The organism is Dyadobacter sp. NIV53, from assembly GCF_019711195.1.
Lineage (GTDB): Bacteria > Bacteroidota > Bacteroidia > Cytophagales > Spirosomataceae > Dyadobacter.
In genome coordinates, this window is sequence record NZ_CP081299.1 from 3575632 (window position 1) to 3633302 (window position 57671).

54 protein-coding genes, 2 tRNA genes and 7 pseudogenes (2 of these 63 only partly in view) are annotated in these 57671 nt (G+C 39.3%); 36 read left to right on the forward strand and 27 right to left on the reverse strand.

What is annotated here, in order from left to right; genetic code table 11:
- The 17 genes and pseudogenes from KZC02_RS14425 to KZC02_RS14505 all read left to right on the forward strand — a co-directional run.
- Window positions 1-634, forward strand: the 3' portion of a protein-coding gene (locus KZC02_RS14425) for a T9SS type A sorting domain-containing protein (RefSeq protein WP_221394728.1). Its footprint begins 161 nt before the window's first position; only the last 634 of its 795 coding nucleotides appear in the window; the start codon falls outside the window, past its left edge; it ends in the stop codon at window positions 632-634.
- Window positions 635-837: 203 nt separating this feature from the next.
- A pseudogene (locus KZC02_RS14430) lies at window positions 838-1420 on the forward strand (adenylate kinase).
- Window positions 1421-1457: 37 nt separating this feature from the next.
- A pseudogene (gene obgE / locus KZC02_RS14435) lies at window positions 1458-2466 on the forward strand (GTPase ObgE).
- Window positions 2467-2547: 81 nt separating this feature from the next.
- Complete coding sequence (locus tag KZC02_RS14440; protein WP_221394729.1) at window positions 2548-4029, forward strand: sialate O-acetylesterase; 1482 nt, start codon at window positions 2548-2550, stop codon at window positions 4027-4029.
- 162 nt (window positions 4030-4191) lie between these two features.
- On the forward strand, window positions 4192-4422 hold the full coding sequence (locus KZC02_RS14445; protein ID WP_221394730.1) for a hypothetical protein: 231 nt from the start codon (window positions 4192-4194) through the stop codon (window positions 4420-4422).
- A 580-nt stretch (window positions 4423-5002) separates the two neighbouring features.
- Window positions 5003-5773, forward strand: coding sequence for a T9SS type A sorting domain-containing protein (locus KZC02_RS14450; protein WP_221394731.1), 771 nt, complete (start codon window positions 5003-5005; stop codon window positions 5771-5773).
- Between the two features lie 164 nt (window positions 5774-5937).
- Window positions 5938-8115 (forward strand): T9SS type A sorting domain-containing protein, encoded by a 2178-nt coding sequence (locus KZC02_RS14455; RefSeq protein WP_221394732.1) that lies wholly within the window; start codon window positions 5938-5940, stop codon window positions 8113-8115.
- Between the two features lie 169 nt (window positions 8116-8284).
- Entirely contained in the window at window positions 8285-8656 is a 372-nt protein-coding gene (locus KZC02_RS14460; protein ID WP_221394733.1) for an NADH-quinone oxidoreductase subunit A, read from the forward strand.
- Window positions 8657-8778: 122 nt separating this feature from the next.
- Complete coding sequence (locus tag KZC02_RS14465) at window positions 8779-9321, forward strand: NADH-quinone oxidoreductase subunit B (protein WP_221394734.1); 543 nt, start codon at window positions 8779-8781, stop codon at window positions 9319-9321.
- 7 nt (window positions 9322-9328) lie between these two features.
- A complete protein-coding gene (locus KZC02_RS14470; protein WP_221394735.1) occupies window positions 9329-9829 on the forward strand; it encodes an NADH-quinone oxidoreductase subunit C in 501 nt (166 codons plus the stop codon).
- Between the two features lie 24 nt (window positions 9830-9853).
- Window positions 9854-11080, forward strand: a complete 1227-nt coding sequence (nuoD, locus tag KZC02_RS14475) for an NADH dehydrogenase (quinone) subunit D (RefSeq protein WP_221394736.1) — start codon at window positions 9854-9856, stop codon at window positions 11078-11080.
- 106 nt (window positions 11081-11186) lie between these two features.
- Window positions 11187-11684: an NAD(P)H-dependent oxidoreductase subunit E gene (gene nuoE, locus KZC02_RS14480; RefSeq protein WP_221394737.1), complete on the forward strand. Its 498-nt coding sequence runs from the start codon at window positions 11187-11189 to the stop codon at window positions 11682-11684.
- A gap of 29 nt (window positions 11685-11713) precedes the next feature.
- A complete protein-coding gene (gene nuoF, locus KZC02_RS14485; protein ID WP_221394738.1) occupies window positions 11714-13054 on the forward strand; it encodes an NADH-quinone oxidoreductase subunit NuoF in 1341 nt (446 codons plus the stop codon).
- Between the two features lie 29 nt (window positions 13055-13083).
- Window positions 13084-14199: a 2Fe-2S iron-sulfur cluster-binding protein gene (locus KZC02_RS14490; RefSeq protein WP_221394739.1), complete on the forward strand. Its 1116-nt coding sequence runs from the start codon at window positions 13084-13086 to the stop codon at window positions 14197-14199.
- A 48-nt stretch (window positions 14200-14247) separates the two neighbouring features.
- Window positions 14248-15327, forward strand: coding sequence for an NADH-quinone oxidoreductase subunit NuoH (nuoH, locus tag KZC02_RS14495; RefSeq protein ID WP_221394740.1), 1080 nt, complete (start codon window positions 14248-14250; stop codon window positions 15325-15327).
- A gap of 22 nt (window positions 15328-15349) precedes the next feature.
- Window positions 15350-15943 (forward strand): NADH-quinone oxidoreductase subunit I, encoded by a 594-nt coding sequence (locus KZC02_RS14500; RefSeq protein WP_221394741.1) that lies wholly within the window; start codon window positions 15350-15352, stop codon window positions 15941-15943.
- A 39-nt stretch (window positions 15944-15982) separates the two neighbouring features.
- The gene (locus KZC02_RS14505) at window positions 15983-16501 is read left to right on the forward strand and encodes an NADH-quinone oxidoreductase subunit J (protein WP_221394742.1); all 519 of its coding nucleotides are present in this window, start codon (window positions 15983-15985) and stop codon (window positions 16499-16501) included.
- 121 nt (window positions 16502-16622) lie between these two features.
- On the opposite strand, the gene gcvP is transcribed toward KZC02_RS14505, so the two are convergent.
- From gcvP to KZC02_RS14520, 3 genes are all read right to left on the reverse strand, one after another.
- Complete coding sequence (gcvP, locus tag KZC02_RS14510) at window positions 16623-19517, reverse strand: aminomethyl-transferring glycine dehydrogenase (RefSeq protein WP_221394743.1); 2895 nt, start codon at window positions 19515-19517, stop codon at window positions 16623-16625.
- A 120-nt stretch (window positions 19518-19637) separates the two neighbouring features.
- Window positions 19638-19844: a hypothetical protein gene (locus KZC02_RS14515; RefSeq protein WP_221394744.1), complete on the reverse strand. Its 207-nt coding sequence runs from the start codon at window positions 19842-19844 to the stop codon at window positions 19638-19640.
- A 91-nt stretch (window positions 19845-19935) separates the two neighbouring features.
- Entirely contained in the window at window positions 19936-21192 is a 1257-nt protein-coding gene (locus KZC02_RS14520; protein ID WP_221394745.1) for a metallophosphoesterase, read from the reverse strand.
- A 210-nt stretch (window positions 21193-21402) separates the two neighbouring features.
- Here KZC02_RS14520 and KZC02_RS14525 point away from each other — a divergent pair, with 210 nt between their 5' ends.
- Entirely contained in the window at window positions 21403-21585 is a 183-nt protein-coding gene (locus KZC02_RS14525) for a hypothetical protein (protein ID WP_229254335.1), read from the forward strand.
- 65 nt (window positions 21586-21650) lie between these two features.
- On the opposite strand, the gene KZC02_RS14530 is transcribed toward KZC02_RS14525, so the two are convergent.
- A complete protein-coding gene (locus KZC02_RS14530) occupies window positions 21651-22211 on the reverse strand; it encodes a YqgE/AlgH family protein (RefSeq protein WP_221394747.1) in 561 nt (186 codons plus the stop codon).
- 142 nt (window positions 22212-22353) lie between these two features.
- Here KZC02_RS14530 and KZC02_RS14535 point away from each other — a divergent pair, with 142 nt between their 5' ends.
- Window positions 22354-22875 (forward strand): gamma carbonic anhydrase family protein, encoded by a 522-nt coding sequence (locus tag KZC02_RS14535; RefSeq protein ID WP_221394748.1) that lies wholly within the window; start codon window positions 22354-22356, stop codon window positions 22873-22875.
- Between the two features lie 35 nt (window positions 22876-22910).
- Here KZC02_RS14535 and KZC02_RS14540 read toward each other — a convergent pair whose 3' ends face one another.
- The 5 genes and pseudogenes from KZC02_RS14540 to KZC02_RS33350 all read right to left on the reverse strand — a co-directional run bounded on the left by KZC02_RS14540 (window position 22911) and on the right by KZC02_RS33350 (window position 25477).
- Window positions 22911-23540 (reverse strand): DedA family protein, encoded by a 630-nt coding sequence (locus KZC02_RS14540; protein WP_221394749.1) that lies wholly within the window; start codon window positions 23538-23540, stop codon window positions 22911-22913.
- A gap of 54 nt (window positions 23541-23594) precedes the next feature.
- Window positions 23595-23774: an ABC transporter C-terminal domain-containing protein gene (locus KZC02_RS33335; RefSeq protein ID WP_409014265.1), complete on the reverse strand. Its 180-nt coding sequence runs from the start codon at window positions 23772-23774 to the stop codon at window positions 23595-23597.
- Between the two features lie 378 nt (window positions 23775-24152).
- Window positions 24153-24470, reverse strand: a pseudogene (locus tag KZC02_RS33340) (ATP-binding cassette domain-containing protein); the annotation flags it as partial.
- Between the two features lie 189 nt (window positions 24471-24659).
- Window positions 24660-24968: pseudogene (locus KZC02_RS33345) on the reverse strand (ABC transporter ATP-binding protein); the annotation flags it as partial.
- Window positions 24969-25000: 32 nt separating this feature from the next.
- On the reverse strand, window positions 25001-25477 hold the full coding sequence (locus KZC02_RS33350) for an ATP-binding cassette domain-containing protein (protein WP_409014260.1): 477 nt from the start codon (window positions 25475-25477) through the stop codon (window positions 25001-25003).
- Window positions 25478-25614: 137 nt separating this feature from the next.
- Between KZC02_RS33350 and KZC02_RS14550 the strand changes: the two genes are divergently transcribed.
- Together KZC02_RS14550 and KZC02_RS14555 are read left to right on the forward strand one after the other, a co-directional pair.
- Window positions 25615-26601, forward strand: a complete 987-nt coding sequence (locus tag KZC02_RS14550) for a formylglycine-generating enzyme family protein (protein ID WP_229254336.1) — start codon at window positions 25615-25617, stop codon at window positions 26599-26601.
- A 34-nt stretch (window positions 26602-26635) separates the two neighbouring features.
- Window positions 26636-27979 carry a Gfo/Idh/MocA family protein gene (locus tag KZC02_RS14555; RefSeq protein ID WP_221394751.1) on the forward strand — a complete coding sequence of 448 codons (1344 nt, stop codon included), beginning with the start codon at window positions 26636-26638 and terminating at the stop codon, window positions 27977-27979.
- Window positions 27980-28249: 270 nt separating this feature from the next.
- Here KZC02_RS14555 and aroC read toward each other — a convergent pair.
- A pseudogene (aroC, locus tag KZC02_RS14560) lies at window positions 28250-29328 on the reverse strand (chorismate synthase).
- Window positions 29329-29331: 3 nt separating this feature from the next.
- Entirely contained in the window at window positions 29332-30654 is a 1323-nt protein-coding gene (locus KZC02_RS14565) for a BatD family protein (protein WP_229254337.1), read from the reverse strand.
- A gap of 190 nt (window positions 30655-30844) precedes the next feature.
- Here KZC02_RS14565 and KZC02_RS14570 point away from each other — a divergent pair, with 190 nt between their 5' ends.
- The gene (locus tag KZC02_RS14570; protein ID WP_221394753.1) at window positions 30845-31045 is read left to right on the forward strand and encodes a hypothetical protein; all 201 of its coding nucleotides are present in this window, start codon (window positions 30845-30847) and stop codon (window positions 31043-31045) included.
- A gap of 77 nt (window positions 31046-31122) precedes the next feature.
- On the opposite strand, the gene KZC02_RS14575 is transcribed toward KZC02_RS14570, so the two are convergent.
- The 6 genes from KZC02_RS14575 to KZC02_RS14600 form a co-directional block, all read right to left on the reverse strand.
- Window positions 31123-32850 (reverse strand): tetratricopeptide repeat protein, encoded by a 1728-nt coding sequence (locus KZC02_RS14575; protein ID WP_229254338.1) that lies wholly within the window; start codon window positions 32848-32850, stop codon window positions 31123-31125.
- A gap of 92 nt (window positions 32851-32942) precedes the next feature.
- The gene (locus KZC02_RS14580) at window positions 32943-33893 is read right to left on the reverse strand and encodes a substrate-binding domain-containing protein (protein ID WP_221394755.1); all 951 of its coding nucleotides are present in this window, start codon (window positions 33891-33893) and stop codon (window positions 32943-32945) included.
- A gap of 222 nt (window positions 33894-34115) precedes the next feature.
- Window positions 34116-34940, reverse strand: a complete 825-nt coding sequence (locus KZC02_RS14585; RefSeq protein WP_221394756.1) for an energy transducer TonB — start codon at window positions 34938-34940, stop codon at window positions 34116-34118.
- 26 nt (window positions 34941-34966) lie between these two features.
- Window positions 34967-35551: a biopolymer transporter ExbD gene (locus tag KZC02_RS14590; RefSeq protein ID WP_221394757.1), complete on the reverse strand. Its 585-nt coding sequence runs from the start codon at window positions 35549-35551 to the stop codon at window positions 34967-34969.
- 44 nt (window positions 35552-35595) lie between these two features.
- A complete protein-coding gene (locus KZC02_RS14595; protein WP_221394758.1) occupies window positions 35596-36210 on the reverse strand; it encodes a biopolymer transporter ExbD in 615 nt (204 codons plus the stop codon).
- A gap of 75 nt (window positions 36211-36285) precedes the next feature.
- Entirely contained in the window at window positions 36286-37125 is an 840-nt protein-coding gene (locus KZC02_RS14600) for a MotA/TolQ/ExbB proton channel family protein (RefSeq protein ID WP_221394759.1), read from the reverse strand.
- Window positions 37126-37744: 619 nt separating this feature from the next.
- Here KZC02_RS14600 and gatC point away from each other — a divergent pair.
- Window positions 37745-38032, forward strand: a complete 288-nt coding sequence (gene gatC / locus KZC02_RS14605; RefSeq protein ID WP_221394760.1) for an Asp-tRNA(Asn)/Glu-tRNA(Gln) amidotransferase subunit GatC — start codon at window positions 37745-37747, stop codon at window positions 38030-38032.
- A gap of 13 nt (window positions 38033-38045) precedes the next feature.
- Here the strand turns inward: gatC and KZC02_RS14610 are convergent, their stop codons facing one another.
- From KZC02_RS14610 to ruvX, 3 genes and pseudogenes are all read right to left on the reverse strand, one after another.
- The gene (locus KZC02_RS14610; RefSeq protein ID WP_221394761.1) at window positions 38046-38828 is read right to left on the reverse strand and encodes an amidohydrolase; all 783 of its coding nucleotides are present in this window, start codon (window positions 38826-38828) and stop codon (window positions 38046-38048) included.
- 96 nt (window positions 38829-38924) lie between these two features.
- Window positions 38925-39515, reverse strand: coding sequence for a peptide deformylase (gene def / locus KZC02_RS14615; RefSeq protein ID WP_221394762.1), 591 nt, complete (start codon window positions 39513-39515; stop codon window positions 38925-38927).
- A gap of 59 nt (window positions 39516-39574) precedes the next feature.
- Window positions 39575-39987, reverse strand: a pseudogene (gene ruvX, locus KZC02_RS14620) (Holliday junction resolvase RuvX).
- A gap of 118 nt (window positions 39988-40105) precedes the next feature.
- On the opposite strand from ruvX, the gene recJ reads away from it, so the two are divergent.
- On the forward strand, window positions 40106-41818 hold the full coding sequence (gene recJ / locus KZC02_RS14625) for a single-stranded-DNA-specific exonuclease RecJ (protein WP_221394763.1): 1713 nt from the start codon (window positions 40106-40108) through the stop codon (window positions 41816-41818).
- A gap of 36 nt (window positions 41819-41854) precedes the next feature.
- Window positions 41855-42589 (forward strand): LPS export ABC transporter ATP-binding protein, encoded by a 735-nt coding sequence (lptB, locus tag KZC02_RS14630; protein WP_221394764.1) that lies wholly within the window; start codon window positions 41855-41857, stop codon window positions 42587-42589.
- Window positions 42590-42961: 372 nt separating this feature from the next.
- On the opposite strand, the gene KZC02_RS14635 is transcribed toward lptB, so the two are convergent.
- Together KZC02_RS14635 and recO are read right to left on the reverse strand one after the other, a co-directional pair.
- Window positions 42962-43666: a hypothetical protein gene (locus tag KZC02_RS14635; protein WP_221394765.1), complete on the reverse strand. Its 705-nt coding sequence runs from the start codon at window positions 43664-43666 to the stop codon at window positions 42962-42964.
- Between the two features lie 101 nt (window positions 43667-43767).
- Window positions 43768-44463: a DNA repair protein RecO gene (gene recO / locus KZC02_RS14640; protein ID WP_221394766.1), complete on the reverse strand. Its 696-nt coding sequence runs from the start codon at window positions 44461-44463 to the stop codon at window positions 43768-43770.
- 324 nt (window positions 44464-44787) lie between these two features.
- On the opposite strand from recO, the pseudogene KZC02_RS14645 reads away from it, so the two are divergent.
- Window positions 44788-46681: pseudogene (locus tag KZC02_RS14645) on the forward strand (amidophosphoribosyltransferase).
- Window positions 46682-46973: 292 nt separating this feature from the next.
- Window positions 46974-47492: a DUF6265 family protein gene (locus KZC02_RS14650; RefSeq protein ID WP_221394767.1), complete on the forward strand. Its 519-nt coding sequence runs from the start codon at window positions 46974-46976 to the stop codon at window positions 47490-47492.
- 11 nt (window positions 47493-47503) lie between these two features.
- Here the strand turns inward: KZC02_RS14650 and KZC02_RS14655 are convergent, their stop codons facing one another.
- Together KZC02_RS14655 and KZC02_RS14660 are read right to left on the reverse strand one after the other, a co-directional pair.
- Entirely contained in the window at window positions 47504-48079 is a 576-nt protein-coding gene (locus KZC02_RS14655; protein ID WP_221394768.1) for a hypothetical protein, read from the reverse strand.
- A gap of 23 nt (window positions 48080-48102) precedes the next feature.
- Window positions 48103-48894 (reverse strand): hypothetical protein, encoded by a 792-nt coding sequence (locus KZC02_RS14660; RefSeq protein ID WP_221394769.1) that lies wholly within the window; start codon window positions 48892-48894, stop codon window positions 48103-48105.
- A gap of 161 nt (window positions 48895-49055) precedes the next feature.
- On the opposite strand from KZC02_RS14660, the gene ubiE reads away from it, so the two are divergent.
- The 3 genes from ubiE (at window position 49056) to KZC02_RS14675 (ending at window position 50645) form a co-directional block, all read left to right on the forward strand.
- A complete protein-coding gene (ubiE, locus tag KZC02_RS14665; RefSeq protein WP_221394770.1) occupies window positions 49056-49778 on the forward strand; it encodes a bifunctional demethylmenaquinone methyltransferase/2-methoxy-6-polyprenyl-1,4-benzoquinol methylase UbiE in 723 nt (240 codons plus the stop codon).
- Window positions 49727-50461: a porin family protein gene (locus KZC02_RS14670; RefSeq protein WP_221394771.1), complete on the forward strand. Its 735-nt coding sequence runs from the start codon at window positions 49727-49729 to the stop codon at window positions 50459-50461. Before ubiE ends, KZC02_RS14670 begins: the two co-directional genes overlap by 52 nt.
- Before the next feature lie 109 nt (window positions 50462-50570).
- A tRNA-Val gene (locus tag KZC02_RS14675) sits at window positions 50571-50645 on the forward strand.
- Window positions 50646-50708: 63 nt separating this feature from the next.
- Here KZC02_RS14675 and KZC02_RS14680 read toward each other — a convergent pair.
- Both KZC02_RS14680 and KZC02_RS14685 read right to left on the reverse strand, forming a co-directional pair.
- Window positions 50709-51932, reverse strand: coding sequence for a TonB-dependent receptor domain-containing protein (locus KZC02_RS14680; protein ID WP_221394772.1), 1224 nt, complete (start codon window positions 51930-51932; stop codon window positions 50709-50711).
- On the reverse strand, window positions 51904-53256 hold the full coding sequence (locus KZC02_RS14685) for a TonB-dependent receptor plug domain-containing protein (protein ID WP_221394773.1): 1353 nt from the start codon (window positions 53254-53256) through the stop codon (window positions 51904-51906). The genes KZC02_RS14680 and KZC02_RS14685 overlap by 29 nt, the downstream gene beginning before the upstream one ends.
- 208 nt (window positions 53257-53464) lie before the next feature.
- On the opposite strand from KZC02_RS14685, the gene KZC02_RS14690 reads away from it, so the two are divergent.
- Window positions 53465-53752 carry a hypothetical protein gene (locus tag KZC02_RS14690; RefSeq protein ID WP_221394774.1) on the forward strand — a complete coding sequence of 96 codons (288 nt, stop codon included), beginning with the start codon at window positions 53465-53467 and terminating at the stop codon, window positions 53750-53752.
- A gap of 140 nt (window positions 53753-53892) precedes the next feature.
- Here the strand turns inward: KZC02_RS14690 and KZC02_RS14695 are convergent.
- Window positions 53893-53965, reverse strand: a tRNA-Phe gene (locus tag KZC02_RS14695).
- Between the two features lie 254 nt (window positions 53966-54219).
- Here KZC02_RS14695 and KZC02_RS14700 point away from each other — a divergent pair.
- The 5 genes in view from KZC02_RS14700 to KZC02_RS14720 are tightly spaced (at most 53 nt apart) and all read left to right on the forward strand, a layout consistent with a single transcriptional unit that may run on beyond the window.
- Window positions 54220-55545: a (Fe-S)-binding protein gene (locus KZC02_RS14700; protein ID WP_221394775.1), complete on the forward strand. Its 1326-nt coding sequence runs from the start codon at window positions 54220-54222 to the stop codon at window positions 55543-55545.
- Window positions 55546-55576: 31 nt separating this feature from the next.
- A complete protein-coding gene (locus KZC02_RS14705; RefSeq protein WP_221394776.1) occupies window positions 55577-55891 on the forward strand; it encodes a hypothetical protein in 315 nt (104 codons plus the stop codon).
- Between the two features lie 17 nt (window positions 55892-55908).
- Window positions 55909-56706: a (Fe-S)-binding protein gene (locus tag KZC02_RS14710; protein ID WP_221394777.1), complete on the forward strand. Its 798-nt coding sequence runs from the start codon at window positions 55909-55911 to the stop codon at window positions 56704-56706.
- 33 nt (window positions 56707-56739) lie between these two features.
- Entirely contained in the window at window positions 56740-57240 is a 501-nt protein-coding gene (locus KZC02_RS14715; RefSeq protein WP_221394778.1) for a hypothetical protein, read from the forward strand.
- Between the two features lie 53 nt (window positions 57241-57293).
- Window positions 57294-57671, forward strand: the 5' portion of a protein-coding gene (locus tag KZC02_RS14720; RefSeq protein ID WP_221394779.1) for a gliding motility lipoprotein GldH. The gene runs 108 nt beyond the window's last position; only the first 378 of its 486 coding nucleotides appear in the window; its start codon is at window positions 57294-57296; the stop codon falls past the right edge of the window.

Below are 57671 nucleotides of genomic sequence, written 5' to 3' on the forward strand. Positions count from 1 at the left end.
AAAGGAATACAAGGTCAAAAGTATGACCGCCGAAGAGCAAAAAAAGTTTGTAGATAAGGTATTGGATTCACTTGGTGCTGGTTCAAAATCCGATCGCACTGTATCAATTACTGTTGATGATGGCGAAGACGACCAGATTACTACAAGAAAAAGGAAAAAAGTGATCATGGATCATCGTGACGACCGCGAGCCACTGGCATTTCTCTGGAAAGGTGACTTTTCTGATGATTTCGATTTCGATAGTGAAAAATTCCGTTCACACATGCGAAACTTTGAAAGAGAATTTAAACCAAAAGCCAGAATCATGATGAAAGACATGGAAAATTTTGGCGACCGGATGGGTGATTTCTGGAACAAGGAAGTAATGAAGCCATCAAGCGTGCGGGACTTAAATGTGTATGCCAATAATCCGGATAACGGCATAATTAATCTGCGGTTTCACGTTCAGCAAAAAGGGGATTTGACTATAACCGTAACGGATACGAAAGGAAAAGAAGTAGGTAAAAAGGAAATTAAGGATTTTGAAGGAGATTTTGTAGGGCAGGTGGACCTGAAAAAAAACACGAAAGGGACTGTATTTGTAACCGTTGTACAAAACGAGGACGGAGCAGTAAAAAGAATAGTTATTCCCTAAATATCAACACATTACCTTGTTCCTCTGATTTTAAATAATCAGGGGAATTTTTACGTATATATGGGTAGCATTTTTACTATTCTTGTCTTAACAAATAAGATATTTTATCGAAAAATATATAATAATTAGAAAGACATGCCCTAAGAATTGTAAATTTGCCGTAAATCACCTATCGTCTGCGACATCCAATTTATAAAGCTACTATGCTGAATCTAATACTTTTTGGCCCTCCGGGTGCAGGAAAGGGCACCCAAAGTGAAAAAAATCATTGCCAAGTATAATTTGATACACCTCTCTATAGGTGATTTGTTACGTTCTGAAATTCAGGCCGGAACTGAACTGGGGCTTAGAGCTAAAACCTTAATGGATCAGGGATTGTTGGTTCCGGATGAAGTTGTAATTGGTATGATCGATCACAAACTGAGAGATCACAGAGATGCTGCCGGATTTATTTTTGATGGTTTTCCACGTACAGTAAAACAATCGGAAGCATTGGACGAATTACTTGCCAGGTACAATGAAAGTATTTCAGTAATGGTGGCATTGGTAGTGGATGATGAAGAATTACTTTCCAGGTTATTAAACCGCGGAAAAACCTCCGGCCGCCCGGATGATCAGAATGAAGAATTGATCAGCAAGCGGATTCATGAATATAATAGCAAAACAAAACCCGTAGCTGATTATTATCAGGGACAAGGAAAATTCATTTCGATAGATGGTATTGGTGAAATCGAATCCATATTTGATGAGATTACGAATGCTATCACCAAAGTCTCACTTACCTAATTACAATACAATAATTTAAATTTCATCAACACACATTATGGCATCCTCCAATTTTATTGATTATGTAAAAATTAATGTTCGTTCGGGTTCGGGCGGAGCAGGATCTTTACATTTCAGACGTGAAAAACATGTAGAAAAAGGAGGACCTGATGGTGGAGACGGAGGCCGGGGAGGCCATATTATCCTGAAAGGCAGTGCACAACTTTGGACACTTCTGCATTTGAAATACACCAAGCACGTCAAGGCATTTGATGGTAAAGGTGGAGAAGGCGGCAGAAGATCAGGGCTGATTGGAAAGGATATTATACTGGAAGTCCCATTAGGCACAGTGGCCAGGGATGCGGAAACCGGAGACCAGTTATTTGAAATTACAGAAGACGGACAGGAAATTATCCTGTTGAAAGGTGGCCGTGGAGGAATGGGGAATGACCATTTCAAATCAGCTACCAACCAAACTCCCCAACATGCACAACCCGGTGAAGCCGGACTGGAGGCATGGGTTGTTTTAGAACTTAAAGTACTGGCTGATGTTGGCCTTGTTGGTTTTCCTAATGCCGGAAAATCAACATTATTGTCCGCTGTATCTGCTGCAAGGCCCGAAATAGCAGATTATCCGTTTACAACCCTTGTACCTAATCTTGGAGTAGTTGCCTATCGCGATTATAAATCCTTCGTAATGGCTGACATTCCGGGAATTATCGAAGGAGCTTCACAAGGAAAAGGGCTTGGGTTACGCTTTTTAAGGCACATTGAAAGAAATTCCATCCTGCTATTTATGGTTCCTGCTAATAGTGAGGATATTAACGCTGAATACGAAACCCTTCTGCAAGGAACTCCGACTTTATAATCCTTCCCTTCTAGACAAAAGCCGCATTCTGGCTATCTCAAAATCTGACCTGGTTTCTGATGAAGAACGTGCTGATTTACAAAGCAGCATTCCGGAAAACATTCCGCATTTGTTCATTTCAGCAATAACTCAAGAAGGAATTGAACAATTAAAAGACAGGATATGGAATTTAATTAACGAACCGTTTTCCGTTAAATAATTATTGCTACATTCATTGCAACCTATTACTGCAATTGAGTGTCAATTAAGTTATTTTTGATTAAATCTTTATCAGGTATAGATGAAACACGGTTTACCTATTCTAATCTGGGCTTTTCTAAGCCTCGGGTCTTTTGATGCGTCCGGACAAATAAGTATTGATTTTCCATCCGTCAGAGCTATTTTTCAACGGGATAAAAATAAAAATGCAACTATTTACATTTCAGGTAAATACACTAAATCTGTCGACCGGATTGAAGCAAAGCTAATTGCCATCAATGGTGGTGCTGATGTTGGCTGGGCTACCATTCATTCTAATCCGCAAGGCGGCCTGTATAATGGTGGGCTTACAACCAGCGGAGGCTGGTACGAATTACAGGTCCGTGGCATGAAAGGCGATCAGCAGGTCAGTTTTAACTCGGTTTCACCAGTAGGTATCGGCGAAGTTTTTTTAATAGCAGGGCAATCTAATGGGCAAGGCTTTCAAAATACTTCTACTTTTGATTATGGCGCACAAAGAGCATCTGATGACAGGGTAAACTGTATCAGATACAGCAACAATGGCAGTTCGGATACTAATTTCCCTTATCCGTCATTTTCTCATCTTGAATCAGATTATCAAATTGCTCCCAGAGGACAATCAGCCTGGAGTTGGGGGAAATTAGGAGATTTACTGGCTTCCCGGCTTGGTGTACCTATCCTGTTTTATAATGTCGGCTGGGAAGGGACTTTAGTGCGGAGCTGGCGTGAAAGTATAACAGGAACAGCGACGTCCCCATATGTGAATGCAACTTATCAGCCATCCGGTATGCCTTATGCAAATTTGAGGTCGACATTGCAGTCCTATGTACCCATGACGGGAGTAAGAGGAATATTGTGGATTCAGGGAGAAGCTGACAATCAGTTTAATACGGCAGCAAATACTTATGCAAATGACTTAAAAGCTGTAATAGATGCAAGCCGCAATGATACCGGAAAAAATATAACCTGGGCAGTTTCGCTTACTTCATATGTTAACAGATTTGGCCTGGATAACAGTATCATTGAAGGGCAAAAAAGAGTGATCAGCACTGTTGCCAATGTATTTACAGGGCCCAATACAGACGAAATACAAATCCCAAGGACAGATCCTGATGGTGTACACCTTCATCACGAGGGGCTTACTGCTATGGCAGAATCATGGAATAATCATTTGAACGACGATTATTTTTCACGCTCCGAGCCCGTTTTGCCCATAAGGCCATTACAGGTTGTAGCCAGTTGCGTTGGGAATAATAGTATCAGCCTGGCTGTAAACAGTGATGGTTATACATCTGTGAGCTGGAACACCGGCCAAAATACAAGCAGTATCCAGGTTGGGAATGGTACTTACAGGGCTACTGCCCGTGATAGCAGAGGAAACATAGTTTACTCTCCTGAAATAAGTATCAGCGAAAGCATACAACCTGCACAGCCAGTTATTTCATTGGAAGGCAGTAATCCGGTATGTTTAGGAAATACAGCTACTTTAGTTTCAAATACATCTGAAAATATACACTGGAACACCGGTGCTACTTCTGGATGAGGCGATCCACAGGCAATGGAAGTGAGAATAATGCCTGGCTCCTGCACACAAAGAGAGTGGCTGTGAAGCCACATCTTCCAAGAGACGCACGGCTTGTCCCGGATTCCCCGCCATGGCAGCAGCTGATGCACCGCATACCGTGGCATCTGCAGCGGTCACGCTGTGAGCAGGCGCACAAAGCTCGTGGACGAATTCAAGCAGCATACAGTTACCATCCAAAACCAATGTCCAACTTATTCTTGGTGTTACATGAGAACCATGGACGGCCACGAAGGAAATGCCTGTGGAGGTTACCCAGGAATGCTGAGCTCCTTCCAAGTCCTGATGAAGCCTGGCCGTGGGACCACGTTGGTTGGTTGCCATGCCCAGAACTGGGTGCCCATTCATGCCTGATGGAACGCCCATGGCAAGTGTGTTGCATTAAGTCAGTCATTCCACATTCCACAAGTCCAGTCTACCTGGGAGCAGTCCTAGCGGTGGTCCAGATCACTGGAGAACACAGAAGGTCTCCCATAGCAAGTTCAAATATGAGTCCGGCCTGATGCAGGCCTGCATCACGTGTAACGGTTCTCAGAGCCAAATCTTACCCAAATCTCAGCAGTTCAGTGTCAGCTGAGGCCACCCACTTTTCTGCTGATTGGGCTGGGCCCAGCGAGCCTACAGCCATCCTATGGCAGGTGTGAGCTGCCCACGCTCTCCTGGCAGGAGGTTGCTATTTCACCGTGCACAGGGAAATTTATTATATCCAAGAGGTAAATGGAGGCATATGCCTGTTCTTCCCAAGATTGGGCAGTGGCGCAAATCTGCCCACAGTCGTTCTGGAGGCTGTGCAGATGGCTCAAATAGCTCTTTTTCATAAATGATTTTTAATTTTTTCTGCTGGACGAAGTCATATTCAATTTATTTTAAAATATCGATGTATACGTCCGCTATACGTGGCAACATTTTAGCAATTAAAAGGAAATAGCGGTAATTGATAATCAATGAATTTAAATGTTATTCAGACCCTAGTAATAAGATAATTACTGAAACACTTGCACTTCCGCCAGCTCCTGCAATAGCAGCATTAGGGGTAACAACAATTTGTGATGGTGACTTTGTAGCTTTGAAAGCAACCAAAGGAGACTCTTTTATCTGGAATACCGGTACGAAGCAGGATACGATACATGTAACAGAGCCAGGCGCATACTCAGCACGCGTAGAAGACTCAAAAGGATGCCTGTCCCCATATTCTTCACAAATACTGGTTAATGTTAAAACAACACCTTCCATACCAGTTATTACCCAAATTGGTGTTTACACTTTAAAAGCTGATAACAATATTAATGACGGTGAACATATCTGGAAAATGAATGGCAAAGTACTTACAGAAACCAGTACTACAATAAAAACAATAGAGTCGGGTTCGTATATCGTTAATAACAGTATTACTTACAGCGCAGCACTAACCTGTTTTTCCGATTTCTCAGAACCGTTTACCTTCATTCCTGACAACAAAAACAATGGTATGATTGCTTATCCAAATCCATCAAATGGAAATATTACTATTGAAACAGTTCAAAATTTGACCAATGCAACTGTTCAGATGATAGATAGCAAAGGTACTGTTCATAAAAATTTTACAATAAAGAAATTCGACAGTCAAAAGTATTTTAATATCTCCGATCTTTCCTCAGGAATATATTTCATTCGTGTCCTTTCCAAATCCTTTAATGCATACCAAAAAGTCGTTATTGTGAAGTAAAAAAGGTTCTGCTTTTATTCTAAAATCAAAAAAATGGAATAGTTATATTATTGCCAAAATAATCTTTTAAATTTGTTTCCGTTTTTGCACATATAGGAAATGTGCTATATCATCAATTTTAATCTTTCTGACTATGAGAGACTTTACATGTATTATAAATTCAAATGCACAATAAATTTATTTCCTGGGTAAAAGCAAATGCATTACTGTTGTTTTGTATCATTCCGGCAACAGTATTTTCACAAGTTTCAGAAATTTCACCAATGACTATTACTTCACCTGCGCTTAGCGCAGTATATCAGCGTGATGTAAAGGGAGAACGGACTATTACTGTAACCGGTACATTTAACGTACCTATGGACAAAATTGAAGTACGGGCAGTTCCCGTAATTGACTGGCAAGGAATTTCAACTGGTTGGCTGCCGTTGCAAACGGCTCCAAAAGGAGGGGTTTTTGAAGGAAATATTACAATTCACGGTGGCTGGTATACTATTGAAGTGCGTGGAACAGCAAATGGTAATGTTGTAGGAAGAGGCGTAGTGCAAAGAGTGGGTATTGGGGAAGTGTTTCTGATTTCCGGACAATCCAACGCACAGGGGCTTAAAAAATATTTAGGCAGTGCAGATAATGATCCGCCAGGTGCTGAGGACGAAAGGGTGGTTTATGTATCAAATTATGAGAATGATAGTGAGGGAATGTATAACGACTTGTTGACAGATCCTCCTGCACCTCAGTTTGCCCAGATTAAACGAGGGTTGAAAACGATGTCACCGCGAGGGCAGACTGCCTGGTGCTGGGGAATTTTAGGTGATATTCTGGTAAAAAAACTGAATCTCCCTGTTTTATTTATTAATACAGCATGGGAAGGAAGTTCTATCATCAACTGGTATGAAAGTTCTAAAGGCCAGCTGACGGTAAGTAAATATGACTACCCTTATCCGAAGGGCATGCCTTATGCTAATCTTCGGATTGCGGCCAGGAATTACGCAAACCAATATGGAGTAAGAGCAATTCTTTGGATGCACGGAGAAACGGATGGTTTATACAATACGCCAAGGAGTGTTTACAGAGATAATCTACAGGCTGTAATTACCACATTAGAATCGGAAATTGGCAAAAGGCTAACCTGGGTGATTACGCGTACTTCAAGAACGGCACCAAATGGCTCGTTGATATCTGCAACATATCCAGTTATTGTTGCTGCTCAAAACGATGTTTTGGCTATTCCCTTTAATCCAACCTGGGCAGGACCTGAGACTGATGGCCTGGTTCCTGATCGTCCTATAGACGGGATTCACTTTATTGGTAAAGAATCATTAACTATCCTTGCAAATGCATGGGCAGATAAGCTTGACGCCAACTTTTTCTCGACTGTAACGCCCGCAGCACCAGCAGCCATTCCTACTCTTACAGCAGCATGTGTTTCGACAAATAATGCCGTGACTATTTCCCTTCCGGAAGGATATTCGTCTTATACCTGGAATACAGGCGCTACTGGTAATTCTATAACAGTATCTACACCGGGAACTTACCGGGCGACTGTAAAAGATAATTTTGGAAATTCTATTTTAAGTTCGGTAGTAGTGTTGGAGAAAAACGCCAGACCAGACCTGCCAATTATTACACAACAGGGTACACAACAAGCTTGTGCAGATTCGTCATTTCAGTTCTCTGTAACTGATGACGGTAATATTTATAGCTGGTATAAAAAAGACTCAGATGCTGTAGTAGCCACCGGAATTGCTGCAAAAATCTCTGAAAGTGGGAATTACTATGTAAAAGCCCAAAATATATTTGGTTGTGTTTCTGGAAACTCTGCGGATGCTTCACTCATTATTCGTCCGAAAATTTCCAAGCCGATAATTGAATCATCAGGCCCTTTCAGCATTACTGCTTCAATTGAAGAAGAGGGACTGAATGAAAAATTCCTATGGAGACGGCCTGGTATTGAGGCTGATACTACGGCAGATATGATCAAAATTTTAAAAACAGGTGTCTATAGTGCCCGTGCCGTAGTTACTTATAAAATAGAGGGTAACTCAAACTTATTAACTTGTTACTCTGATACTGCTTCACGTGAATTTAGAACAAATGAGAGTAACGAGGTGGTAATTTATCCTAATCCAAGCCAGGGAAATTACATTTATGTAGAGTCACGGGATAATATTACAGATGCTAAAATTACTTTATATGATATTTTCGGGACGGTTATAAAAACTACTGCACCACAGCTTTTAAACAGCAGGCTGGAATTAAATGTGAGGAATTTGCCAACCGGCAAATACATCCTAAGGGTCACAGGAAAAGACCAGAGCCTGACAAAACAGATTGTTGTGCGATAAATATTAAATCTTTAATTAGTTATAAATAAGCCCTGAGTGATCGGGGCTTATTTAGTATGATACTAATTAGATAAAAGAAAAAGTAAAGAATTTGATTGATAAATTTGCAAAAGCTAATTTTGACTGATACAGAAAAAGATATTGCAGATTGTAATAGAACAGACCATCAATGAAAAATTATCAACCTTCAGATTATTTGCCAATTCTGGTTCAGTTTATACTCGCAGCGGGATTTATTGGTGGCACAATGATTGTAACACATTTAATTGGCCCCAGCCGTAAAAGCAAACTGAAAGATGATCCTTTCGAATGCGGTATTGAATCCGTAGGTGATGCACGTACTCCTATTTCGGTAAAATATTTCTTAGTAGCAATTCTATTTGTACTATTTGACGTAGAAGTGATTTTCATGTATCCCTGGGCAGTAAATTTCAAAGAGCTGGGAATGTTTGGTTTCGTTGAAATGTTGTTGTTTATGGCATTACTACTATCCGGATTCTATTATGTGATCCGCAAAGGGGTTTTGAACTGGGAAGAATAGAATCCGTTTTCTTTGATAATGGCTGTGTTTTAAACATAGCCATACTGCAACTGAGAGCAGACAGGATAAGTTGACAAACAGAGCTAAAAGCTGAATGCTGATAGCCAAAAGCTGATAAAATCATGAAAGAAGTAACAATAGCGGAAGCTCCGCAGGGACATAGTGGTTCAGGCTTTTTTGCTACATCATTCGATGAAGCAATTGGTTTGGCAAGAAGTTACTCATTGTGGCCGCTTCCATTTGCAACATCATGCTGTGGTATCGAATTTATGGCAACCATGGGTGCACATTACGATATATCACGGTTTGGATCTGAACGTCCGAGTTTTTCTCCGCGTCAGGCCGACTTGCTGATGGTAATGGGCACGATTGCTAAAAAAATGGCCCCGGTTGTAAAACAGGTATATTTACAGATGGCTGAACCACGCTGGGTACTTGCAGTTGGTGCTTGTGCATCCAGCGGAGGAATTTTTGATACTTACAGCGTATTACAGGGGATCGACCGTATTATTCCTGTGGACTGCTACGTTCCCGGCTGTCCTCCAAGACCTGAACAAATTATCGACGGACTGATGCATATTCAGTATCTGGCTCAAAATGAGAAACTTCGCAGAAGAAATACTGACGAATATCAGGAATTGTTAGCATCATATAATATTCAATAATTACCCTATGCTAAGTAACCAGGAAGTAGCAGAAGAGCTATTGGGAAAATTTGATGAGCATGTATTTGACTTTGAAGAGCCATATGGATTGCTTACCTTATCTACCACACGTGAGGAAATCATTCCGGTTCTGGAATTTTTAAATAACCATAAAACCTATCAAATAAGTTTTCTTACTGATTTGACTGGTGTTCATTATCCTGACAGTAAGGGAAAAGAATTTATGGTTGTATATCACTTGCATAGTTTCATTCATAATTTCAGGATCCGTCTTAAGGTTTTCTTATCTGAAACGGATATTCACATTCCGACTGCTACGGGCATATTTGCCTGCGCAAATTGGATGGAACGTGAAACTTATGATTTTTATGGTATTCTTTTCGACGGTCATCCGAATCTGATGCGCATTCTTAATATAGATGAAATGGACTATTTTCCGATGCGTAAGGAATATGCATTGGAAGATGCCACGCGCGAAGACAAGACAGATGCACTTTTTGGTCGATAACCACTTTACTGAACAAAGTAAGATATGGCAGATATCGAATTATTACCACATAACGTTCCAAATACAGCTGAGCTACCAGAGTTAATTGAGGAGTTTACAACCCTTAACCTGGGCCCAACTCACCCTGCAACACACGGGATCTTCCAGAACATCCTGAAAATGGATGGCGAGAAAATTGTATCAAGCGAACAAACAATTGGTTACATACACCGCGCTTTCGAAAAAATTGCAGAAAGACGGCCATTTTACCAGATTACTACCCTTACAGACCGGATGAATTACTGTTCGTCTCCAATTAATAATTTTGGATGGCACATGACGGTAGAGAAACTTTTGCAAATAGAAGTTCCAAAGCGTGCGCAATATATACGCGTTATCATGATGGAATTGGCACGAATTTCTGATCACCTGATCTGTAACAGTATCTTAGGTGTAGATACAGGGGCATTTTCCGGTTTCCTTTATGTAATGCAAAAACGTGAGGATATCTATGAAATATATGAAGAAGTCTGCGGTGCACGTCTGACAACAAATATGGGTCGTATCGGTGGCATGGAGCGCGACTTATCTAACGTTGCAATACAAAAGATCCGAAACTTCATTAAGACTTTCCCGCCGGTTCTCCAGGAATTTGAAAAGCTGATGAGCCGTAACAGGATTTTCATGGACCGGACTATCAATGTTGGCCCTATATCTCTGGAACGTGCTTTATCATATGGTTTCACAGGACCGAATTTAAGAGCAGCAGGACTTGATTATGATGTCAGGGTAATGAATCCGTATTCTTCTTACGAAGATTTTGATTTCAGCATTCCGGTTGGACAGAGCGGCGATACTTTCGACAGATACAACGTCCGTATTGAAGAAATGTGGCAAAGCCTTAAGATTGTTGAACAGGCGATGAACAATCTTCCGGAAGGCCCTTACTATGCAGATGCTCCTGAATATTATTTGCCTCCCAAAAAAGAGGTTTACAGCAGCATGGAAGCACTTATTTACCATTTCAAAATTGTAATGGGAGAAATTGATGCTCCTCAGGGTGAAGTTTACCATGCTGTAGAAGGTGGTAACGGAGAATTAGGATTTTACCTGATCAGCGACGGTGGACGAGCACCATATCGCCTTCATTTCCGCAGGCCAAGTTTCATCTATTACCAGGCATTCCCTGAAATGGCTAAGGGTAGTACACTTTCCGATGCAATTCTGACTATGAGTAGTCTGAATGTGATTGCAGGAGAGCTTGATGCATAGGCTATAATTATTGAATTGTTAAGTGGAATAAACTAATCATTTACTGTTTGTTATATCATATTTCAACAATAGCTGATTTCGATTTTCATAAGATCATATTAAAGAAATGACTGAAACATCCAACCCCATTACGTTTACCCCTGAACGACTGGAAAAAGTTAAAGAAATTATAGAGCGTTATCCGGCAGGCCGTCAAAAATCGGCGCTATTGCCAGTTTTACACGTAGCTCAGGAACAATGGGGATGGGTAAGTAGTGAGGTAATGGATTATGTGGCCGGTTTACTGGATATTTTACCTGTTGAAGTTTATGAAGTAGCGTCTTTCTATACGATGTATCATCTTGAACCAGTTGGTAAGCATGTGATCGAATATTGCAGAACAGGCCCTTGCTGCTTAATGGGTGGAGAAGATATTTATGGCTATCTGAAACAAAAGCTGGGAATTAACGCCGGAGAAACTACTGGCGACGGCCTTTTTACAATTAAAGAAGTAGAATGTCTGGCTGCCTGCGGATGGGGTCCGGTTTTTCAGATTCGTGAAAAATATTACATGAATCTTACCGAAACGAAGGTAGACGAAATTATAGAAGAGTTAAGTAAATAAGCTTTAAGGGCTGAAAATATTAACCTGAAATGGCTAGAAAAATATTAACGGAATATATTAATGTACCCGGCATCGAAACCTTCGACGTTTATCGTAAACAAGGTGGTTATAACGCTGTTGAAAAAGCTTTAAAAACCATGACTCCGGAAGAAGTCGTGGAAGAAGCAAAGAAATCAGGGATAAGGGGAAGAGGCGGTGCCGGATTTCCAATGGGTATGAAATGGGGCTTTCTGGCTAAACCGGAGGGTGTTCCGCGTTACTTGGTTTGTAATGCTGATGAATCGGAACCTGGCACTTTCAAGGACCACCATCTGATGAAATGCCTTCCGCATTTGCTTATTGAAGGAATGATCATTTCCAGCTATGCCCTGGGAGCGAAGAAATCTTTTATATATGTACGCGGTGAGCTGATGTACGTAATCCGCATACTTGAAAAAGCCATTGAAGAAGCTAAAGCAAAGGGATTTTTAGGGAAAAATATTTTGGGTACCGGGTATGATCTGGAACTCGTAGTTCAGCCTGGTGGCGGTGCTTACATTTGTGGCGAGGAAACAGCTCTACTGGAATCTCTGGAAGGTAAAAGAGGAAATCCTCGTAATAAACCACCATTTCCTGCGGTAAAAGGACTTTATCAGAGCCCAACTGTTGTGAATAATGTTGAATCCATTGCTAATATGTCATGGGTGATCAACAATGGCGGTGAAGCTTATGCAGCCATTGGAATTGGCCGTAGTGCCGGAACCAAGCTTATTTCTGCATCAGGACATATCCAGAAACCAGGTGTTTATGAAATTGAGCTGGGATTAAGTGTTGAAGAGTTTCTTAATTCAGACGAGTATTGCGGTGGAATCCGTAAAGGGCATCATCTGAAAGCATTAGTGGCAGGTGGTTCCTCTGTACCTATTTTGCCTGCTCATCTAATTATGAAAACGGCAAATGGTGAGGACAGGCTTATGAGTTACGAATCTTTGTCGGACGGTGGTTTTGCAACCGGAACTATGTTGGGATCCGGTGGTTTTATCGTTTTTGATGAAACGGCCTGTATCGTTCGAAACACATGGAATTTTTCCCGCTTTTACCATCATGAATCTTGCGGGCAATGCAGCCCATGCCGTGAAGGAACGGGATGGATGGAAAAAGTACTGCACAGAATTGAACATGGGCATGGAAGCATGCATGATATAGATTTGCTGGTTGATATTGCAAAGAAAATAGAAGGAAACACAATTTGCCCGCTTGGAGATGCGGCAGCCTGGCCAATTGCCAGTGCAGTCCGGCATTTCCGGGATGAATTTATGTGGCATATTTTGCATCCTCAGGAAGCTTCCCGGCCAGGAGCCGTCTATCAGGGCGAAATGGCATTGGTCTAAAAATTCAGGTGTGATTCGGATAAAAGAAAATGGAAGAAGTAAAACCACAATTGATAAAAATTACTTTCGACGGAATTGAAGTTGAAGTAGAACCGGGAACAACCATCATGCAGGCTGCACGTAAAATTGCAGAAGCAGATGATAGTCAGGCGGGATTAGTTCCTCCTGCTATGTGCTATTACAAGCCATTGCCTGCTTCGGGAGGAAAATGCCGTGCTTGTCTGGTACGTGTTGCACAAGGTTCAACAAAAGATCCGCGACCAATGCCTAAATTCGTTCCTTCATGCATAACGCAGGTACAGGAAGGAATGGTAGTCGAAAATACGACTAACCCGGCCGTTCTGGATACAAGAAAAAGTATCGTTGAATTTTTATTGATCAATCATCCGCTCGATTGTCCTATATGCGATCAGGCTGGTGAATGTCATCTGCAGGATTTTGCATTTGAGCATGGCTCGGTAAAAACACGTTACGAAGAAGAAAGAAGGACTTTTGAAAAAATAGATATTGGTCCGTTCATCCAGTTACATATGACACGCTGCATTCTTTGCTACCGTTGTGTATATACTGCTGATCAGATTACGAATAAACGCGAACATGGTGTGATGGGACGAGGTGATGCTTCGGAAATAAGCACTTATATAGAAAAAGCAATTGATAACGATTTTTCCGGAAATGTGATCGATGTTTGTCCGGTAGGTGCCTTAACTGACAAAACATACCGTTTCAAAAACCGCGTCTGGTTCTCTAAACCGGAAGATGCGCATTGCAATTGTGACAAATGTTCAGGGAAAGTAATTATCTGGTATCGCGGCGATGAAGTAATCAGAATTACAGCACGGAAAAACGTCTGGGGTGAAGTGAATGAGTTTATTTGCAACACATGCCGGTTTGAAAGGAAGAAAACCAGTGACTGGACTTTGGAAGGACCAACAAAAGTAAAACGCAGTTCTGTTATTTCTGCTAATAAATATCGTTCAGATCTTATCAAGAAAACAGATTTTTCTTTACGATTGGCTGCGACTCAGTTCAAGCCTATTGATGATGAACGTGCTTATGTTACTGATACAGAAACAATACGCCATCAGAGTATTGAAAATAACGATAAAGCAAACCATCGTTCATTAGCTCAAAACAATAATTAACATTACTGGGAATTTACCAGTATTGTCATTTTATAAATGTTATAAAAAATGGAATTAGCGGAGTTCGTCATTAAGACCATAACAATATTAGTTGTTTTTGTTCTTACCCTTGTCATTGCTATGTACTCGACATGGGGCGAAAGGAAAGTGGCCGGTTTTATTCAGGATCGGATGGGGCCAAACAGAGCAGGTCCGGGTGGCTTATTGCAGCCATTGGCAGATGCAGGAAAAATGTTCTTTAAAGAAGATTTTATTCCGGCTCTTGCCAACAAATGGCTGTTTATTGCAGGCCCTAGTTTAGCCATGCTTACAGCTCTTCTTGCAAGTGCAGTAATCCCCTTTGGAAGTACTTTCAGATGGGAAGGCAAAGAAGTTGTTCTTCAGGGTGTGGAATCCAATATCGGAATTCTGTACGTTTTTGGTGTTGTAGCACTTGGAGTGTATGGAATCATGATTGGTGGCTGGGCTTCCAATAATAAATTTTCCTTGCTTGGAGCTATTCGTGCTGCATCACAAAACATTAGTTATGAAGTAGCAATGGGATTATCACTGATTGCTATTTTAATGATGAGCAGTTCACTTTCCCTGGGTGAAATCGTATCACAGCAACATGGCGGCAACTGGAATATTTTCTACCAGCCTCTCGGGTTTATTATTTTCCTTACATGCTCTTTCGCAGAGTGTAATCGCGTACCATTTGATCTTCCTGAGTGTGAAACCGAGCTTGTAGGTGGTTATCATACAGAATATGGCAGTATGAAACTTGGGTTCTACCTATTTGCTGAATACATCAATATGTTTGTATCCTCGGCAATTATCTCTGTTTTATACTTTGGAGGTTATAATTATCCTGGTATGGATTGGGTATACGATCAGTTAACTGGTGCATTGGGAACACAAACCGGACATAACATTGCAACTTTAATTGGTACAGCAGTATTTTTTGGTAAAGCGCTGTTCTTTATTTTCTTTTACATGTGGGTACGCTGGACTTTACCGCGTTTCCGTTATGATCAGTTGATGAACCTGGGATGGAAAAAACTGATTCCTTTAGCTATCTTTAATATTATCATTACGGGCGCAGCTGTGCTTTTCTTAAAGCCGCTGATTACGGCCTGGTTGAATTAAAACATATAATAAAAGTATTGCCATGCAATTGACAAACCGCTCGAAGCAAGTAAGCAATAAAGAAATGACGCTGATGGAACGCGCCTACCTGCCGGCTATTGCTACGGGTTTGGCAATTACACTCAAGCATTTTTTCGCCAAAAAAGTAACAATTCAATATCCGGAAGTAAAAAGGTATCTTGGACCGGTATTTCGGGGCAGACATATTTTGAAAAGGGATGAAGATGGCCGTGAAAGGTGTACTGCTTGTGGACTTTGTGCAGTCGCCTGTCCTGCGGAGGCTATTCAGATAGTTGCAGCTGAACGTGAAAAAGGAGAAGAAAAATTATACAGAGAAGAAAAATATGCAGCTGTTTATGAAGTAAATATGCTGCGTTGTATTTTCTGTGGATTATGTGAAGAAGCCTGTCCGAAACAAGCAGTATATTTGCGTCATGATGAATTTATCCCTGTATTTGCAGATAGAGATCAAGTGATTTGGGGTAAAGATCTTTTGGTTGAAGATATGAACAATCGCTATACCCGTGAGACCTGGACAAAGGAGGAAGCCTATGAGCTGAATGCAAAAAGAGCCAATGGTGAAGTTACCAATGTTGTTCCACGCGCTATTCCCTGATTTCTGACCATTTAATCTAATTGCCGTAATTATTATCGTATGAATCCGTCGCTGTCTTTCTTTTACTTTCTTGCTTCTCTCACTATTCTTAGTGCACTGATGGTTATCCTTTCGCGGAATCCTATTCATAGTGTACTTTATCTGATCCTGACATTTTTTACACTTTCAGGGCATTATATATTATTGAATGCGCAATTTTTGGCTGCTGTAAACATTATTGTGTATGCAGGAGCTATTATGGTGCTTTTCCTCTTTGTCATTATGTTTTTGAATATCAAACAGGATCATGAGGAATCCAAAACCAATTTGTCTAAAATCGCTGCGGCCATCGTTGGAGGTACTGTGTTCGTTATTCTGATTGGAGCTTATCGTAAAAGTGTAATTCCTACATTTAGCGGAGAGAATTTTGATTCGCAGGTTGGTATGATTGAAAACCTTGGAAAGTTACTTTTCCGCGATTATTTACTTCCTTTTGAGCTGGCTTCAATACTCCTGCTAGTAGCGATGGTGGGTGCTGTAATGCTTGGAAAACGCGAAATTGGAGAAAGGCATTTTTAGTTAACAATACCAGATTTATAAAATATTATTGTAAAAGAGAAAGGTCACCGATTTGGTGACCTTTCTCTTTATTTTATTCCTTAATCCACCAATGGCTAAAACCATGGGCTACTGAAATATTTTAGCTAATTTCCACTTCTGCATAAGCCTCAACCGGAATACACGAACAGATCAGGTTACGATCTCCGTATGCACTATCAATTCTGCTTACACTTGGCCAGAACTTATTAAATTTTAAATGCGGCAATGGAAATACTGCCTTTTCACGACTGTATGAACGGTTCCAATCATTGCTCATGACAACACGTGAAGTATGGGGAGCATTTTTAAGAACATTGTCAATTCGGTCTGCTGTACCTTCTTCTACTTCACGGATCTCATTTCTGATGGCGATCATCGTATCACAGAACCTGTCCAGTTCAGCTTTGGATTCTGATTCAGTTGGTTCAATCATCAAAGTACCCGCAACAGGGAAAGATAATGTAGGTGCATGAAAACCATAATCCATCAATCGTTTTGCAATATCCTCTGCTTCTACACCAGCCATTTTGAACGGACGGCAATCAAGGATCATTTCATGTGCACAACGTCCGTTAGTTCCCGTATAAAGAACTTCATAATGACCGTTCAACCGCTCCTTGATATAATTAGCGTTCAGGATCGCAAATTTCGTAGCATTCGTCAATCCTTCTCCTCCCATCATGGCGATGTAAGCATAAGAAATCGTAAGGATACTTGCACTTCCGTAAGGCGCTGCTGAAACTGCACCAGCTTCCCCATTTTGTAAATGTGCCGGAAGTTTGCTGAAATTAACATGTCCCGGCAAGAATGGCATCAAATGTTCTGCAACACCAATTGGGCCAACACCAGGTCCGCCACCACCATGAGGAATACAAAATGTTTTATGCAAATTAAGATGGCAAACGTCAGCACCAATTGTAGCCGGGCTAGTCAGGCCAACCTGTGCATTCATGTTGGCACCATCCATATAAACCTGGCCCCCATGCGAATGGATCATAGAACAGATTTCAATAATACTTTCTTCATAAACACCATGTGTAGACGGATAAGTAACCATCAGACAAGAGAGCTCATTGCTGTATTGTTCTGCTCTTGCTTTGAGGTCCTTAACATCAATATTTCCTCTCTCATCACATTTGGTAACTACCACTTTCATTCCCGCCATAACAGCCGATGCAGGATTGGTTCCATGTGCTGATGAAGGAATTAAAACAACATTTCTGTGCTGATCTCCACGACTTTCATGATAAGCGCGAATTGCCATCAATCCGGCGTACTCACCCTGGGCTCCGGAATTAGGCTGAAATGACATTGCAGCAAAACCAGTAATTTCACACAACCAGACATTCAGTTCACTTACTAACTGTGCATAACCTCCAACCTGATTTGTAGGTGCAAAAGGATGTATCGCTCCAAACTCGGGCCATGTCAACGGAATCATTTCAGCCGTTGCATTCAGCTTCATTGTACAGCTTCCAAGGGAAATCATAGAATGAACCAGCGAAAGATCTTTATTCTCAAGAGATTTGAGATAACGAAGCATTTCGTGCTCTGTATGGTGCGTATTGAATATCGGATGCGTCAGATATGGAGAAGTACGTGCCAGATTTTCAGGAATTGATAATTCAATATCTTCTTCAATTACCAATTCTCCTTGAAAACCAGATACTTCTGCAAATACATTTAAAATGGCAATTACATCATCAAACGTTTTTGCTTCATCAAAAGAAACCCCGATCGTTTCGTCTTTATTGTATTTAAGATTAATACCCCATTTCTCTGCTTGTTCTTTTATTTTACGGGTCAGCGTAGTTTGTATCGTGACCGTGTCAAAATAATTATCTGTCAGAACAGTGTAATTGAATTTTTTGATAGTCTCAACAAACAAATGCGTTAATCCATGAACCCGCGAGGCAATATTCTTAATCCCTTCAGGTCCGTGATATACACTGTATGATCCGGCAATTACAGCCAGAAGTACTTGTGCCGTACAAATATTTGAAGTTGCTTTTTCCCGGCGGATATGCTGTTCACGGGTTTGTAATGCCATTCTCAGTGCCGTGTTCCCTTCTACATCCACAGAGACTCCGATGATACGCCCAGGAATATGACGTTTGAAAGCATCTTTTGTTGCAAAATAAGCAGCATGAGGGCCACCGTAGCCCATCGGTACACCAAAGCGTTGGGATGTTCCGACAACAACGTCTGCCCCCATTTCACCAGGTGCTTTTAATAATGCCAATGCAAGCAAATCAGCTGCAACTGCAACTGTAAGATTCACTTCATGCGCAGAAGCAATAAAATCTGTGTAGTCGATTACGTCACCATTTGTGGCGGGATACTGAACTAAAACCGCATAAAGGTTTTCATCAGTCAAATCCACACTGGCATGGTTTCCAACAATTACATCAATACCAATAGGTTTTGCCCTTGTGTAAATTAGGTCAATTGTTTGAGGATGACACAATTCAGAGACAAAAAAAGTATTTGCTTTTTTCTTCGAAGAAGGACGAAGGCTATGTAACATTGTCATTGCTTCGGCTGCCGCAGTTGCTTCATCAAGTAAAGAAGCATTCGCAATTTCCATCCCTGTCAGATCCGTAATTACAGTCTGAAAATTAAGCAGCATTTCCAACCGTCCCTGTGCTATTTCAGCCTGATAAGGTGTATAAGCTGTGTACCAGGCCGGGTTTTCAAGAATATTACGAAGTATTACATTGGGAGTAATGGTATCGTAATAACCTGTTCCAATGTATGATTTTAATATAGCATTTTTGCGGGCGATTTTTTTAATACCCTGAATGAATTCCTGCTCAGATTTTGCACGCGGCAGATTCAGTGGTTTTTGTAAACGAATAGCAGCCGGAAGTGTCTGATCTATCAATTCGTCTAACGACGAGGCTCCTACGGTATTCAACATTTCCAACAATTCCTGTTCATCTTTGCCATGATGACGGTTTTCGAATTTGTCTTGGCTACGAAGATTAATTTTCATTTAACTTGGGCTAACGAGGCCGTTAATAAGTGTTTATAAAGTACAAAAGTAAGCAAAACCAACCAAATCTTTTGCAGAATGATGGTAATGCTTACTCTTGAATATGTACAAAATTGCAGATTAATGATTAGGACAGCCACAGTCGGTTTTCCTTTTGAATATTCCAAGGATTTTCTTGGATCTTGGCTTTTGAAATCCTTTATATTTCTTTTTCTTCTTACCGAAAAGTTCCGTTTTTGCGATATTGACCTTCGCATTTACTGGTTGAAAACCCGCAATTCCCAGAGAAAATGCAAAGATTAAAAGTAAAGAAGCTATCTTTTTCATAACGAATCTTTTCTGTGACTTAAATATAATATTATAACGAAGCACACTGCCCTACAGTATAAACAGCCGGCTTCTCTATAAAGATAACAATTTATGCTTTAACCAGTTCTATAATCGTTATTTCAGGCAAAATGCCCACTCTTCCCGGATAGCCCAAATAACCGAAGCCCCGATTGACATACAGATACTGGTTATCTTCCTCATACAAACCTGCCCATTCTTTATATCGATATTGTACAGGGCTCCATTTTAACTTTCCTATTTCAACTCCAAACTGCATTCCGTGAGTATGCCCTGCAAATGCCAGATCAATATCTTTATATCCTGGTAATACCTGTGCCCGCCAATGACTCGGATCATGAGAAAGTAATATTTTTACAGGGTAGTCCTGTGTGCCCTCATATGCTTTCTCAAGATTTCCGTATTTAGCAAAATTACCTGACCCCCAGTTTTGGATACCGATCAAGCCAATTTCTTCTCCATCAACTCTGATAGGCCGGTTCTCGTCTAACATCAGATTCCAGCCAAGCAGTTTATGGGCTTTTTTCAGGTCAGCCAGATTATTTATTTTTGACTGCGGACTTGCCCACTGAAAGTAATCACCATAATCGTGATTACCCAACGTAGAATGCACACCCAAAGGTGCCTTCACTTTATCAAAAATATTGATATAATCTTTTACTTCACTGGCCTGGTCATTTACCAGATCTCCTGTAAAAAAAGCAATGTCAGGCTTTTCCTTCATTAACATTTCAACTCCTCCTTTTACAGCTGTTTTATTAAAAAAACTTCCGGAATGAATATCTGACAACTGCGCTATTTTTATCCCGTCAAAAGCTTTTGGAAGATTTTTTAAAGGAAGCCTTATTCTCCTGATCCGGTAATCATGTGCGCCAGACAAAATGCCAAACGCAAATGTTCCCATTAGTCCAGCACCCGCCACCACGGCAGTTTTAGCCAGGAATTCTGAACGTGGAATGATAGGTTCGCCCGTTTCAGGAGAAGGTGTTGCAACAGCCGGAAAAAACATACTAATGATCCATTGAAAGAAACGACGAACCTCGTCTATCAATAAAACGAATACTGCTAAAAGCTTGGATAAATATGGAATAGCTATCAAAGCAATAATGAAGGTCCTGGTTGTGCGGCCAAAATAATCAGGCGGAAGTAATTGCATACCTACGTACGCGATTAAAGTGATTATAGTAAAACCCCAGTATACACCACCAATCCAACGCTGGGTAACTGGTGCAAAATTACGGATCGCCAAACGTAATCCCTGCCAAACATACCAGTCTATAGCAACCAGAACGAATGTTAATATGATAAAGAAAAATGTACGATTCATTTGAATGCAGAAAGTATATATCACAAAGAAACACTACTGATCATTTTCTCGTTCGGAATTGAACGGGATTATGAAAGATCATTCATGGATGGGATATTTCTACTTTTCAAAGGTTTATATAAACGCTGAACGGTAAAATCTATAATTTTACAAATCCAAAAAAACCATCTTATGCTAAATATTGATTTTAAAAGATTTCATATAAGGTCTATGAACGCAGGATCTAATGAAGAACGTGCAGAAATTAACCAGGAGTTAAAAGATCTTTATGCTTCTTTACCGGAAGAAGACAAGCTTGAATTTAATATCCAGCTTCAAAAGTTTTTGAGTAAGGAAGTAAGCAGGATTAAATCTGATTATGAGTCTATTAATGGATTTAACCAGCCGAATTAAAGAAAGTATAGAGTAAAAGAGTTCAAAGTCTCAACAATACAAATAGTATATCAAAACAAGTCTGGTTAATTATGCCTTGGATCAGTTGGATAATTAGCAATAGAACGATACTCCCCTCCCATGCTACGCAGTATTTCCCGCCAGAAATTGCCAGGATGTGTTCCAAAAAGAAAATCAGCCGAAGTTTGTGTAACAATCCAGGAATCCTGGTTTAGCTCGTCTTCCAGCTGTCCTCCACCCCACCCCGAATAACCGATAAAAAACCGGATATCATTGTGGCTGACGGTGTTAAAATTCAGAAGCGTTTTTAAATGGTTAAAATCCCCTCCCCAGAAAACTCCATTCATAATTTCACTTCCACCTGTTATCAGATCAGGCCTTCTGTGAATAAAATGCAAGGTGTTCTTTTCTACCGGTCCGCCTAAATGTAATGGTACATCCTGATAAATAGTTTCTTCCAGAACATCTCCCAAATACAGATCCGTAACCTGATTAAGAACAAATCCAAAACTTCCCTGGTCGTTATATTCACACATGAGAATAACTCCCCTTTCAAAGTTCGGATCGCCTAAAAATGGTTTAGCAATTAACAAGCTTCCTTTAGAAACACGCATAGAAGATGACATAACCCGGCGGATAAGATTAATTCACTAACGAAATATATTTAATTTTCGTTAACATTTTGGTAGCTTTCAGCAATTACCTTGCGCTAATTTCAGGATAATTTAAAAAAATTAATATATCAGGCTTAACATTTTAGTAAAAAATATGGCTCTTATAAAATCTGTACGCGGGAATCATCCTGTTTTTGGAGAAAATTGCTGGCTGGCAGAAAATGCAACGGTAGTAGGCGACGTAATTATGGGTGAGAATTGTACAGTTTGGTTTAATGCCGTAATCCGAGGTGATGTAAACAGTATCCGGATTGGGAATTTCTCAAACGTACAGGATGGTGCAGTAATTCATTGTACCTATCAGCGTTTTGCAACTGTAATCGGCGATTATGTATCGGTTGCACACAACGCTATTGTACATGGTTGCACGATTGAAAATCATGTCCTGATCGGAATGGGATCCATTGTAATGGACGGCGCTGTAATTGGCGAAGGTTCTATTGTAGCTGCCGGTGCTATTGTTACACAGGGTACAAAAGTCCCTCCAGGTACAATTTATGCCGGAAATCCTGCCAAATATCTCAAAGATGTTTCACCTGAATTAAATGCAGCCATTGATAGAACCGCCAATAATTATATTACTTATTCAGGATGGTTTAAGGAGGAAGAGCAGTAATTCAAAAATGTGATTTCGGATTAGTTCTGAAATCACTAACTCATTTCCTTCTTTGCATTTAAATAACCCTTTATTACAGTGAAAGTTGTTACAGCAAGGAAGAATAATATAATGTATTGTACATAATCAACGATTCCCGGAAAGCGCTCCCCAAACAAATAACCTCCACCTGTTAAAACAGTAATCCAGATTGCCCCGCCAATAACGTTATTGATAAGAAAAGAAGGAAAAGACATTTTGACCAAACCTGCCAAAATAGGAGCAAATGTTCTCACAATTGGCAAAAAACGACTGATTATGAGCGTCTTGCTTCCGTATTTTTCAAAATACTTTTGTGTTGTTTCAAGATGTTTTTTCTTAAAAAACCAGGAATCTTTCTTGTTTTCAAATATTCCTCCAAAATACTTCCCAAAAATGTAACCGACCAGGGAACCGAGAACAGCTGCCGTAAACATACAGACTAAAAGGATAAGAATAGGAACGTCCAGAATGCCCGTTCCGCAAAAAACCCCGGCTAAAAAAACCAGGTAATCTCCTGGCAAAAAGAAAGCAAAGAACAATCCGTTTTCAGCAAATACAATAAATGTAATTACCAGCAATCCTCCCGTTCGAATAATCTCTTCGGAATTCAGTATGTAGTTAAAAAAATCGATTATTGAATTCATAAGCTACTTTAAAACGGATTTGTTATCCTTTGCTTTCTTTTATTTATCTCAAACTTAAACGTTCTCAGACAGTTCAAGCCACCGCATTTCTTTACTTGCCTGGTTATTTGTCAACTCTTCAATCTCAGTAGCCCAGTTTGTGATTTCAACATGCGAGCCACCTTTATTAATATTTTCAAGAAGTTTGGCCTTTTTCTTTTCCATTTGTGCCATATCTGCTTCCAGCTGTTCCATTTCCTTTTGCTCCTTAAAGCTTAGCTTTCTTTTAGTTGCCTGTACAGCTGGTATTATCTGTTTTACAGGCTCAGGTGCAGAAGGCTGAGAATTTTTACTTCCCGCAGCTATTTTTTTCTCAGCTTCCAGATCATCCTGATAATCACGAAGTTCGGTATAGTTTCCTGGAAAATCGCTGATCTTTCCTTCTCCTTCAAATACAAATATATGTTCAACCAAACGATCCAAAAAGTATCTGTCGTGAGATACAATGACCAGGCATCCAGGAAAATTTAAAAGGAATTCTTCCAGTACATTCAAACTCGCTATGTCCAGATCATTCGTAGGCTCATCCAGAATCAGGAAATTCGGTTGTTTGATCAGAATTAAAAGAAGCTGTAATCTCCTCTTTTCTCCTCCACTTAGCTTAGAAATAAAATCATATTGCTTAGATGGAGAAAATAAAAATGCCTGCAACAGATGTCCGACTGTAACAGTTTCTCCGGTACCCAGCTGCACTACTTCGGCCACATCTTTTACAATATCGATTACGCGCTGGTTTTCATCAAAGACCAGATCCGATTGTTTATAATAGCCAAATTGTACTGTTTCTCCGGTGTCAATTTTACCTGTATCAGGAATAAGTTCTCCTGTAATCATGTTCAGCAAGGTGGATTTCCCCATCCCATTTTGCCCAACAATACCGATCCTGTCTCCTCTTCGGAAAGTATATTCAAAGTTTTTGATTAACTGGCGTTCCCCAAATCCCTTACTTACATTTTGCAGTTCAATGATTTTGCTACCCAACCGTGAAGTGCGGACGTTAAGCTCCATCTGCGTATCAAATTTCTTCTGGCTTGCTTTTTCTTTAAGCTCTTCAAATGCATCAACACGGTATTTTGCCTTGGTTCCACGCGCTTTTGGCTGTTTTCTGATCCAGTCCAGCTCTTTTCGCATGAGGTTTCGTGCTTTGTCAATTCCGGCAGCTTCCGATTCCTCTCTTTCTGCTTTCTTTTCAAGAAAATATGAATAATTTCCTTTGTAAGTATAAGCCGAACCGTGATCCAGTTCCAAAACCTGGTTGCATACGGTATCAAGAAAGTACCTGTCGTGGGTTACTACCAGAATTGTTGTGTTAGAAGTATTCAGGTATTCTTCCAGCCATTCAACTGTATCAAGATCCAAATGGTTGGTAGGTTCATCCAGAATAAGCAAGTCCGGATCTTCCAGTAAAACTTTTGCGAGTGCTACTCTTTTTTTTGTCCACCTGACAGTGTTCCATAGAGGTTCTCAGTATTATGAATTCCTAAACGTCCTAAAACTTCTTTTGTTTTATATTCAAAATCCCAGGCGTTATACTTGTCCATGTCTTCCATAACTGCCGATAATTCATCGTGATTATCCGTTTCAATGGCATGTTCATAACGTTTCACCGCCTGTGCTACCGGATTATTGGAAGAAAAAATCACCTCAAGAACTGCCTGCGTATCATCAAACGCAGGACTCTGATCCAGATAGCCTACCCGGATATCTTTTCGTACACTGACCCCGCCTTCATCAGATGGCAGTTTTCCCGTAAGGATATTAAGAAATGTGGTTTTACCTGTTCCGTTAGTTCCAATTAACGCAATTTTGTCGCCACGACTTATTCCGAAACTTATATTTTTAAAAAGCCATTGATCCCCAAATGACTTGGCAATATTTTCTGCTGAAAGATAATTCATAAGTAAAAATCAGATTCTAAAGCACAAAGGTAGAACAGATATTAAACAAGTAAGAAAAAATTCGTTTTCATACGGTAAATACCATAATATTGCTTCTTATATTTAGTTATATGGTTCCATTGAACACGTTACAAGTTATGTACAAAAAGCTCCTTTACCTTATTCCAACCATTTTTGTTTGTTCTAATGCATTTGCACAAGACGCATCTTTTAAAAGTTACACCCAGAAAATTGGCGGTAGTCCACAAGTTTATGAAATGGTCGCTATTCCCGGCGGAGAATTTACAATGGGAAGTCCAAAAACAGAAAAAGGCCGCAAAGACGACGAAGGCCCTCAGCATAAAGTAAAAATCGAACCATTTTGGATGGGAAGCCACGAAGTTATATGGGATATTTATGACCTTTATGCCTTCAAAAATATGGAAAAAGAAATGGCATTACGTCATCCTGACCCTGAAAAAAGTGTAGCAAAAACTGATGCAAGTACCCGTCCAAGCCCTCCTTATGTAGATATGTCATTTGGAATGGGAAGAGCCGGTTATCCTGCTATCAATATGACACAATATGCCGCAATCCATTTTTGCAAATGGTTATATGAAAAAACAGGGATTTTCTATCGTTTGCCTACCGAAGCAGAATGGGAATATGCCTGCCGTGCCGGTTCCACAACTGCTTATTCATTCGGTAATGATGCTGCTAAAATTGACGAATATGCCTGGTACCGTAAAAACAGCGATGCTGCTTATAAAAAAATTGGCCTGAAAAAACCAAATGCCTGGGGACTTTATGATATGCATGGAAATGTAATGGAATGGACTTTGGACCAATATATTCCGGATTATTATGCTAAACAGCCAAAAGGGGAAGTATATGCACCTGTAAATGAGCTTTATCCAACAGCAGTACGGGGAGGATCATGGGATGATGAGCCTGTGGACCTGAGAAGTGCAACACGTATTCCATCAAAACCAGAATGGAAAATACTTGATCCGCAATTGCCAAAAAGTGAATGGTGGATGACAAGTGCCTCTTTCGTTGGTTTCAGAGTTGTAAGACCTTTAAAAACTCCTTCAGCAGAAGAAATTAAAGCCTATTACAGCCCTAAACTGATTGAAGATTATTGATATGAAAAACAATTAAACTCTTAATCTTGAAATAATGGAACAGAATCGACGTGAGTTTTTAAAAGCATCCGGGCTTATTGCAGGTGGTGCTTTGCTTAATCCCCTGGCAAGTTACGGCTACAATAGTGCTGTGGACGAAACGATCAGGGTTGCTCTTATTGGCTGTGGAGGACGTGGTACAGGTGCTGCCGCACAGGCATTAAGCACTACCCAAAATGTGCAGATTGTCGCTATGGCAGATGCTTTTAAAGACCGGCTGGACGAGTCATACAAAAACCTGACGGCTAAAAAATATAAAAATGCTGCTGGTGCACCAGTCGATACCAAAACAAAAGTTAACGTTCCTGATGATCGCAAGTTTGTTGGTTTTGAAGCCTACAAACAGGCAATCGCTTTAAAAGATGTAGATGTTGTAATATTAGCAACACCTCCGGGATTCAGGCCATGGCATTTCGAGGAAGCTGTTAAAAATAATAAGCAGATATTTATGGAAAAACCGGTGGCAACAGATGCCCCGGGAATTCGTAAGGTACTGGAAGTAGCAGAAGAAGCTAAAAAGAAAAAACTGAATGTTGTAGTTGGTCTTCAGCGTCATTATCAGAGCAATTATCGTGAAGCAATCAAAAGGATTCAGGATGGTGCAATTGGTGACATTGTAGGCGGACAGGTTTATTGGGTTGGTAGCAGTCCATGGGTAAAAGAACGCCTTGCAGGACAGACTGAAATGGAATACCAAATGAGAAACTGGTATTACTTCAACTGGCTTTGCGGTGACCATATTTCAGAACAGCATGTTCATAATATTGACGTTGCTAACTGGGTAAAAGGTGCTTATCCCGTGCAAATTCAGGGAACTGGTGGCCGTGAGGTCCGTACCGGAAAAATGTACGGGGAAATCTTTGACCATCATACATTGGATTTGGTTTATGCAGATGGTACAACCATATCAAGCCAATGCCGCCAGTTTGAAGGAACATGGCAAAAAGTTGACGAAGCTTTTGTTGGTACGAAAGGACGTATTGACAGTTTTGACAGCAATAAAGCCATTCTCAAAGATTATAAAGGCGGTATCATTTATAATCATGATGGTAAAGCTGACGGAAATCCATATCAGGTTGAACATGACGAGCTTTTTGCTGCAATTGCAAAAGGGGAGTATAAATTCGCTGACGCTGAAAACGGAGCCAAAAGTACAATGACCTCTATTATGGGCCGTATGGCTACTTATTCAGGCAAAATGATCAAATGGGATGAAGCTCTGAATTCGCAGATTAATCTCTTCCCGGATAAACTTGCATGGGATGCCAATCCGAAAATTATGCCTGGTCCTGACGGTCTATATCCTGTTGCGGTTCCTGGAAAGACAGTTGTGATTTAGATAAGTTTAAAAAATTAAGTAAAAAAGGCTCATTATGAGCCTTTTTTACTTAATAACTAAGTGGTACGAACGAACGATCGGGTGAAACTTAATTTACGTAATGCTGCGCTTATATTATTAGCCGGAATGCTATTGATCATCCTTAGTACATTCCTGAAAGATTCGCATATAGAATTCAGCAATCCAATTGTTCTGTGCGGCCTGTTCCTTGAATTTATAGGTGTTCTTTGGCTGGTTCTCAGTTTAAATCAACGACGCAAGAAGAATAAATTATAACTGGCTGGTTTTATTGATCAGATAAAAATCTGCCAATACTAATGCTGCCATGGCCTCGACAATCGGAACAGCACGAGGTACTACGCAAGGATCATGACGACCCTTTCCTTGTACCACAGCTACATTACCATGCTGGTCTACACTTTCCTGATCCTGCATTATCGTCGCAACTGGCTTGAATGCAACCCGGAAATAAATATCTTCCCCATTGGAAATACCGCCTTGTATGCCCCCTGAATGATTAGACCTGGTATGTACTTTATTATTTTCATCAAGAAAAAAAGCGTCATTATGTTGTGATCCCAGCATTTCAACCCCATCAAATCCACTTCCGTATTCAAAACCTTTAACAGCATTGATGCTTAGCATAGCTTTGCCCAGTTCAGCGTGCAGCTTATCAAAAACAGGCTCCCCCACCCTGCTGGTACTCCTTTGATAACACAGTTTACAACACCGCCAATAGAGTCGCCATTCTTTCTGACCTCATCAATGTAATCAAACATTTGCTGTGCTATTACGGGATCCGGACAACGTACGGCGTTGGATTCAGTCAATGTTAAATCCAGTTCCTCGTATCCCTTTGTAAGTTTCATTGCCCCTACCTGCGATACATAAGCCTGTATATTAACTTCCAGTGAAGCCAGGAGTAATTTTGCCAGAGCACCGGCTGCAACACGTGCAGCAGTTTCCCGGGCTGAGCTACGTCCGCCACCTCTGTAATCCCTTACACCATATTTTGCCTGATATGTATAATCAGCATGTGAAGGCCGGTATTGTGCTGCTATATGCGAATAATCCTTACTTCTCTGGTCTTCATTTCTGATTACCATTGCAATCGGAGTTCCCGTTGTTTTACCTTCAAAAACACCAGAAAGCACCTCAAATTCATCTGCTTCCCGGCGTTGCGTTGTTATTCTGGATTGCCCTGGTTTTCTGCGTGTCAGTTCACTCTGAATAAAATCAGTATCAAAATCAACACCAGCCGGACACCCATCTATCACAACACCAATCCCAACTCCGTGCGATTCACCAAAAGTGGCTATCTTAAATATTTTTCCGTATGTACTTCCCATGTATTATTGCTTTCTAAATACCCAGATCATTGTTATTAACAATATAATTACAATGATATTAGTAATTTCTTTAAAAACACTTTTATAATTAAATCTTTGTTTAGTCGTATCCAACCCATCTAAATTGTCATATAGTCCCAGAGACCCGCTCATAGACAAGTTTCCTAATTTATAGTCTTCTCCCTTTACCTGTAATTTTTTTGAAGACCTTAGCGTATCATATTTTGTTGTTACCGGATTAAAATAAACCCATTGAAAATACCTGCTCAATGGAAATGTACCGTCTCTTCTGGGCACAACAAAGTAATCAAATGACTTCTCTCCTGACACTTTAAGATAACTTCTCCTTATGATCTGACTAACATCAGGCGGATAAAAATCAAATGCTGAATTCGTTTCTATTTCAGGATTAGGAATTGCAGCAATATTTCCAATCCCTTCAATTTTAAAGCTATATCGGACACTTTCTCCCGGATAAACAAGTTCTCTCGACAGTCCTTCTATTAAATGGTACTGACCTACTGCCACTTGGTCTTTTAATGGATGATTTGGCAAAGGTTTCACCTTTACATGAACAGCTTTCGATTTAAATGATCGGATTACCTTATTTTCTATGTTAACAGCACCTTTATTTTCTACTACCAACATATTCAGATTTACCGACGGAAACGTTACATCCTGTAACGTAATAGGAAAAAACTGCGCCTGATACATCATGTATTCGGTATAACTTACTCCTCTGATATTAACCTTCCGTTTTACAATTTCTTCTATGCCAACATTCTCTTCCCAGCAATTGGCCGGGCGTATTTGTTTCAAAATAGATTGCAATTGCATATTAAATTCATAAAACTCCATCTTTACAGGTGCGCTTTCCGCAATGTATAGAGAAATCCGTAAAGCAAAACCTTCTCTTATATAAACACCTTTTTTGTCGGCCTGCACAGATAGGAAAACTCCTTCCTTGTTTAAATCAAGTTCGGACAGATCACTTATGTTGCTTTCGTCTTCTACATTTCCATTTGTGGAAATATCTCCTGACGAAAAATTAACAATCGTTCCTTCTGACTTTAACCTTACACCATTGATTAAAATATAAAAATCCGGTATCTGGTACTTACCCGTCTTTTCAGCAAAATATTCCTGGCTGATAGTTTGAACAACTATCTTTTTGCCATCAATAGTATTCACAGAGCTAGTTGCAGACTTACTCCTTTTCTCTAATCCCTTAATATCAGGAAATATTACCGAGGGGCGTGTTTCAATGTCTTTTAAAACAACAGAAAGGATAAAGGGCTCATCTATTTTTAAATCTTTGGACCCCATTTCAACAGTTTCCTGATTACCTAAGTCCTGAGCCAAAATAATATGCGAAAAACACAAAATTATATTCAATATCACATATAATTTCATCTAAAATATTCGTTAAATTTATTGGTAGTTAAGGGAAATCAATCACCTTGACTATTAATCTCAACTTTTTATCTTTTAACTAATAACAAAACTACATAATACTATGGCCTCAATGCTTGAATACATTAAAATTATTCTGCAAAAGGTTAGTTTTGACCGCAGATTGTTTGAAAAAGAATTGAGAAAAGCCATACGTATGTTAATGCCATTTGAGGTCAAACGTTTAAGAGCCTGGTGTTATGAGCATTACAGTACTGTTTACCTTCCGGTTCTTAATACTTGCTTTGCCAAATTATCCCTATAATTTATTTCTTCAAGTATCATATAAGTAAAAAGCCTCTCCGGAATCCGGAGAGGCTTTTTACTTATCAAAACCTTATATTACTTCTTTTTAGGTGCTGCTTTTGCAGGCCCGGAAGCTGGTTGTGCTGCTGGTGCAACTGCTAATCCCAGTGCTTCTTTTGCAGAAGCATTTTCAGGATCAACTTTCAACAGCTTTTCCCAATATTCCTTTGCCTTGGCAGGGTCATTTTTAGTTGTCTGGCTATAAAAAGCTAAATAACCATATGCCAATTTTAGATACCCTTTTAATTTAGATGGATCAGCATCTTTTTCTGCTAGTTCAGCCAGTTTTTCATAGTATGGGGCAGAAATTCCTTTATCAATATTTTCCTGACGATCATATGCATTATAAAGAGAACTTGCTCTCCAGTAATATCCAATTGGCCATTCAGGAGTTTTAACTGTAACCATTGCGAAGCTTGAATCAGCTGTCAGGAAGAAATTCTTTCTGGTTTGAGCTAACGCTACGCTGTCAGGTAAGCCAGCAGGTTGAATTGCAGTCCCTTGCTGAAAGTTAGACAGTCCAAGATAAAAATAATCATTTGGAGAAGCTTTTGCGGTATCTAAGGCAATGCCCTTTTTATATGCCTCAGCAGCTTTTGGAAAATCCTTTGCTCCGTAATAAAGAGTAGCTACTTCTTTGTATGTATTAGCAGCATCCGTTTTACTTGTATCCATATCAGCACCTTTCAGAATGTATACAACACCAGTAGAATCGTAAGGTTTACCTTCTGCCGTAGCTTTTAGATTATAAGAACGACCAAGATATTTATAATCATCGCCAATTACTTTGTCCGGAGCTACACTAATGAAATCGTTCAGACTAGCAATTGCTTTATCAGCCTCATTCGTTTTGAAATAAGACCAACCGTACATACGCTTGATGATCGGATTGTTAATTTTACCTTCAACGCTTTGTAAAAGCTGTAAAGACTTTGCATAATCGTCAGCTGTAAATGCAAACTGAGCAGCACGAAGTTTCAATTCAGGATCAGTACTTCCACTTTTTTGCATAAACAAGTCGAAATTATCAGCAGCCTGTTTGTATTTCTGTGCTAAAAAGTAAAGTTCAGCCAGATCTTTGTAAGCAGGAGCAAAGTTAGGATCAGCTTCAATTGCTTTTTTGTAATTTTCAAGGGCAAGATTATAGTTCTTACCTCTCAGATAAACCTGTCCAATACGATTGTCAGCCACTGCATAATTTGGTTTTGCAGTTAACGCATATTCATAAGCAGTAACAGCAGCACCACCTTCATTACGCAACATTAGAGCATCTCCTTTTGCAATATATGCATCAGCAAGGTTCTTATCCTTTTTTACAGCTTCATCAAGCAATCTGATTGCTTCAGCAGGATCATTATTTTTTTCAAATAATGTATATGCCTCCCCTATTCTATAAAGTGTTTCAGCATCCTTTTTGTTCTTCTTTTCAGCTGTATCAAAATACTCCTTCGCTTTAACTTTATCTCCTTTACTAAGAGCAATTGATCCAAGGCCAACCTGGTTCAAATACGATTTTTCGTCAAGCTGGATTCCTTTTTCAAAAGCCGCCTGTGCTGAGTCGAGTTTATCTGTTTTAATGTAATAATATCCTAAATAGTACTGATTATCTGCTGATGGTGTACCCGCTGCCAGTTTTTTAAACAGATTACCAGCTTCATTAAACCTCTCAGTATGAATTAAAGCCAACCCATCCTGAACCGTTTGTGCATGTGCATTAATAACTGCAAATACACTGAATACAACTGCTGCAAATTTTATTTTCATGTTTCTGTTCATTTTTTACCCGGTTAAGATAATGATAAAAATTTGGTCTTTCAATAAACAAGTACCAAATGTGAAAAATTGTATATAAAACGTTAAAAATTTTTCCCTGTTCTTATCTCTACGCTTCTTGGATAGCGTATAGTAGGTATTAATCCCATTTTCTGAATGATCAGCCCTCCAACATCCCGTGCTATATAGGTCATCATTCCACCTCCCAAACCAGAATACCCTTCAAGACTAAGAATATATACATCTCGTGAAAGTGGATAATTCCTGAATTCCAATCCCTTTTGAAAAGGCTGGTAATAGTCAGACAAGGAGTCAGGTTTATCTTTATTGGATATCCCAAATACATTGAGTCCTTTTGAGAGCTTTTCACTTATCACTGAATGCCCGTCTCCGATCCAGTTTACACCAATAAAACCAAGATATAACGGATTTGATTTTACATCACTAATTACTTTCTCATTTGATCCGGAAGCAATTAAGCGAAGATTTTTAATATCCTTAATTTTGAACTTTTCACGGATAAAATTAAGGTTACTCGCATTTGCATCATCGAATACAAGAGTTATTAATCCAGTCTGGTTGCTCCCGGGAAGCTGTGACCAATTGGTTATTTTTCCCTCAAATATGCCCTTTAATTCCGCAAGTGTCATTAAACTATCAGAATTAGCCTTACTGACAACAATTGCAAGCCCATCAATAGCAATGTGCTGCTGTTTTAAGGCCGTTTTCTTGTTCTTAATTATTTCCGTTTCTTTTTCAGTCAATTTTCTGGTAGTAAATACGATCCTTGCACTATCCTGCAGGAATTGTAAAACTGTCTGCTGTTCCGGTTTATAATCAATTTTAAAGTGAGCTTCGGGATAAATTCCTTCATAAGCACCGGTTAACGCATCAACCAAAGGCTTAAACGACTCATCTGCTGCAATTGTAACCGTTCCTCTTCTCGGATTATCCAAATCTGATGAACCACCGGAGCAAGCACTTATAATTAAGACTAATATTAAGAACTTGCTGGTAATAATTAAATTATTCATGGCTCATACGATTATTTTGCCTTTTCCATACGCGATAAGCTCTGAAAATCCCGTATAAAATAAGTGTGCCAGCCAAGGCATACTTCTGAACTTTACTGATTGGTAAAAATTAAAAGACGAGGAGGAGAAGATCAAATAGATCCCTCCTCCCACGTATATCAGAGCCATTAGCAAAGAGGCAAGATCAATGATCTTCTCATGCAATGGTTTTTCCTTCATAAGTTACTCCAATTGGAAGTTAATAGGAAGATTATACTTAACACGTACTGCACGTCCGGACTGTTTACCTGGTTTCCATTTTGGCATAGCTTTCACAACACGGATAGCTTCCTCATCACAACCAAATCCTAATCCTTTCAATACTGCAACGTCCTGGATACTACCATCAACATTAACAACAAATGACATAAATACTCTTCCTGAAACGTTAGCTCTGGAAGCTGCACTTGGATACTTAATGTTTTTTCCAAGGTACTTATACATCTCAGAAGTTCCACCTGGAAATTCTGGCTGCTGTTCTACTACAGTAAAAACTTTTTCCGGTTCCGGAGCAGCTTCAACCACAGTACCTTTGCTTGGAGCTGCAACTGCTTCGGGAGCAACGATAATTTCGTTTGCATTAGGATCACCCTCAACAGTTTTGTTAGCAACTACTGCTTCTTTGATCTCTTCCACAGTTGGAGGAGGTGTTTCTTCCGGAACTTCTTCATCCTTTTTAACTTCAGGAGGAAGAAATTTCACCGTGTTTACCTTAGGCTGCTCAATTGGCGGCGGTGGCGGCGGTGGTGGTTCTGCCGGGTCAATTGGCGGTGGTGGCATTTTCATTAAATCCACTTCAACTTCAACTAACTCTTCTTTATCGTCAGAAGCTAAGCTACTGATAATTGTTGGCGCAAACATTGCCAACAGAAAAAGTACAGCACCAATTATTGTGGCTTTAGTCACGTCCGCACGGTAACCCCTGCGAAGTGAAAATGCTCCATACGCCTTATTACGATTTGCAAACACTATATCATCCAGTGTCGCATTCGGGCTTGTCTCTGCCATGGCGATTTTTTTTAAATAGTTATAGTTTAATTTTTAGGTTTTACCTTATCTCCAAGAACTTTCTTTTCTGCATCCGTAAGGTTATCTACCAATGCATATCTTCTTGATTTGGTAATAGCCATTTCATCCAGTACATCTACCATATTTTTATATGTAGATACAACAGTAGGCTTAATTACCACTACGAAAGGTTCATTTCCTTTATCATCCTTAGGGTTTGCTGCATTGATACGTTTTGCCGAATTAAAAATCACACTTCTCAGATCAGATCCAAACCGTGTAGTTTTTAAAGACGCTTCTGCTTTATCATCATCTGCTGCAACACCATCCAGATAATACACATCATCATTTGATCCTAAAAATAGTGTCAAAACTTTTGATGCTTTTAATGGTTCCGTCTCTTCTGGCTGATCCTTTTCCTGTTTGTCAGGAAAGAAAACAGACATTGCCGTCGGCTTACTCATTGTGGTCGCAAGCATAAAGAAAGTAATAAGGAGGAATCCCAAATCCACCATGGGTGTCATATCGACCCTGGTTGACATTTTCTTACCCCTTACCTTACCATCGCCTTTCCCATGCCCACCGCCACCGGATTCTTCAATAGCTGCCATGTTAATACTTTAAATTTAAAGTGAAACTGTTCCTCATTTTAAAATTAATCCCCCTTAAAACCTGCAGGTGCATCTTCACTACCAGTAATGAGCGAGAATTTGTTAATGTTCTGTGATTGCAGATTCGATAACACATCCTTGAACACAGGGAACTTAGCTAGATTATCACCTTTTAGAGCAATCCTTAATTGTGGATTTGATTTTCTTGCTGCATAAACCCAATCTGCCAGCTCACTGGTTCCAGTAGAATCAACCTTAATACCAGGTTGTTTCACTGCTGTCATCTGCTCTTTTGACATACTTAACCAAGGCTTCAATTGAGCGATAGGAAAACCAAAACTTGACTGAATGGCAAATTTCGATTTTTCTATATCAGTGAATGAAATTCCTTTTGTCTGAGCAATAGCATCAAGCATTGCCACACGTACCGGTTTTGCATCCACTCCAAAGAAAACCTTTCCTTCCTTATCAATGCTAATAACTAAAAGCTCCTCAGCAGGTACTTTGATTTGCGAAATAGATGTAGGAGTTGTAATCTCTGCATCGTTCGTTTTAAAAGTAGCCGTCATGATAAAGAACGTTAGTAGCAAAAAGGCCACATCCGTCATCGCCGTCATATCCGTATGAGGCGGGTGTTTCTTAGGCTTAACTACTCCCATAATTTTTTACTAATATATAAGTTTTTTTAATATTAACGAAAGTTATATATCAATAGTTCACGTTGTGACTATTAATTAATAATGAGCAGCAAAATTTTGCTGAATGCTCAAACCAATTTCGTCAATACTGTAAGTCAAGTCGTCAACACGGCTGTTCAGATAAGCATATGAGATCGTTGCGATCGCAGAAGTACCGATACCAATCGCCGTATTGATAAGTGCTTCAGAGATACCCGCTGCAAGTGCACCAGAATCAGAAGCACCAGACGCACCCAAGGCTGCGAATGCACGGATCATACCAAGTACCGTACCCAAAAGTGCGATAAGTGTAGATGCACCGGCCAATGTTGCGATAATTGTAAGGTTTTTTTGTAGCATAGGCAATTCTAATGTAGTCGCTTCGTCTACTTCTTTTTGCAATGCTGCAAGTTTTTGTTCTTTGTCAAGTTGAGTTTCACCAGCAAGTTGTTTGTATTTCAACAAACCAGCCTTGATAACATTTCCCACAGAACCTTTTTGTTTGTCACATTCTTTGATCGCTTCGTCAACTTGATTTTTGTCAAGAAGGCTTTTGATTTTGCGAACAAATGAATCGATACTTCCTGAACCATTTGCTTTACCAATTGTGATCATACGTTCAATTGTGAAAACAAGAACAATAAGAAAACAAGTCATTAACAAAGGTACAATTGGTCCACCTTCGTGAACAATACCGAAATAATCACCTGGTTTCGGGCCTTTTTCCGGATCACCATCGATAAAGTGATCGGGGTTACCCAAAACAAACATGTAAACACAAAGAGCAATAACAAATAGTAGGGGGATTACTAATGCCGGGTTTAAACCGCCTGAGCCTTTTGATGCTGCCGTAGCAGGCTTAGGTGCTTGTGCCGGACTTGTAGCTTTCTTTTCCATCAGACTTACTTTTAAAGGTTAAATTGAGATTTTGGTTGTGAATTAAATAAAAGTTTTGGTTAAATCAGCCTTTTGTAAAATAAAATTTTGGTTGTGGTATTACGCTATCGACTTCTACAAAAGTATGAGTTTTCCTTTTAAAAAAAAGCAAGTTTTAGCCCACTTTTTTTGTCTTATTTTTTTGCAACAATTTGGAAATTGTACAATTTGAAGAATTAACCAACATTAAACTCTCACCAAAAAAGCTATTTAGGTGATAAAGAGTCATATAAAGGCCTATAATCAAACATTGCAAAATTGTACTCTTTTTGTCAAATGGTATCAACTTGTTTTTTTAATATGGCAATTGGAGTTTAAAATATTTTAATATCAGGGTATAAAAGCAAATATTATTTTCCTCCTACTATCAAGGTTGAAGATAATTTTAAAGAATATTGACGTAAAAATTAATATTGCAAGTCCGGTGTCCATTTATATTCGAAGCCAGGACATCATATTCCACCTTACTTTATCATCCGATTTGCAATCAATTTTCAGGATTTTCACAGCAGTTGTGAAAAATATGATAGTTTTGAATTCATTATATAATAGAATTAAAAAATAACATATTCATAACAGTATGAAAATTGATAAAGAGTCTCTCAAAAAGATCGCACATTTGGCTAGACTGGAAATAAAACCGGAGGAAGAAGAGTCTTTGTTAAGTAGTATGGATTCTGTGTTGTCATGGATGGAACAGCTGAATGAAATCAATACGGAAGGAGTGGAGCCGCTTACTCATATTATGGACGAAGCAAATATCTGGCGGGAAGATATCAACAAAAATACATTGACAAGAGCTGAGGCACTCGCAAATGCTCCTTCAAAAAACGATACCTATATAATGGTACCAAAAGTAATTGAGTAATAACGAAAGTGATTTATAGTATATTAAAGGTGTCAGCATCCAGATAAGCAGGAAAACCTTTCCGATAATTTTTGAGATCAGTTTGTGACAGATCGACAACTTTGTCCTGCTCCTTGTTTTCAAGTATACAAATAGGCTCTCCCAGAAAATCATGTGCGACAGAATCTCCCTGGTAACTAATTCCAAGAGCATCAGTACCTACTCTGTTCACACCAACGACATAACTTTGATTTTCAATGGCTCTGGCAATTAATAAGGATTTCCATGCATGTGCACGACGCGCGGGCCAGTTTGCTACATATACAAGCAGATCGTATTGATCTGATTCAATATTACGGCTCCAGACAGGAAATCTTAAATCATAACAGACTAAGGCACATATTTTCCATCCCCTCCAGTCAATGATTTTTTTGGAATTTCCCGGCGTATATGTTTCATGCTCTTCTCCCATCCGGAACAAGTGCCTTTTATCGCTATGAGAAAATGTTCCATCGGGAAAAACGTAAAACAAACGATTATAAAACTCATCACCATCTTTAACAGCAAAGCTTCCAATTATGAGTGCATCAGTTTGTTCTGCGATCTGTTTCATCCAGCGCGTCGTAGTCAGATTTACCGGTTCGGCCACTTTCCGGTTCATGGTAAAGCCGGAATTAAACATTTCAGGAAGTATTATTACATCAGCAGGTTTTTCAATTGCTGCAATTTTCTCCTCAAGAGAAGACAGATTGGCCGTCACGTTTTCCCAGTAAAGATCTGTTTGTATCAGAGCAACCGCCAATCTGTCTTTCGTCATTTTATATGAAATTTTAAGTGTGAAAAAAATCAAAATTCCTGGTTAAGGATCATTTCGCTTTTAACTGCTTTTTTCCAGTAACTTATAATATGCTGACTATCTCCTTCCACCCGGAAAACGCATACGATAATCTGAGTCAACGTTTCCTTTAGTTATATCAGCCAGTTTCTTTTTAATTAGTTGTTTTTTAAGCGTAGGAAGATAATCAACAAATAATTTACCCAGCAAATGGTCATATTCGTGCTGTATAATCCTGGCAGCCATACCATTGTATTCTTCTATATGTTCGTTCCAATCAGTATCCAGATAACTGATTTTTACTCTTTCCGGCCTGTAAACATCTCCACGTATGCCCGGAATACTCAGACAACCTTCTTCAAAAGCCCAGGTTTTGCCATCTTCTTCCAGCACTTTTGGATTTATAAAAACTTTTTTGAAATCAACTAATGAAAGGTCCGGCTCAGCATCTTCGTCATCTTCATCTTTTTCACTAAATGGAGTTCCGTCTACAACAAACATGCGGATATTCATACCAATCTGGGGAGCTGCCAAGCCAACGCCACTAGCCGAATACATGGTTTCAAACATATCATCTGACAGCTTTTTAAGATCCAGCTCTTCTTTTTCTATAAAGCGAGTCGGCTTCCTTAATATAGGATCACCGTAAGCTACAATAGGATAAATCATTTTTAAAAATATGAGATTTAGATAATGAGTACAATTATGCCGTAATGGCTTTTTTTATTCTAATGGCAGCTTTCCATAAATGACTGAAGTATTATAGTCGCGCTGATTTTGTCAATATTGCCTTTTTCCCTTCTGTCACTTTTTTTGTCCCGCTTGCAATCATTGACTGTAAAGCCATTGAAGAAGTAAATCGTTCATCATGGGTATGGACTGGTGTATCAGGAAAATTTTTCTTTAAAATTTTCACAAATGCTACCACACGTGGTGTATTATCGCTGTCTGTATTATCCAGCCGCCGCGGCATTCCTACAATAAATGCTTCTATTGATTCACCCTGACAATATTGTTTTAGGAAATCCAGTAAATCGTGCGTTCTCACGGTATCTAAAGCTGTGGCAATAATCTGTAAAGGATCAGTTACCGCAATACCAGTGCGTTTAGCACCATAATCAATAGCCAGAAGACGAGGCATTTGTATTAATAAAAGTTAATATTTTGCAAAGATAATACCTTTCGTTTAGCTTTTCCCGTTTCCTGAGCTCTTACCCGCTTTTGATGTACACATTATATATTAACGTTATCTTTGTATTATGATCGACAAGCGCTGGATACACAACACTAAACTGACTCCTGACCAACTTCTGGTAAACCAGGAACTGGCAGAAGCATTAAACATTAATTCCAGCCTGGCTATGCTTCTTATACAGCGTGGTGTAAGCAGTTTTGAAGAGTCAAGAACATTTTTTCGCCCGGATCTTTCTCATCTGCATGATCCATATCTGATGATGGATATGGCTGTAGCTGTAAAGAGACTGGTCCAGGCAATAAATAACAAAGAAAAAATACTGGTTTATGGTGATTATGATGTGGATGGAACCACGTCGGTAACACTTTTTTATGGCTTTCTACGCAAAATTTATGATAATCTGGATTATTATATTCCCGATCGTTATAATGAAGGATATGGGGTTTCATGGCAAAGCATAGATTTTGCGCAGGAAAATGGTTTTACTTTAATTGTTACGCTCGACTGCGGTATCAAATCGGTAGATAAAGTTACGGAAGCAAAAAGCAGGGGAATTGATTTTATTATATGTGACCACCATCGTCCCGGAGATGAATTGCCGCCCGCTGTTGCTGTTCTCGATCCGAAACGCGAAGATTGCCTATATCCTTATAAAGAACTTACTGGTTGTGGGGTTGGATTTAAACTTTTGCAGGCTTTTTGTATCAATCAGAAAATAAATCCGGAAATCCTGTTTGAGTACCTTGATTTATTAGTAGTAAGTATTGCCTCTGATATTGTACCAATTACAGGCGAAAACAGAATTCTTGCTTTTTACGGACTTCAGCGTTTAAATGCTTCTCCCCGAGTCGGGATGAAGGCTTTGATCCAGATCTCCGGAATGACGGGTACACTGGATATAACAAATGTAGTGTTTGGGCTTGGGCCCAGAATTAATGCTGCCGGCCGGATCAAACACGCCAAAGAAGCTGTCCGGTTGTTATTGTCTGATGATGAACAGGAAGCACAGGACTTTGCTTTTGAAATTAACAAGCACAACAGCGACAGAAGAGTTTTTGACACCAGCATTACCGAAGAGGCACTAGATATGATTGAAAACGATTCCTGGTTTTCTGATGCAAAAAGTACTGTACTATATAAGGAAGACTGGCACAAGGGTGTAATTGGAATTGTTGCCAGCCGTTGTATTGAAAAATACCACCGACCTACTATTATTTTGACACAATCGCACGGAAAAGCTGCGGGTTCTGCAAGGTCAGTTCCGGGTTTTGATGTATACGAAGCCATTGAAGAATGTTCGGACCTGCTGGAACAATTCGGCGGACACACTTTTGCAGCCGGGCTTACGTTGCCTCTTCAGAATATAGAAGCTTTCCGGATCAGATTTAATGAAATTGTGAGCAGCCGGATTCTTCCCGATCAGCTGACTCCAATGATCAATATTGACCTGCCACTTGAATTAAGCACCATTACCCAGAAATTCTATAATATTCTGCGGCAAATGGGACCATTCGGGCCAGGAAATATGACGCCTGTATTTGAAAGCAAAAACGTTTCTCTGGCAGGAAATCCGGTTATTCTGAAGGAGAAACATTTAAAATTCGATGTAAAACAAAAAGATTCCGGCACTTTTACTGCAATTGGCTTTGGGATGGCACATTTTTATCCCGATCTGGTCAATGGCAGGCCTTTTTCAATCTGTTACAACTTAGAAGAAAATAACTTTCGGGATAAAAAAACGTTACAATTGTTTTTAAAGGATATAAAAATCCATTGAAATATACCCCAGCAAAAGAATCAGACTGAATAGCTAATGATATTAAGAACCGAGAACCTTGTTAAAAAATACGGAGCCCGACTTGTCAACGACAATGTCAGTTACCAGGTAGCACAAGGTGAAATTGTTGGATTATTGGGTCCCAATGGAGCAGGAAAAACGACGTCTTTTTATATGGCAGTAGGTTTGGTAAAACCTAACAGCGGAAAAGTATATCTGGATGACAGAGACATTACCAGTCTTCCTATGTATAAGCGTGCCCGGCTTGGACTTGGCTATCTGGCACAGGAAGCATCTGTATTCCGTTCACTGACTGTGGAAGAAAATGTAAAAGCAGTACTTGAAATGACCGATCTTTCCCGGAATGACCAAAAATTAAAAGTAGAAGAACTGCTGGAAGAATTCCATTTACAGCATGTGAGGAAAAGCAAAGGAATGGTTTTGTCAGGAGGAGAGCGAAGGCGGACAGAAATAGCCCGTGCACTGGCTGTAGATCCAAAATTTATTTTACTGGATGAGCCTTTTGCAGGTGTCGATCCAATTGCCGTTGAAGATATTCAAAGTATTGTAGCGAGGCTGAAACATAAAAATATTGGCATCCTGATCACAGATCACAACGTAAACGAAACTTTGTCGATCACAGACCGGGCTTATTTACTTTTTGAAGGAAAAATACTGAAACAAGGCAGTGCTGAGGAATTGGCAGAAGATGAAGTAGTAAGGAGAGTCTATTTAGGACAAAATTTTGAACTGAAAAAGAAGTTTGTATAAACAATAACATAGAAAAGGGAACGCTCACCGGCATTCCCTCTCTTACAATTATTCACCATGAACTGTATTTACTAGATCATATCTTTGAAGATCAAACCTTCTTTATTTTTTGGGGCACTTTTTACAGTGTTTACCTTTCTTTTTATATTTTTCGCAGCACTTTTTAAAGACGCATTCATCACCACTACCGATTGATTTTGACCAACAACTCATTTGATCGGAATAAATTACTGGTTCTTCCAAAAGCAAAGCACTCATTAAATTCTGTGTTAATGTTTAAGACAAATGTAGTACCTATTTAGAATGGTTCAAAACATTTTTAAAAATTATTTTGAAGAAATCTAAATAAGTAACCATTTACATTGCCCGGTCTTACTGAATTTTTTCCCAGATTTCATGAAGTGGTTTCCCGTCACTGCTTTTACCACTGTGGTCCCAGCGTCCATTATCCAGTTTCCATTCAAATTTTACGCTGTTCCCAACGCGGTTATTATCCTTTGAAAAAAACTGGATGTTTTCGGTATACTTCCCATCTTTTACGGAATATGTTCCGCCGCCAGTTCCGTAAAATCCTTTTACTGCCGGATCAATCGCAAACCACTGAAAACGTGTTTTTGATAAAAGTTTTAGCGTTTTACGGGTTCCTTCCTGATGGATTTCTATTAGATTTCCCTGTCCATCAGCAGCTTTTTGTTTAATATGCCATGCACCAGCCATGGGCGTATTTGCTGCATCGTCTACCAGCATCCATACCATTGCTTCCTCATAACGTAAAGTCAGAACATCGTCCTTTTTAGTTACAGTAAAGACGATTGGAATTCCTATTTTATTGGTATCAGCAGAATTAAATTCGGGTGTGTAAGTCATTTGATCTCCGCTCATGGTAAATGGCCCGCCTTCCGCGCGTTCAAAATATTTATTATTGACACTGTATGAAGCAATAGAAAGGTAATTATCTGCTACAATCAGAGTGGAAGTGCTTCCGGTTGGCTCCTGTGATTTCCAGGCACCCTTAGGAACCTGTGCCATTACCAGACCACTGACTAGAGAGAAGGCTGCTATTAGTAAATGTTTCATTATATACGTTTTTAGTGTGGATTTAAATATTCATCAAAATTGTGCCAATATAGAAATGAAGTAAAGTACAGGTTTAAAGAGCCCAAAAGGACTAAAACGTATTACCTTAAAACTTCACTAAGCACTTCCAGCGAACGGATTTCCCCCAGAGCTTCCATATGTATCTTATAAAAAAAGAGTACTTTTTCCAGAATTGAAATACGCCTGGCTCTGTCTAGAGATATCTGTATTCCATAACCATGTAAAAGCAATTGATTTGTCGCATTTAATTCCAGTGAATCTGCAATTTGCGGATAATGATGATTTTTTAATTCATTTTCCAGATCCCTCAGGTTTTCTATACCAAAGCCTAAAAAAGAAGCAAGATGCAATAAAAACTGAATATGGAAATTTTCATACCCTGTTTCAGCCTCGTCCAGATACAAAACTGATTGCTCGATAAAATTAAACAAAGGCTCGTTTGCTTCTTCTTCCCGAAGCGTTTTTCCCAAAATTTCTGTAACAAATAATGAGAGGCTCGATTTTGTGATATTATAAGGTAAGCTTGCGAACGGATGGTAACACTTAATTTCGGAAATGCGGTGAACAGTATCCTGTTTGTCTTTGTGATAAACTACCAGATCCAACAAAGTAAGCGGCTGAAAAAGAGCTATCCTGTTGGTTTTAGAACTGCTGCTTCTAACACCGTTGACAATGTAACTCTGTATACCAAAAGCCTCAGTATATATTTTAGCGATAATGGAAGACTCCCGGTACCGGATGTAACTTAGGGCAACACCTCTGGTTTTATACAGCATGACATTTCAATTTAATCATAATCAAAGATAGGTACGTAAACTATTGACTTCAACTACGAACCGTGATTAACGGGCATGAAAATTTTAATCTGCATTTATTTATACTTAATGTAGTATTCATTTAAGCGGTTATTGCATACTTATATCTGTAATCAGGAAAAAGGCTTTAATAATAGAAAGAATTTGAAGATTTTTAAGAGAAAGGATTTGTACCTTTGTACAGGTTAGCGAACTAAACCATGTGTTACCTTCGTTAACCAGATACTAAAAGGAATAAGTTTTGCAGACAGCAAACGAATATATTTCTAACCTATTTTTCTTCTCATGAGCGACGCCATTAAGCATGAGTGTGGAATTGCACTCATTCGCCTTCGAAAACCATATCAACACTACATCGACAAGTACGATACGCCTTTATACGCGGTTCACAAGCTTTCGGTAATGATGGAAAAACAGGTCAACCGGGGGCAGGATGGAGCCGGGGTTGCCAACATCAAAATCGATGTACCTCCTGGAAAACGATATATAAGCCGTTACAGATCAGTTGAAAATCAGCCACTTACTGATATATTTTCAAAAATTCATAAGAAATTCCGCAAGGGCCTTAAAGATAACCGCGACAAGGCTACCGATGCTAAATGGCTATAGGAAAACCTTGCGTTTACTGGTGAAGTTTGGCTTGGTCATTTGCGCTATGGAACGCATGGTACCAATGAGGTAGAGAACTGTCACCCCATGCTTCGCCAAAGTAACTGGAGAAGCCGTAACCTGGTCATGGCTGGAAATTTTAACATGACTAATGTTGATGAGCTTTTCGGTAAATTGGTTTCTCTGGGACAACACCCGAAAGAGAAAGTAGATACAGTAACAGTAATGGAAAAAATAGGACATTTCCTGGATGAAGAAAACCAGCGTGTGTTCGAACGTTTTAAAGGAATTTATGAAAATCCTGTTCTTTCTGATGTTATTGAAGAGAATATAGATTTACAACGCCTGCTTTACAGATCCTGTCGTGACTTTGACGGAGGTTACACCATGTGTGGCCTGACAGGCTACGGAGCTTCGTTTGTGATCAGGGATCCGGCCGGGATTCGCCCGGCATTTTATTATGCAGATGATGAAGTAGTTGTGGTAGCCTCTGAAAAACAAGCAATTAAAGCTGCCTTTAATGTAGATTACAACCAAATTAAAGAAATAACTCCTGGTTCTGCATTAATTATTGACAAACACGGAGAATACAATGAGTTCCCGATTCTTCCACGTCTGGAAAAACGTTCATGCAGTTTTGAACGCATTTACTTTTCGCGTGGCACTGATCCGGATATTTATTACGAACGCAAACAGCTTGGAAAATTATTGATCCCGCAGATTTTAAAAGAGATCAATTATGACCTTGAAAATACAATATTCTCATACATTCCAAATACTGCTGAAACTGCATTTTTAGGAATGATTGAGGGTTTGGAAGAATATCTTGCCAAGAAGCGTAAGCAGGCTATTATGGAAGGGATTCTATTTGAAGCTGATCTTGAAAGAGTGCTTTCATTCCGTCCTCGTATTGAAAAACTGGTAACCAAGGATGTAAAATCCAGGACTTTCATTACCGCGGATGCACTTCGTGATGACATGGTATCTAACGTTTATGATACTACTTTTGAAGTGGTTCGTAAAAATGTAGATACTTGTAGTGATTATTGACGATTCCATTGTGAGAGGTACAACACTGGAAAAGAGTATCTTAACAATGCTTGACCGTCTGAGCCCAAAGAAAATTGTGGTGGTATCTTCCGCTCCGCAAATTCGTTTTCCTGACTGTTACGGTATCGATATGTCGAAAATGAAAGATTTTGTCGCTTTCAGGGCAGTGCTGAAATTATTGGAAGAACGCGATCTGGATTATTTATTAGAGGATGTTTATACCCAAAGTGTAACGTCTATCGCCACTAAAAATCCGTATCATACCAATTACGTTAAAGCTTTATACGAGCCATTTACAGATAAAGAAATTTCGGATAAAATTGCCCAGATTATTCGTCCAAAAGGATTAAACGCAGAAGTTTCAGTTATTTTCCAAACAGTTGAAAATTTACATAAAGCCTGTCCTAACCATTTGGGCGACTGGTATTTTACAGGAAATTATCCAACATTGGGTGGAAATAAAGTTGTTAACAAAGCTTTTGCCAACTCCCACGAAGGAAACCTGGAAAGAGCATATTAAATAATTTCAGCTCTTATTACATAGCCGTTCCTTTCAGGGGCGGCTTTTTTGTTTTAAAACTGCAATGCTGTAAACGCGATATTCATATTTAGAGCCTGTTTAAATTTAGAATGTAAAATTGTTTATCGCTTATTTTTTAAAGGAAGCAAGACAAATTTTTGAAGGAATAGCGGGCTATTCCGAAAAAATTTGGCGCAGATTTACTCAAAAAATAACATAAACAATTTTACATAATGAATTTTAAACAGGCTCTTAGTTAAATTGCATTTTTTTACAATCTATCTAAATCCTTATGATCCGATTAAAACTTTCTCCGTTTGTTCTTGCTTTCATTTTGTTTATTGCCTTAAACAGCCATGCGCAAACTGTAAAACCAGGCACATTAAATGACATCAATTTTTTGGATGGCCGCTGGAAAGGCCCGTTTAACGGCGGTACCATTGAAGCATCCTGGACAGCTCCGGAAGGAAATAATATCGTTGGTTTTATCCGTATGATTAAAGATGATAAACCAACACTTTACGAACTATTCGCATTTGAACAAACAGAAAAAGGGCCGGTAGCGCATGTAAAACATTTCAAACCCGGCATGATTTCTCTTGAAGAAAAAGAAATATCGGATACATATAATTTTATTGAGGCCAAAAAGAACCAGGCCTTATTTGAAAAAGATGACGCAACCGTACGAATCATATACGAAAGGCGTACACAAACACAACTTGTAATCCAACGTGGAAAATTGGAAGAGGGAACAAGCGGTAGTCCAAAATGGGTTTTTGAGGATCTTTTTATATTTAAAAAAATCCCCTGACCCGTTTTTGCTCACACGCTAAAAATTCTTTTATCTGTAATCCTTTTGCGGTTTTCTTCCAGGAATTCGCAAAAAGATTTTATTTGTGCCAGTTGAAAAGATAAATCTACCGACTGATCATAATCTTCCTGATAAACTTCCCGGAAATCCGTAATCACATATCTAAGCGTACGAATTCCTTTTGATTTTAATGCAGGCAAATAAAAATTTTGATGACTTTTCGAAAAATAACCTGGTACATATTTGCCAGTTGTTTTGATATCAACCGCAAGCATTTTGCCAATTACATCCACATAACCATACAGCAAAATATCATCTACCTGATATTCGCAATAAACCTGCGTTTTTACCATTGGCCGGGGCAAAAGAGCCCTTACTTTCATTAATATCCCGGGATCAAAAAGTTCTTCATCTGTTCCTTTTATTGCAGCTTCTTCGAAGGAAGAACCTTTGAACTGTGCCTCAGTCTGAGGAATAGGGATGCGGTTAATTCTGTCAATCAGATCTGTATCATTAACATAGCCCTTTTGATATCTGTCAAAAAGGTTAAGCAGGGTCGGGTAAAAACGGTATTTAATCGTATCCAAATTATAACTAATTGAAATAAAAATTAATGTTTTCTTGGCTTTGCAAAGCTATGAGTTATGGAAACCGACAGCAAACTGAACTTGTCGTTGGGTGTACCGCTATATGAATCTTCCTCTTCCGGATTAATAAGCCGTTGCCCGGAAGTTGCATCGGCTTTGTCCGTACGGATAAAATAGAACCTGTAATCCATGCTAATTCTCCATTTTTCGGAAAGGCAATAATCCAGTGAGGTGCCAACAGGTATAATCCCTTCACGTGTCTTATTAATTCCTGAACGTCCGTGTGGATTTCCCCAACGCAGAAAAAATTGGTTACGCTTACTAGATTCGCTATTGGTAAACCGAAGCAACTCATTTGTGGTCAAATCATAAGTATGAGCGTTGAAAAACATCAGACCCAATCCACCATAAACGCTTATATTACACAATTGAGATTTTTGGTGTGTAAATTGTTCTGTCAAATTCCATTTAATAAGTATTTCAGCCGTATTATATTCATTGATGAAATAGGAATTGAATAGCTCCGTCTTTTGTCCTCCAACTTTACCCGCTGTATAATCCAGGCCTAGGGAAACACTTTTATTAAGCTTGCGGTCCAGGCCAATTCCAAAAGAACCCTGCATGTTCTGTTCATTTAACTCACCGAAAAATTGTGTAAGCCCGGCTCTTAAAGTCAACGAATATGGTGATATTTCTGTTCTGATCGTTTTAGTAAATGTACGCTTTGCAGGTATTGTATCCTTTTTTCGTTGCTGCGCGTCTGCTGTTCCATATAGCAAGACCAGCACAATAAAGTGTAGAGAGACATGCTTCATATTTGTTGATGAAAATTTTATGGAAAATATGAAAATTTCCTTATTAATTAAGGATTATTTCATTAGGCCAAAGTTTACCAGCTCAACATAACTTTTACCACCTGCGGGAGAACCATAAATTACTGTTAATTTTGAATATTATTAATTTGATATAATCCGCAATGAGCGTAGTACCATATAAAGACAAAGACGGCAGTAAGAAGGAGCAGGTAACCGCGATGTTTGATAATATTTCGCCTAAATACGATTTGCTTAATCATGTATTAAGTGGCGGTGTGGATATTTACTGGCGCAAACGGGCGATAAAGCTGTTATGCAAGCAGCAACCAAAAGTGATTCTGGACATTGCAAGTGGTACAGGAGATTTTGCAATCGAGGCTTTATCGCTTCATCCCCAAAAAATCATTGGTGTAGACATATCCGAGGGAATGCTTGCCGTGGGCCGGGAGAAAATCAAAAAGCTGGGAAAGCAGGATATTATTACGCTGCAAAGTGGTGATTCCGAAAGTTTAAACTTTACGGACAATTATTTTGACGCAGTTATCGTTTCGTTTGGAGTAAGAAACTTTCAAAATCTGTTAGCCGGACTTACTGAAATGAACCGCGTGATGAAGTCAGACGGAACATGTGTAGTTGTGGAATTCTCTAAACCACGCAGTTTTCCGTTTAAACAGTTGTATAATTTTTATTTCAAATACATATTACCATTAATAGGAAAAACCGTTTCGAAGGATAGCTCTGCTTATACGTATCTGCCCGAATCTGTTCAGGCGTTTCCGGACGGAGAAGCTTTCCTTGAAATATTTAAAAAAGCAGGTTTTAAAAACACCAAATGCATACCATTAACCTTCGGGATTTGCACCATTTACACAGGTCAAAAGTAATTATTGGCACATTGCTGCTGTTATGTACAGCCATGCAGGAAATAAGTGCACAGGGTATAGGATACAAGCGGAAACATCTGGAATACTATGATGATAAGCCCATTCACTACGGGATTTTGTTTGCTGTTCCTTTTACCCGTTTTACACTGAAACATAATAATGATTTTGTAACAAAGGATTCAGCCTATTTGATACAGTCTCCGATAAAGGCTGCTTTTCGCATGGGTTTTACCATCAATGCGTATTTAAATGATCGTTTCGATATCAGGACTACACCATCCGTTTCTTTATACGAACGTCAGGTAAAATTCAGCTATCCGGATGGAACCGAAAAAATAGAAAAAAGGGAATCGACGTGGATAGAATTGCCGTTGTTATTGAAATATAAATCACAACGCCGGGGAAATTCCAGAATGTACATGATTGCAGGTGCGACAGTAGGAATCGAAACCAATGTAAAACGCAGCAATGGAGGAGGAGGAACACTGGCCACAAAATCGACTGATTTCACCGTAGATTATGGCGTAGGATTCGAACAGTTTTTTGAATTTTTCAAATTCGCACCAGAATTACGTTTTTCTCATGGACTCACAAATGTTTTTCGGCCCGTAAAAGGATCAGTAGGATCAGGGCTTGATAAAATGACAACACACACCGTTACGCTCTATTTAAACTTCGAATAAAGAATAACTGATAATCAATTGGTTAAAAATTATTTTAATTTTTTTTCTAAAAATAGTTGCATAATCAGAATCAGTCCTACATATTTGCACTCCCAAACGACGGGGAAAAGGGAGTTTAGCTCAGTTGGTTCAGAGCATCTGCCTTACAAGCAGAGGGTCGGGGGTTCGAATCCCTCAACTCCCACAGTAACAGAAACACTCATAGCATTGTGCTGTGAGTGTTTTTTTGTTTTAAGTTAATTCCTGTTTACTTGATCCCATATCCCACCGTTACATAATACATACCACCAACAGACGGGCCACCTAAAAATGAACGGTAATAATGGTTGAGCAAATTACTTGCGCCTATTTTGATGTTACATTTTACCTCGGGCAGACGATAAGTAATCTGCGCATCCAGGCTTGAATAGGAAGGGACATTACCATTGACCAAAAACGTTTGGGAATAATAATTCGATTGCCATTTATATGCCAGAGTTGCATCCAGATTTTCCAGTAAATTTTTCTTTGATGCAGTTACATTGTACATCCATTGCGGTGTATTAAAGCCATCTTCAAGACCATCCTGCTTTTCTGCATTTTTAAGTTTAGCAAAGGTAGTATTGGCTGCTATGATCAGGCCTTTTGGCAATTGGTAATTCAGGCCTACACTAAACCCGTAGTTATAAATAACAGATTGCGAATTGGTATACATTCTGTAAGGTGATTGTTTTGTTTTATCGTACAAATCGGCAGGAATTAAAGCCACATCCTTTGAATTGGGCACATTCATATTGGCCTGTGCGATAAAATTGTTAAACCTGCTCAGGTACATGTCAGCATTTACATATAATTTTTTATCACAGAAAAGACCTTTATAACCTGCTTCCCAGGTTTGCGCATGCTCCGGCTTTACGTAGGAATAAGGATTTTTCTTGAGCAATCCTTTATTTTTTTCAATAGCAGCGGCTTGTAATAACCCGTTTTGATTAATATCAGCCAGTACCGCCTGCTGAAATGCCGTAATAGATGTAGCCAGCCAGGCGTTCTCAAAAATACCGGAAGACATGACAGGCAATCCTCCTACACGTTTAACACCGCCACTATTTACATTGCTGAATGCTTCAAATATGCTTGGGAAACGATATCCGCTTTGAAATGACACTCTGATGTTATGATCGTAAGCTGGACTATATACAGCCGATAAACGGGGATTGAACGTTGTGGAGAAATAATCGTTTTTGTCGGCCCGCAGAATAACGCCCAATTTCAACTTATTTTGGAGTAACCCTTTATTGATAGAAACAAATCCACCTGTTTTCCCATAATTGATATTTTTGTTTTCTTTTCCCATTTCAGGATTAATAAAGTAATTTCCATCAGGTACAATGATATATGTTCTGTGGTCGGCGCCCACTAACAGATCAATATCATATTTGGTTTTTAACGACTGCAAATAACTTTCAGTAAGATTTACCTGCGCTTCCAGCATGTACAAAACTTGCTTTTACCCGAAGAGCCGCACCAACATCCCAGTTGTTGATATCCTGCAATTTTTTTAGCTGATCATTGAAAGCAGAAGTGCCCGGAATGTAACGCCCTGCATCCGCAAGTACTCTCGCCTGTTTTAATGCTTCAGTTACGATTGCTCCACCAGAAACAGACTGATTAAATCCATTAGTAAAATCTGTATACCATATATTGTCCGACCTATAACTTCTATCCATGTTTTCTGCCATAGAACGCAGGTTATAGGATTTCCCTGTATTCTCTGTATTAACATAAAGCTTTGCCTGAATTGATTTGGACTGATATTGCAGGCCATGCTGCTGCAATAAATAATCCTGCAAACGAAACCGGTTGGCCCGCTGATACACATTATCCAGCAAGCTGAAATGATAGGTGTAGGTGAGCATTGCACCTGGTGCAATTTTATAATATATACCCGCGTCAGCTTTTATATTTTGAAGATTATAATTTACAACATCTCTTTCCTGATAACCTGTACGGCTAACCACATATTTTTTACCCCCAAGTGTTATCGTTTTTCTGTCTGAGCTTTCGTTGCCATAGCTATTTACCGGATCCTGGGCAGGATTATCTGCTCCAAACAAGCTGGTACTGCTGTTAGCATTTGGATTTAATTCTGTCTGGTCTGATGCGATCCAGTCGTAACCTTTGGTAAAAGCTCCGTTTATTTTAAATGCCCACTTTTCTGATAATATTTTTGCATAGCGTAATGTCGTTTCGGTAAATGGCTTTGCTTTACTATACCGGTCATTTAAATGGTTGACAGCCGTTTTTTGCTGGATTGAAAAACCTTCCGAAGTAAATGGATTTTTTGTAAAAAAATTGGCCAGCCCATTCACTGTATTCATTCCGTACAATGCTGATGCGGTACCAGGCAAAATTTCCACATTATCAATATCCAGGTCTGTCGGGCCCAGTGAATTACCGATAGCACCTCCTATATGCGGCGACTGGACATCCATACCGTCTACCAATTGCGCAAAACGAACATTTGTAGTATTGGAAAAACCCCGTGCGTTAAGCACTTTGAAACCCAGCGATGGTGTGATCATATGCACACCCTGTACATTTTCCAGTCCGTCAAAAAAAGAAAGTGCCGGGGATAAAGCAATTGCAGAGCGGTTTACTTTCTGCACACTTACAGGCGAAACCAGGATATTTTCGCTTATTCTGGACGCTGTAATCACCACCTCCTGCAATGTGGCAACTTTAAGTGAATCCTTTTCACTTTGGGCCTTTGCAAGAAAAGTATTAAAACATAAAATGATCGTAAAAATTTTCTTCATGTTTTGCTAATAACGTTATATTTTTAAATACATAACGCTACATAAAAAAATTCATTTCGTTTGAAATGATAGTTCGTATTCTAAAAAAATGTACTGTGTTATAATTTATTTTTTTCATGGATATTGGTATGATTGTTGTAAATGAAATTAGCTAGGGGTTAAAAACATCCTGACCGTAAAATCATTAAAATATTTAACAAGCTTAAAAATGAAAAAGTTATTAATTATTGCCGCATTCATTGCAGTTTCAACTTTCTCATACGCACAGGAAACTGCACAAGACAAAGCTGACAAAGCCGCAGATAAGACGAAGTCAGCCGCTAACAAAGTAGGTTCGGAAGTTAAAAAGGATGCAAAAGCGGTTGGTAAGGGAGTGTCAAAAGGTGCAGACAAAGTGGGTGAAACCGCTGAAAAAGGATATGATGCAACTAAAAAGGGAGTTAAAAAAGGTGCAAAAAAAGTGGAAGATAAGATAGATAAGAAGAAAGAAGATTAAGAATTATCTATGATGTGAAATGAAAGCCCGGCTCGCAAAGCGGGCTTTTGTTGTTTACGGGCAATGCTGATGCATAAACTTTATTTACAACAAAAGAAAAAAGCCGTCACGATTTGCATCGTAACGGCTTGATTTCCAAGTGGTGATGGACGGAATCGAACCGCCGACACAAGGATTTTCAGTCCTTTGCTCTACCGACTGAGCTACATCACCGTTCAGTTGGCACCCTTTGGGACTGCAAAAATAGAAGTCTCTTTTTGCAATACAAAGTATTTGGAAGAAATATTTTAAAAATAATTTGTCCAAATATTTAATACATTGTTACACAGCACACTATCAGATTTTTATTTTTTTTGAATAAAATATTTTTTCACTAAAAATCTTGAAACAGGTACATTTTTGCCATATTTGTTGATAGTATGCAAGCATACTAGTTACTTGCTGAGAATATTATAAATTATATACCAATGGAAATTATTCAGCAAATCTTTTTTGTGGTTGTTCTCGGAATTATGGGATGGCTGGTTTTTAAGCGTATACATATTATTAAAAATACAATTGAGCTGGGTAAATCCGAAAACCGGACTGACCAGCCGGCATTGCGCTTTTTTACCATGCTTCGTATCGCTTTTGGCCAAAAGAAAATGTTTGACAGACCTGTCGTCGGATTGCTGCATTTTGCGGTATATGCCGGATTTTTGCTGATCAATATTGAAGTACTTGAAATTATCCTGGACGGGATTCTTGGACAGCACAGACTCTTCGCTTCATTTTTGGGTGGTTTTTATTCATTTCTAATTGGTTTTTTTGAATTTCTTGCAATAGCCGTGCTGGTGGCGTGTGTTATCTTTCTTATTCGTCGTAGTATTCTTAAAACAGAACGTTTGCAACCGTCGCGCCACAGAGAAATGAATGGCTGGCCTGCATTGGACGGAAAAATTATTCTCCTATTTGAGATTGTGCTCATGATTGCAATCCTGACGATGAACGTAGCAGATACAGTTTTACAAGAAATGGGGAGCCCGCATTATGTTATAACCGGAGATTTTGCATTTAGTCAGTTTTTAAAACCGTTGTTTACAGGATGGACCGAAAATTCATTGGTTGTGTATGAACGTTTTGCATGGTGGCTTCATATTCTGGGTATTTTTGCTTTTGCCGTATATGTCACTTATTCCAAGCATCTGCACATTGCCCTGGCTTTTCCCAATACTTACTTTGCCCGCCTTACTCCAAAAGGGGTAATGAACAACATGCCTGAAATTACAAAAGAGGTAAAGAGCATGCTCGGAATTGATTCTGATACCGGTGAAAGTGTAGTCCCTGAGCGTTTCGGCGCGAAAGACGTAGCAGATCTGAGCTGGAAAAATTTGATGGACGCTTATTCATGTACGGAATGTGGCCGTTGCACATCCGCATGTCCGGCAAATATTACGGGCAAAAAACTTTCTCCGCGAAAAATCATGATGGATACCCGCGACAGGCTGGAAGACATCGGCAGAATTATGCAGGCTAACGATGGGAAATTTGTAGATGATGGCAAAAATCTTTTGGGAGATTATATCATTCAGGAAGAACTTCTGGCCTGTACAACCTGTAATGCCTGTGTTCAGGAATGTCCGATTCTGATCAATCCGCTTGATATTATTTTACAACTGAGAAGATATAAAGTTATGGACGAGGCACAGGCTCCTGGCTCCTGGAATGCAATGTTCCAAAATCTGGATACAAACCAGGCACCATGGAAATTTTCACCCGGCGACCGATTGAACTGGGCTGATGAACTGAAGTAAACTTTGTAAAGGCATTTTAATTAATATAGTCATGGCAATACTTATTATTTTTAGCCTGATGGCTATTTTCTGTATGAGTGCTGGTATTTATATATGGATCAATAGTGCTATACATTTACTTCAGAATTTTCCAAATAATCCTATTCTTATCAGAGACAAGAAAGGACTATTTAAGTGGGCAGGAATATTTTTAAATATTATGGGCTTGTTATTTATTTTAATAGGATTACTAACATGGAAATATTCTGCTACTAAATATGAACTCGTTCCGATTATCATTAGTATTCCTTTAATGTATCTGATGATAATTGTATTTCTGGTGCGTGGCCAGCATTTTATCAAATAATGAAATAACACTTAATAATGGCTGAGGTAATATATAAAGTGCCGACAATGGCAGAAATGGCTGCCAGCAACGAAACTCCCGAAGTGCTTTTCTGGGTTGGCTGTGCTGGTTCTTTTGATGACCGTTATAAAAAAGTTACTGTCGCGTTTGTGAAAATACTGAATAAAGCAGGCGTCAAATTTGCTGTTTTGGGTACCGAAGAAAGTTGCACGGGCGATCCTGCGCGGCGGGCGGGCAATGAATTTACTTTTCAGATGCTGGCAATGTCCAATATTCAGGTTTTGGATATGTATGGAGTTAAAAAAATCGTTACGGCTTGTCCGCATTGTTTTAATACACTAAAAAATGAATACCCTGAATTAGGTGGAAATTACGAAGTGATCCACCATTCGGAATACCTGCAGCAGCTGATTAATGAAGGGAGGGTCAGGATAGAAGGCGGTGAAGCATTCAAAGGCCGGAAAATTACTTTTCATGATTCGTGTTATCTGGGCCGTGCCAATGATATTTACGAAGCGCCTCGCCACGTTCTGGAAGCACTGGATGCTGATTTGGTAGAAATGAAAAGGAGTAAAGTGAAAGGCTTATGCTGCGGTGCAGGAGGTGGGCAAATGTTTAAAGAACCGGAAGCAGGAAGTAAGGACATTAATATTGAACGCATTGAAGAGGCACTGAATACAGGTGCTGATACTATTGCAGTCGCCTGCCCGTTTTGTATGGTAATGATGACGGATGGAATCAAAAACAAGGAAAAAGAAGATTCTGTAAAAGTCTATGACCTTGCAGAACTGATTGCGCAGTCAGAAGGTTTATAGAAAAGAGTTCAACAATTAATTAAAGACGAAATCATGTACATACCATTCAGCGACCTGGATTTTGAAGCCCGCGTTTGGGTTTACCAGGCTAATAGGGAACTTTCCAAGGAAGAAACAGGCATTATTACTGAAACACTAAAAGCTGCACTGGATCTTTGGGAAGCTCATGGAAAGCCGCTTACAGCCTCAGGAAAAGTTTTTGAGCACCGCTTTGTCGTTATTGGTGTGGACGAAAGAGATGAACTGCCAAGCGGATGTTCGATTGATAAATCGGTACATTGGTTACAACAAATAGGGCAGCAAATGAATATTGATTTCTTTGACCGTTCTCTGGCTTATCTGGATAATCATAATAACTTACAAACGATTGCGGTACCAAATATTAAAAAAGCTGTTTCTGACGAAATCATTACACCTTTTACGATTATTTTTGACAATCAGGTTGGAACCAAGGCCCAATGGATGAAACGCTGGAAAATATCTGCCTCCCACTCCTGGCTCAGCCGTTATTTCCTAAAGCAGAACAGTATTTAACTTTGAATGGAATATAAGGCTCATTAGCTTTGTGAATCACTTAATAAACCCGAATGAAAGTTTTTCAATTAATTGCTTCACTAGTTCTGTCTGTATTACTTTTTGGGTGCGACGACAGCGTGGTTTACAAAGCACATGAAGATATTAAAGATGGACTTTGGTTTATCAAAAACAAACCCGAATTTAAGGTTGAAATTAAAGATACAACAGCCCAATACAACGTTTATTACTTATTCCGCAATACACTGCAATACCCATATTACAACTTATATCTTACCCGGCAATTAACCGGACCGGATGGCAAAACGATTTCCAATGCTTTGGAAGAATTATTCGTTTCCAGTGAAATAACTGGTAAGCCATATGGCAAAGGTCTGGGAGATTTGTTTGACCACAAAGTACCTTTTCTGAAAAATTACAGTTTCCCCCAC

Excerpts from the sequence above, each read along its gene's own strand:
- KZC02_RS14710 (WP_221394777.1), top strand. The coding sequence starts at position 55,909 with ATGGCTGAGGTAATATATAAAGTGCCGACAATGGCAGAAATGGCTGCC.
- KZC02_RS14490 (WP_221394739.1), top strand. The coding sequence starts at position 13,084 with ATGGAAGAAGTAAAACCACAATTGATAAAAATTACTTTCGACGGAATT.
- KZC02_RS14595 (WP_221394758.1), bottom strand. The coding sequence starts at position 36,210 with ATGGGAGTAGTTAAGCCTAAGAAACACCCGCCTCATACGGATATGACG.
- KZC02_RS14515 (WP_221394744.1), bottom strand. The coding sequence starts at position 19,844 with ATGAAAAAGATAGCTTCTTTACTTTTAATCTTTGCATTTTCTCTGGGA.
- KZC02_RS14610 (WP_221394761.1), bottom strand. The coding sequence starts at position 38,828 with ATGACGAAAGACAGATTGGCGGTTGCTCTGATACAAACAGATCTTTAC.
- KZC02_RS14705 (WP_221394776.1), top strand. The coding sequence starts at position 55,577 with ATGGCAATACTTATTATTTTTAGCCTGATGGCTATTTTCTGTATGAGT.
- KZC02_RS14440 (WP_221394729.1), top strand. The coding sequence starts at position 2,548 with ATGAAACACGGTTTACCTATTCTAATCTGGGCTTTTCTAAGCCTCGGG.
- KZC02_RS14525 (WP_229254335.1), top strand. The coding sequence starts at position 21,403 with ATGAACGCAGGATCTAATGAAGAACGTGCAGAAATTAACCAGGAGTTA.
- KZC02_RS14715 (WP_221394778.1), top strand. The coding sequence starts at position 56,740 with ATGTACATACCATTCAGCGACCTGGATTTTGAAGCCCGCGTTTGGGTT.
- KZC02_RS14535 (WP_221394748.1), top strand. The coding sequence starts at position 22,354 with ATGGCTCTTATAAAATCTGTACGCGGGAATCATCCTGTTTTTGGAGAA.
- KZC02_RS14555 (WP_221394751.1), top strand. The coding sequence starts at position 26,636 with ATGGAACAGAATCGACGTGAGTTTTTAAAAGCATCCGGGCTTATTGCA.
- KZC02_RS14700 (WP_221394775.1), top strand. The coding sequence starts at position 54,220 with ATGGAAATTATTCAGCAAATCTTTTTTGTGGTTGTTCTCGGAATTATG.
- KZC02_RS14685 (WP_221394773.1), bottom strand. The coding sequence starts at position 53,256 with ATGAAGAAAATTTTTACGATCATTTTATGTTTTAATACTTTTCTTGCA.
- KZC02_RS14520 (WP_221394745.1), bottom strand. The coding sequence starts at position 21,192 with ATGAATCGTACATTTTTCTTTATCATATTAACATTCGTTCTGGTTGCT.
- KZC02_RS14460 (WP_221394733.1), top strand. The coding sequence starts at position 8,285 with ATGAAAAATTATCAACCTTCAGATTATTTGCCAATTCTGGTTCAGTTT.
- nuoD (WP_221394736.1), top strand. The coding sequence starts at position 9,854 with ATGGCAGATATCGAATTATTACCACATAACGTTCCAAATACAGCTGAG.
- KZC02_RS14465 (WP_221394734.1), top strand. The coding sequence starts at position 8,779 with ATGAAAGAAGTAACAATAGCGGAAGCTCCGCAGGGACATAGTGGTTCA.
- KZC02_RS14635 (WP_221394765.1), bottom strand. The coding sequence starts at position 43,666 with ATGAAACATTTACTAATAGCAGCCTTCTCTCTAGTCAGTGGTCTGGTA.
- KZC02_RS14580 (WP_221394755.1), bottom strand. The coding sequence starts at position 33,893 with ATGAATAATTTAATTATTACCAGCAAGTTCTTAATATTAGTCTTAATT.
- KZC02_RS14650 (WP_221394767.1), top strand. The coding sequence starts at position 46,974 with ATGATCCGATTAAAACTTTCTCCGTTTGTTCTTGCTTTCATTTTGTTT.
- KZC02_RS14680 (WP_221394772.1), bottom strand. The coding sequence starts at position 51,932 with ATGCTGGAAGCGCAGGTAAATCTTACTGAAAGTTATTTGCAGTCGTTA.
- KZC02_RS14500 (WP_221394741.1), top strand. The coding sequence starts at position 15,350 with ATGCAATTGACAAACCGCTCGAAGCAAGTAAGCAATAAAGAAATGACG.
- recJ (WP_221394763.1), top strand. The coding sequence starts at position 40,106 with ATGATCGACAAGCGCTGGATACACAACACTAAACTGACTCCTGACCAA.
- KZC02_RS14530 (WP_221394747.1), bottom strand. The coding sequence starts at position 22,211 with ATGTCATCTTCTATGCGTGTTTCTAAAGGAAGCTTGTTAATTGCTAAA.
- KZC02_RS14505 (WP_221394742.1), top strand. The coding sequence starts at position 15,983 with ATGAATCCGTCGCTGTCTTTCTTTTACTTTCTTGCTTCTCTCACTATT.
- gatC (WP_221394760.1), top strand. The coding sequence starts at position 37,745 with ATGAAAATTGATAAAGAGTCTCTCAAAAAGATCGCACATTTGGCTAGA.
- KZC02_RS14670 (WP_221394771.1), top strand. The coding sequence starts at position 49,727 with ATGCATACCATTAACCTTCGGGATTTGCACCATTTACACAGGTCAAAA.
- KZC02_RS14540 (WP_221394749.1), bottom strand. The coding sequence starts at position 23,540 with ATGAATTCAATAATCGATTTTTTTAACTACATACTGAATTCCGAAGAG.
- KZC02_RS14660 (WP_221394769.1), bottom strand. The coding sequence starts at position 48,894 with ATGAAGCATGTCTCTCTACACTTTATTGTGCTGGTCTTGCTATATGGA.
- KZC02_RS14565 (WP_229254337.1), bottom strand. The coding sequence starts at position 30,654 with ATGGGGTCCAAAGATTTAAAAATAGATGAGCCCTTTATCCTTTCTGTT.
- def (WP_221394762.1), bottom strand. The coding sequence starts at position 39,515 with ATGATTTATCCTATTGTAGCTTACGGTGATCCTATATTAAGGAAGCCG.
- KZC02_RS14455 (WP_221394732.1), top strand. The coding sequence starts at position 5,938 with ATGCACAATAAATTTATTTCCTGGGTAAAAGCAAATGCATTACTGTTG.
- KZC02_RS14590 (WP_221394757.1), bottom strand. The coding sequence starts at position 35,551 with ATGGCAGCTATTGAAGAATCCGGTGGCGGTGGGCATGGGAAAGGCGAT.
- KZC02_RS14690 (WP_221394774.1), top strand. The coding sequence starts at position 53,465 with ATGAAAAAGTTATTAATTATTGCCGCATTCATTGCAGTTTCAACTTTC.
- KZC02_RS14470 (WP_221394735.1), top strand. The coding sequence starts at position 9,329 with ATGCTAAGTAACCAGGAAGTAGCAGAAGAGCTATTGGGAAAATTTGAT.
- gcvP (WP_221394743.1), bottom strand. The coding sequence starts at position 19,517 with ATGAAAATTAATCTTCGTAGCCAAGACAAATTCGAAAACCGTCATCAT.
- KZC02_RS14585 (WP_221394756.1), bottom strand. The coding sequence starts at position 34,940 with ATGGCAGAGACAAGCCCGAATGCGACACTGGATGATATAGTGTTTGCA.
- KZC02_RS14575 (WP_229254338.1), bottom strand. The coding sequence starts at position 32,850 with ATGAAAATAAAATTTGCAGCAGTTGTATTCAGTGTATTTGCAGTTATT.
- lptB (WP_221394764.1), top strand. The coding sequence starts at position 41,855 with ATGATATTAAGAACCGAGAACCTTGTTAAAAAATACGGAGCCCGACTT.
- KZC02_RS14550 (WP_229254336.1), top strand. The coding sequence starts at position 25,615 with ATGTACAAAAAGCTCCTTTACCTTATTCCAACCATTTTTGTTTGTTCT.
- nuoH (WP_221394740.1), top strand. The coding sequence starts at position 14,248 with ATGGAATTAGCGGAGTTCGTCATTAAGACCATAACAATATTAGTTGTT.
- KZC02_RS33335 (WP_409014265.1), bottom strand. The coding sequence starts at position 23,774 with ATGGAACAGCTGGAAGCAGATATGGCACAAATGGAAAAGAAAAAGGCC.
- KZC02_RS33350 (WP_409014260.1), bottom strand. The coding sequence starts at position 25,477 with ATGAATTATCTTTCAGCAGAAAATATTGCCAAGTCATTTGGGGATCAA.
- KZC02_RS14570 (WP_221394753.1), top strand. The coding sequence starts at position 30,845 with ATGGCCTCAATGCTTGAATACATTAAAATTATTCTGCAAAAGGTTAGT.
- nuoE (WP_221394737.1), top strand. The coding sequence starts at position 11,187 with ATGACTGAAACATCCAACCCCATTACGTTTACCCCTGAACGACTGGAA.
- ubiE (WP_221394770.1), top strand. The coding sequence starts at position 49,056 with ATGAGCGTAGTACCATATAAAGACAAAGACGGCAGTAAGAAGGAGCAG.
- nuoF (WP_221394738.1), top strand. The coding sequence starts at position 11,714 with ATGGCTAGAAAAATATTAACGGAATATATTAATGTACCCGGCATCGAA.
- KZC02_RS14600 (WP_221394759.1), bottom strand. The coding sequence starts at position 37,125 with ATGGAAAAGAAAGCTACAAGTCCGGCACAAGCACCTAAGCCTGCTACG.
- recO (WP_221394766.1), bottom strand. The coding sequence starts at position 44,463 with ATGCTGTATAAAACCAGAGGTGTTGCCCTAAGTTACATCCGGTACCGG.